We start from the raw sequence: 52,414 nt of genomic DNA, 5'->3' as shown, positions 1-52,414 counted from the left end.
CCGCCCTCGGTGGGCCCCCGACCGTTTGGGCGGGGTTACCCCGGGGTTGGCGTCTTGGACCACCCCACCGTAATCGGGGGTGAACCCGCTCCCACAGGGCCGTGTAAGGCCTTGATTTGTTTCAGCTCGCCTGCTTGCGCTTGTCATACACATGACAAGCCTTGCCCTCCGATCGCTTGATCGAATACGCCGGCTGCAACACGATCCGCGAGCTGATGCCGATATGGGTCTTGATATGCCGGCTCAGCTCCGCGCACACCTCCTTCTGCTGCGCCTCGGCAAAATGCTGGTGCTCGCCGCGCAGTTCGACATGGATGTCGATGCTGTCCAGGTTGCCGTTGCGATACAGGTGGATCTCGTAGCATTCGGCAAGCTGCTTGACCTTGAGCACCTGTTCCTCGACCTGGGTCGGGAACACGTTGACCCCGCGGATGATCAGCATGTCGTCGCTGCGCCCGGTGATCTTGTCGATGCGCCGCATCGGACGTGCCGTGCCCGGCAGCAGGCGGGTCAGGTCGCGGGTGCGGTAGCGCACCATCGGCAGCGCTTCCTTGCTCAGGGTGGTGAACACCAGTTCGCCCAGCTCGCCGTCCGGCAGCACCGCGCCGGTCACCGGGTCGATGATCTCCGGATAGAAATGGTCCTCCCACACCGTCGGCCCGTCGCGGCTCTCGGCGCATTCCATGGCCACGCCCGGGCCCATGATTTCCGAGAGGCCATAGATGTCCAGGGCGGTGATACCCATGCGCGCCTCGATCGCCGCCCGCAGCTCCGGGGTCCACGGCTCGGCGCCGAAGATGCCCAGGCGCAGGGCCAGCTTGTGCGGGTCGATGCCCTGGCGCTCGATCTCGTCGGCCAGGTTGAGCATGTACGACGGCGTGACCATGATGATGTCCGGCTGGAAATCACGGATCAGTTGCACCTGTTTCTCGGTCTGCCCGCCGGACATGGGGATCACCGTGCAACCCAGGCGCTCGGCACCGTAGTGCGCGCCCAGGCCGCCGGTGAACAGGCCGTAGCCGTAGGACACGTGGACCTTGTCACCCTTGCGTCCGCCGGCGGCGCGGATCGAGCGGGCCACCAGGTCGGCCCAGGTGTCGATGTCATTCTGCGTGTAGCCGACCACCGTCGGCTTGCCGGTGGTGCCGCTGGAGGCGTGCAGGCGCACGATGTCGTGCTGGGGCACGGCGAACATGCCGAAGGGGTAGTTGTCGCGCAGGTCGTTTTTCACGGTAAAGGGGAATTTCGCCAGGTCGGTGAAATCCTTCAGGTCGGACGGGTGCACGCCCAGCTCGTCGAAGCGCTGGCGGTACATCGGCACGTTCTGGTACGCGTGGTCCAGGCTCCAGCGCAGGCGTTGCAGCTGGTGGGCACGGAGTTCATCGATGCTGGCGGTTTCCATCGGGTCGAGCACGGAGGCGGGGGCAAGCTGCATGTTCATGGGTTCACTCTGCATGTTGTTCTTGTGAGTGCGTGGCGCCAAGCATAACCCGGCGCCCGGGAGCGTTCTGTATTCAGTCGTCGAGACGTTCGATCACCATGGCCAGGCCCTGGCCGACACCGATGCACAGGGTGCACAGGGCGTAGCGGCCCTGGCGCCGTTCCAGCTCGTGCAGGGCGGTGGTGACCAGGCGCGCGCCGCTCATGCCCAGGGGGTGACCGAGGGCGATGGCGCCACCGTTGGGGTTGACCCGTGGATCGTCGTCGGCCACGCCCAGTTCCCGCAGTACCGCCAGGCCCTGGGCGGCGAAGGCTTCGTTGAGCTCGATGACGTCCATGTCGGCCAGGGACAGGCCGGTCAGTTCCAGCACCTTGCGCGTCGCCGGCACCGGGCCGATGCCCATGATCCGCGGTTCCACGCCGGCGCTGCTCATGCCCACGACCCGGCCACGGGCCTTGAGGCCATGGCGCGCGGCGACCTTGCGGCTGGCCAGGAGCAGGGCGCAGGCACCGTCGTTGACGCCCGAGGCGTTGCCGGCGGTGATGCTGCCGCCGACCCGGAAGGGCGTGCCGAGGCGTTGCAGCTGTTCCAGGGTGGTGTCGGCGCGGGGATGTTCGTCCTGCTCGACCACCCTGGCCGGCCCCTTGCGCTGTGGAATCTGCACCGGGACGATCTCGGCCGCCAGGCGCCCGCTGGCCTGGGCTGCCACCGCGCGCTGCTGGCTGCGCAAGGCGAAGGCATCCTGGTCGGCACGGCTGATGTTGAACTGCTCGGCGACGTTCTCGGCCGTCTCCGGCATGCTGTCGATGCCGTAATGCTGCTCCATCAGCGGGTTGACGAAGCGCCAGCCGATGGTGGTGTCGAACAGCTCGGCGCTGCGTGAGAAGGCGCTTTCGGCCTTGCCCATCACCAAGGGTGCGCGGGACATCGACTCGACACCCCCGGCCAGCACCAGCCCGGCCTCGCCGCAGCGGATCGCCCGCGCCGCCGCGCCCACGGCTTCGAGGCCGGAGGCGCAGAGCCGGTTCAGCGTCACGCCAGGCACGCTCACCGGCAGCCCGGCCAGCAGCGCCGACATGCGCGCTACATTGCGGTTGTCCTCGCCGGCCTGGTTGGCGCAGCCGTAGAACACCTCGTCCACCTCGTTCCAGTCCACCTGCGGGTGGCGCTGCATCAGGGCGCGCAGCGGCACCGCGCCGAGGTCGTCGGCGCGCACGCTGCTGAGGGCGCCGGCATAGCGGCCGATGGGCGTGCGCACGGCATCGATGATCAGGGCGTCGTTCATTTCAGGGTCTCCTCGGCGAGCACGCTGCCGCGTATCTGGTAGGACTTGCCACGAAACAGCGCGATCAGCTGGCCGTGCTGGTTCTCGATGCGCACGTCATAGACGCCGGTGCGCTTGCCCCGGCTCAGTTCGTTGCAGCGGGCGGTGAGGGTGTCGCCGGCAAAGGCCGGGGCGACGTAGTCGATGCTGCAGCCCTGGGCCACGGTGGCGTCGTTGTGGCTGTTGCAGGCAAAGGCGAAGGCCGAGTCGGCCAGGGCGAAGAGGAAGCCGCCATGGCAGGTGTTGTGCCCCTGCAGCATGTCGGCGCGTACGCTCATGCCCACCGTGGCGCTGCCCGGGCCGCTGGCCAGCAGGCGCATGCCCAGGCCCTGGCTGGCGGCATCGCGGTCGTAGAGGGCCTGGGCGCAGCGGCTGGCCAGATCCAGACGGTCATTCATGAAAGGTCACTCCTTCGGCCAGTTGCCGGCGCAGTTGCAGGGAGGGGCGGTAGCGTTCTTCGCCGTAGACGGCTTGCAGGTGGCCGAGCACGTCCACCAGCAGGCCGCTGCCGAGCTGGTCGGCCCAGGCCAGCGGCCCGCGCGGGTAATTGACCCCGGCACGCATGGCCAGGTCGATATCCGCCGCCGAGGCCACGCCTTGCAGCAGGGCGTCGGCGGCTTCGTTGGCGAGCATGGCCACGGTGCGCAGCACGCACAGGGCCGGGCTGTCGCGCAACGGGGTGACGGCGATGCCGGCGTGGGCGAGCAGGGCGACCACCTGGTCCACAGCATCCGCGTCGGTGCCGCTGGCCCAGGTGATGCCGAGGCGGGTGCAGCGCGCGTAGTCCAGGGCCAGGTCCAGCAGCACCAGATTGTCCAGGCCTTGATCGGCGCGGCGTTGCGCGGCGAGACGGCCGTCGCTCAGGGCTACCGTGGCCGCGCCGACCCGCAGCAGGCCACGGCCGGCACGGTGACTGACCTTGATGCCGGCGCCGGTCAGTCGCTCCAACAGCCCCTGCAGCGGACCGGCTTCGCCTTCGACGATCACCTCCGGCACCCTGGAGTTGCTCTGCAGGCTTGCTGCCTGCGGCCGCTCGGCGCCTTCGCGATAGTCATAGAAACCGCGCCCGCTCTTGCGCCCGAAGTGCCCGGCGTCCACCAGTTCCTTCTGGATCTGCGACGGCTGGAAGCGCATGTCCTGGTAATAGGCGTCGAACACCGAGCAGGTCACCGCGTAGTTGACGTCATGGCCGATCAGGTCGGTCAGTTCGAAGGCGCCCATGGCAAAGCCGCCGGCCTCGCGCAGCAAGGCATCGAGGCTGGCGCAGTCGGCCACGCCTTCCTGCAGCAGGCGCAGGCTTTCGGCGTAGAAGGGCCGGGCCACGCGGTTGACGATGAAGCCGGGAGTGGAGCGCGCCAGCACCGCTTTCTTGCCCCAGGCGGTGGCCGTGGCGAGCACGCAGTCGACCACCGCCGGATCGCTGGCCAGGCCCTTGATCACCTCCACCAGCGCCATCACCGGCGCCGGGTTGAAGAAATGCATGCCCACCAGGCGCTCCGGGCGAGCCATGCCGGCGCCGAGGCGGGTGATGGAGATCGACGAAGTGTTGCTGGCGAGGATGCAGTCGTCGCGGCAGATGGTTTCCAGCTGGCGCAGCAGGTCCTGCTTGATCTCCAGGTTCTCGACGATGGCTTCGATCACCAGGCCGGCGTCCGCCAGCTGTTCCAGTGCTTCCACCGGCACCAGGGCGTTCACGCAGGCATCCCGTGCGCTGGCGGCCAGCTTGCCGTTCTCCACGCGCCGGACCAATTGCTTGCCGATGCCGTCGATGGCCTGGGCGGCCGCGCCGGGGCGGTTGTCATGCAGGAGCACCCGGTGCCCGGCGCTGGCGGCGACCTGGGCGATCCCGGCACCCATGGCGCCGGCGCCGATCACCGCGACCACCACGTTAGTATTCAGTGCGCTCATCGCCTCAGTACCCCTTGAACGCCGGCGTGCGTTTTTCCATGAAGGCGGCGACGCCCTCGCGGTAGTCCTCGCTGCGCCCGGCCAGGCGTTGCAGGTCGCGCTCCAGGGTCAGTTGCTCCTCGAACGTGTTGTCCTGGCTGGCGTGCAGGCTGCGCTTGATCAGGCCCAGGCCGTAGGTGGGCTGGGTGGCCAGCTGGCGGGCGAGGGCAATGGCCTGGTCGCGCAGTTCGGCATCGTCCACCACGCGGTAGATCAGGCCCCATTCCAGCGCCTGCTCGGCGCTCAGGCGTTCGCCCAGCAGGGCCAGCGCCTTGGCCCGGGCCATGCCGACCAGGCGCGGCAGCGCCCAGGTGCCACCGGAATCGGGGATCAGGCCGATCTTGCAGAACGCCTGGATAAAGCTCGCCGAGCGCGCGGCCAGGACCAGGTCGCAGGCCAGCGGCAGGTTGGCCCCGGCCCCGGCGGCCACGCCGTTGACCGCGCAGATCACCGGGATCGGCAGTTCGCGCAGGGTGCGTACCAGCGGGTTGTAGAAGCGCTCGATGGACAGGCCCAGGTCGGGCATTTCAGCCCCCGGGGCGACGTTGCGGTCGCTGAGGTCCTGCCCGGCGCAGAAGCCGCGGCCTTCGCCGGTGAGCAGGAGGACGCGCACCTCGGCGTTGTTCTGCACCGCTTTCAGGGCCTCGCGCACCTCCTGGTGCATCAGGGCGTTGAAGCTGTTGAGTTGCTCGGGACGGTTGAGGCTCAGGGTGGCGACCCCGGCCTCGATGGAAAACAGGATGTGCTGGAAGCTCATAAGGCTGCTCTCGGCGTGCGGGTAGACGGGCTCAACGGCCCAGGAATTCGGCGGGACGCTTGTCCTGGAAGGCACGGATGCCTTCGTTGCGGTCGGCGGTACCGGCCAGCAGGGTGAAGGCGTGGCGCTCGAAGCGCAGGCCGCTGGCCAGGTCGACGTCCTGGGCCTTGAGCAGCGCTTCCTTGGCCAGGCGCACGGCCAGCGGCGCCTTGGCAGCGATGCGCTGGGCCACCTGCAGGGCGCGCTCGACGGTGAGTTCGGGCGGAGTGATCTCGCTGACCAGGCCGGCATCCAGGGCGCGGCGGGCACCTATGGCTTCCCCGCTCAAGACCATCTGCATCGCCAGCGACTTGCCCACCGCCCGCAGCAGGCGCTGGGTACCGCCGGCCCCGGGCATGATCCCCAGGTTGATTTCCGGCTGGCCGAACTGGGCGTCGTCGCCAGCGATAAGGATGTCGGCGTGCATGGCCAGCTCGCAGCCACCGCCCAGGGCGTAGCCGTTGACCGCGGCGATCAGCGGTTTGGGGAAGCGGGTGATCTGCTGCCAGTGGGCCTGGCGCGGGTCGTCGAGCATGCCGACCAGGTCGCGCTCGGCCATTTCATTGAGGTCGGCACCGGCGGCGAAGGCCTTGCGGCTGCCGGTGAGGACCACGGCGCGGACCTGCGGGTCGTCGGCGCAGCGTTGCAGTTCGGCAGCCAGCTCGCCGAGCAGCTCGGTGGTGAGGGCATTCAGTGCTTGCGGACGATGCAGGGTGATCAGGCAGACGGCCTGATGGGCCTGCACCACAAGGGTGTGCGGCATGACGGCTTCCTCGCAAGGCGCACCGGCTCACTGGCCGGCGTTTTTGTTGGACGGGCTCGATGGCCGTTTCGCCAGAGTATAGGCATAATGCGATACAGAAAAACAACAATGAAAAATAAAAATGTGTCTAATGAGAGATTGATCTATCGGGGAAACCACGTTATTCCTTGGTTGATCAAGGAATTAATACGATTCATGAATTTGTATGTTGCGTATCATTTTCGAGGAAAACAGTCATGACTTGTTACAGCATCGATGGCCTGACCCCGGTGGTTCATCCCACCGCCTACGTGCACCCGTCGGCGGTGCTGATCGGCGATGTGATCATTGGCCCGCATTGCTACGTCGGGCCGCTGGCGGCGTTGCGCGGCGACTTCGGGCGGATCGTCCTGGAGGAGGGCGCCAATCTGCAGGACACCTGCGTCATGCATGGTTTTCCCGCTAGCGACACAGTGGTGGAGCGCAACGGCCATGTCGGCCATGGCGCGGTGCTGCACGGCTGCCGGGTCGGCGAGGACGCTTTGATCGGCATGAATGCCGTGGTGCTGGACAACGCTCATATCGCACCGCGCTGCATCGTTTCCGCCGGCGCCCTGGTCAAAGCCGGCTTCCACTGCGAAGAGCAGTCGCTGGTACTGGGCTCGCCGGCCAAGGTCACCCGGCGCCTGAGCGACGACGAGGTGAGCTGGAAGCAGACCGGCACCCGCGCCTACCAGCAACTGACCCGGCGCTGCCTGGAGTCGATGCTTGAATGCCAGCCCCTGAGCGAGATCGAAGCCGGGCGCGGGCGCTACCGTGACGACGCGGTGCGCCCGAAGGTGCCGGGCGGCGCCTGAACCGCTGGCGCGCCCGGAGCATGGTCATGCTGCGGGCGCGCGGGTATATTCCTTCCTTTTTCGACCGGAACGCCTATGTCGTCCCTCACCCCGCTGGACCAGCTGATCGAGCGCTTTCAGCAACAGACCCCGATCCGCGCCAGTTCCCTGATCATCACGCTCTACGGCGATGCCATCGAGCCCCGCGGCGGCACCGTGTGGCTGGGCAGCCTGATCCAGCTGCTGGAGCCCATGGGCATCAACGAACGGCTGATCCGTACCTCGATCTTCCGCCTGACCAAGGAAAACTGGCTGACCGCCGAGAAGGTCGGGCGGCGCAGCTACTACAGCCTGACCGGCACCGGCCGGCGGCGTTTCGAGAAGGCCTTCAAGCGCGTCTATGCGGCCAATCCGCCGGCCTGGGACGGTTCCTGGTGCCTGGCAATGCTGACCCAGGTGCCCCAGGACAAGCGCAAGGAAGTCCGCGAGGAACTGGAGTGGCAGGGCTTCGGCGCGATTTCGCCAGGGATCCTCGGCTGCCCGCGCTACGAGCGTGCCGACATCAACGCCACCTTGCAGGACCTCGGCGTGCAGGAGGAAACCATCCTCTTTGAGACCACCGCCCAGGACGTGCTGGCCTCCAAGGCCCTGCGCATGCAGGTGCGGGAAAGCTGGAAGATCGACGAGCTGGCCACGCACTACAGCGAGTTCATCCAGCTGTTCCGTCCGCTGTGGCAAAGCCTCAAGGAACAGGACAGCCTCGATCCCAAGGCCTGCTTCCTGGCCCGGGTGCTGTTGATCCATGAGTACCGCAAGCTGCTCCTGCGGGATCCGCAGTTGCCGGACGAACTCCTTCCTGGGGATTGGGAAGGCCGTGCCGCGCGCCAGCTGTGCCGCAACATCTATCGGCTGATCCACGGCGCGGCGGAACAGTGGCTGGAGGCGGCGATGGAGACCGCCGACGGCCCGCTGCCCGAGGCGGGCGAGGCGTTCTACAAGCGCTTTGGCGGGCTGGCCTAGGCGATCGCTGCCGGCTCGCGCCACAGCACGTAACGGTCCTTGCCTGCATGCTTGGCGTCATACAGTGCGGCGTCGGCCCGGGCGAGGGCATTGCTCAGGCTGTCGCCGGCCTCCATGCGCGTGAGGCCGATGCTCACCGTCACCGGATGCTCGCCCGGGGTATCCCGCACCAACGCACACAGCGCGGCGACCCGCGCCTCGGTGGCGGCCTGGTCGAGGCCCCAGAGGTAGATGACGAACTCTTCGCCACCCAGCCGCGCATAGACGAACTCGCCCATGCTCGACCTGATGTTGGTGGCGATGCGCTTGAGCACCACGTCGCCGCTGTCATGGCCGAACTGGTCGTTGACCTTCTTGAAGTTGTCCACGTCGATCATCGCCAGGTAGCGACCTGCGCCCTCGCTGGCGTCGCTCATGTGGCGCTCGGCCTGGGTGACGAAGGCGCGCCGGTTGGGGATCTCGGTGAGCACGTCGACATAGGCCTGGTCCAGCAGCAGGCGTGACATGTGGAAATTCTGCAGCTTGGCCTGGCGCAGGACGATGTAGCTGTGCAGGGTCAGGCCGGTGATGAAGGCGGCGTAGCTGATGATCATCAACCCGCGCAGGTCGAAGGGTTCGGTGCCGTCGGCCTGGAACGGGTTGAGCAGCAGCCAGGTGACCAGCGCCGAGGCAAAGAACGACCAGCGCCGCACCGGCAGCACCGAGATGGAATAGAGGATGCTCGACGCGGCCATGATCAGCCAGCCGGCCTGGAAGTCCTCCGGGGTGCCGTCCACCACCAGGCGCACGGCAAAGGCCATGAGGCTGACGAAGAGCAGGTTGAGCAGGCTGAACTGCCAGGCATTGCGCACGAACAGCAGGACCACGGTAAGGATGCCCATGCCCGCCAGCAGCGCCACCGAGCGCCAGGTGAAGCCCTGGCGGCCGATGTAGCTGACCAGCAGGTCGAAGAGCATCCAGATGGCGATGCTCAGGCAGAAGATCAGGATGCAGAAGCCGCGCAGGCGCTCGAAGTCGTGCTGGCGGAACTCCGCGCGCACGGCAGCGGACGGGATATGTTGGCGGACCTGGGCTTCGATGGTTTTGTACATGGCTGTCCTGAGTTCGGTTGTTTACAGGCCTCATCGCTGTTCATGCTGGCCGAGCAAAATACCGGAGCCGACAAGACAACGCCGCCCCTGTGGGAGCGGTCCTTCACGACTATGGCGCGCTCGGCAGCACCTTCGCCCACGGCCGGTAGTTCAGGGCGAACACCGCCTCGGCATGACACCCGGCGCCGTTCCCCGGCTTCATCGGCACCGCCCGGAACGGCTCGCCGTCCTTGCTCACCTGGCGAAACGCTTCGCGAATGATCCCCACCTCGCAGGGCAGCGCCGTCGCATATTGCTGGCGTACCAGCGCCGGCAGGCGGCCGGTGCCTGCGCCGTCCTGCCACCAGAGTTTCAAGTGCAACCCGGCCAGTTGCCCGAACCATCTGGCCTGCACCCCCGGCGCCAGCTTGCCGGCGGTGAACGCGCTGAGGTGCAGGGGGGCATCGAGCTTGCGGTTGAATTCCTGCAACTGGGTGAACAGCGCTTCACGCCGGTCTTCGCCCTGGAAATGCAGGTCGTCCAGTTCCATCGGCAGGTACCAGCCCGCCACCGGCAGGTTCCAGCCGCGAACCTCGCGTTGCTGGGCCAGGGATTCGCCCAGCTGGGCCTTCCAGTACGCCGCCAGCCCTGCGCCATCGAGTTCGTCGATGCGCTGGTAGTAGGCGCTGTCCAGATGCAGCCCGATCACCAGTTCCAGCCCTTGCTCATGGGCCAGGCGCAGGCTGCTGGCGAGCCAGCCGTCGGCACCGCCGAAGCGTTCGTCGCCATAGCGCGTCCATTGCACGATCAGCGTGCGCCCGCCATTGCGCACGGTGTCGCGCCACAGCTGGCGCCATTGCTCGGCGCTGAGCCCGGCATCGCGGGTCAAGGGTTGATAGATGATGCGCTGGTCGGCCATGGCCGGCAGGCAGGTGAACAGCAACAGCAGCAGGATCCGGCGCATCAGAAGGTCAGCTCCACGCCCAGCAGCACGCCGTTGGCGCGCTCGTAAAGGTTGCCACCCAGGGACTGCTGGTACTCGCTGCGCACCTTGAGCGAGCCACGGTAGGCGTTGTAGCGGTCATCGTCGAACCACCATTGCCAGCGCAGGCCGACCCCGGCGCGCAGGTCCTGGCGCCAGTCGTTGCCCGGGTCCTGGCTGCCGAATTCGAGAAAGCCGTAGGGCATGACGGTCTGCGGCGAGCGGGTGTCCAGTTTCCAGGTGTGCCCCTGCTGGTAGCGCGACAGCCATTGGTGATCACCGGCGCGGGTCCACCAGGCGGCGTCGAGGTAGAGGAAACGTTCGTTCCAATCATCCTCGTCGACCCGCCAGTCGGCGCGGTAGTCACCCTGGTCGAAGAACGAAGCGGTGGCCCGCAGCAGCAGGTCGTTGCTGCTCTGCGCATGGCTGCGCAGGTCGCGCCAGTTGCCGCCGACCTTGCCCGGGCTGAACAACTGGCCGAGGCTCAGGCCGTCGTAGTGCGCGTCGTCGATCTGGCGCTGGTGATACAGCTCGGCGTAGAGATTGAGGTTGGCCTGGCCCAGGGGCTTGTAGCGCAGGCCGACGCCGGTGCCCATGCTCTGCGCGTAGTCGCTGCGGCCACCGGCGCCGAACAGTACGCGGCCGTAGACCGACAGGGTGCTGCCGTTGCGGCTCGGTTCTTCGCCGAGGGCATGGTCCCACATGGCCATCTGCACGTTCTGCGAACGGGCGCGGCGCTGGCTGTCGATGCGCTCGTTGCGGAAGGTGTCGTTGGTCGAGGTGCCGGCCGGCGACCAGGTGCTGGTGAGAGTCACGGTGTCGCGCCGCGACAGCGCTTCATGGGCGCGGCGCTGGCGGTACTTGCGCGCTTCGAGGCTGCCGTATTCGTCGTCGCCGTCCACCAGGTCCTGCTCCACGTCGAGGACCCGGCGCAGTTCCTGGCGGGCGGCGGCGCTGTTTTCCACTTCGTCGTAGCGCCAGGCCAGGGTTTCGCCGAGGCGATAGTCCTCGGGGAAGTCGCGGGTCGCCCGTTCGAGATAGGCAATCGACTGGCGCCGCTGCTTCTTGTCCTGCGAACCGGCCAGGCGCATGCCGTAGTCGGCGCGGTAGCGCGGGTTGTCCGGCGCCAGACGCACCGCTTCGCCCAGCCAGGCGCTGCTTTGCGCCAGGTCGCCGTTGCGCTGGGCGAGGATCGAGGCGTCGTAGTAGTGCCCGGCCCGCGGCTGGCGTTGCAGGGCCTGGCGCTGCCGTTCCAGCGCCAGGGGCAGGTCGCCGCGGCGCTGGGCGATGCTGGCGCCCAGGGCCCAGTCATCTGCCGCCGGATGCCCGGCGGCCTGCCAGTGCTGTTCGGCACGCTCGGCATTGCCGGCGTTCAGGGCACTGCGGGCGGCGGTGAGGCGGGCATTGTCGGTCCATTCGGTGGCGGGCAGGGTGTCGAAGATCCGCGTGGCGCCGGTGGAATCACCGGCGGCTTCGAGGGCGTAGGCCAGGGGCAGGCGGCTGCTGCGATCGCCAAGACGTTCGGCGGCCTGGTAGTAGACCACGGCTTCGCCCGGGCGCTCGGGCATCGCGCAGCGTCCGAGGGCGCGCAACTGGCCGATTTCCTCGGGCTCGCCGGGGATTGCCGCACGCACTGCGTCACACTGGCCCGCTTCGGCGAGCCGGGCGAGCAGCAAGGCGCGGCTGGCGGCGTCGACCCGCGGCACCAGGCCGCTGATGCGCCGGGCGTCCAACGGTGCGTCCGTCTGGCTGTAGAGCCCGGCCAGGCGCTGCAGCAAGGACGCGGAAAGCCGGCCCTGATGGCGATCCCACGCCTGTTCCAGCAGGCCCCTGGCGGCGTCGTTGCGTCCGGCCTTGAGCATCAGGTAGGTGGCCTGGTCCAGTGCGGTCAGGCTGCCGGTCTGCCGGTAGAGACGTTCCCAGGCTGCGCTGGCATCGCTGCCGCGTCCGCTGCGCTGCAATAGCTCGGCGCGCTGCTGGAGGATCGCCGGGGTCTGGGGTTGGGCGGCGAGCCAGGCCATGACCAGGTCGTCGCGGCCTTCCTCGCGCCACACCTCCAGCAGCCGCTGCTGGCGCAGCGCGTCCCAAGGCGCCGGCAAGCGTTGGTTTTGCAGGAGGTCTGCGGCATGCAGGCGCTGGGCAAGGATCAGCCAGGTCTTCGGGTCGTCCTCGGCACGGCATTCGCGCAATTGTTCCAGGGCATGCTCTGGCGCGTTGCGCGACAACCATTCGGCGGTGTCCAGGCAGGATTTGCCGAGGTCGTTGCTCAGTTCCTGCACCAGCGCGCCGTCTTCGCTCTGGCGCGCCAGTTCCAGCAGTTGCTCGCGGTGTTGCGGCTGGTCGCGGTCGGCTTCCGGCAGGCTTTGCAGCCAGCGCCGAGCCTGTTGCTCATGGCCCATGGAGACCGCGCGGTCGAGCATGGCCAGGCGCGTCTTGCGCGCGGCGTCTTCGGAGGGCGCCTGCTTGAGCAGGGCCTGCAACGGCGCATCGTCGAGACGCTGCACGTAGGCATTGGCCAGGCGTTGCCAGTCGTCCGCGCCGAGCTGCCCGCTGGCGGCCAGCGGTGCCAGTTGCTGCACGGTTTCGTCCCAGTCGCCGACCTGTTCCGCCCAGGTCGCCCGGGACTGGCGCAGGATGTTGTCGTCATGGCCCGGACGCAACTGGTTCAACCAGTCCAGCGCCCGCTGTGGGCCGTAGTGCTTGCCCAGGCTCAGGCTGTAGGCCTGGCGCAGGCGAATGCGCTGGTTGATCTGGCTGGCGTTCATCCAGCGCTCGACTACGTCGGCGGCGGGTGGGTCTTCCTCGATCCGGGCCAGGCGCAGTTCCAGCAGCACATCGCTGTCCTGGCCTTGCGCCTCGGCCATTGCCTCGGCTTCCTGGTAGCGGCCTTGATGGGCAATGGCCTGGATCAGCAGGGCACGGGCCTCGTCGTTGTTGGGCACCCGATCCAGCAGGTAGCGGGTCAGGCGCTCCACCTCCGCCCAGTTGTCCTTCTTCGCCTCGCGGTAGCTGCGGTCCATGTACGGGTAGCTGCGGAAGCGCTCGAAATCGGTCATCGGCGCGGCGACGGCCTGCAGGCCGGAGAGGCATAGCAGCAGGCTGGTGGCGGCCAGCGGCAGGCGCGTACTCATGCCACCTCCTTGATGATCCGGTGCGCCGCTTGCTGCTCGGCAGCCTGTTCGGCCAGGGCTTCCTCCAGCACCTGGCGGGTGATGATGCCGCGCTCGATCAGGTAGTCGCCCAGGCTGGTGCGTTCCGGGTGGAAATCGATCATCACCTGGTTGAACAGGGTCGCCGGGACCATGCCGCGGGTCTGCAGCAGGGTGCCGAGCAGCACCTGGTGATGGCTGACCCGCTCGATCAGCTCGGCGTCGTCCTGATGCCGTTCGAGTACCGCGAGCATTTCCCGGGTTTCCTCCTTCTGCCAGGGGCTGGGGTAGTTGTAGCGCAGGCCGAGGGTGACCCGACCCTGCGGGGCCAGGCGGCAGCTCACCGGACGCTTGAGCTGGCGGCTGATGGCACCGAGGGACACCTGGCTGACCGGACTTTCGCTGGCCAGCACCAGGGTCTCGCCTTCCACGGCCACCGGCAGCACTCCATAGTGCACGGCGAGGTGGCGCGGCAACTGGGCGATCAGTTGTCGGTCGATCTGGAACGGGTTCAGTGGCGCCCAGGGCATATCCAACTGCTCGGCCAGGGTCTCGACCAGTTGCTCGCTGTCGATCAGCCCGCGTACCAGCAGCTCGCGCCCGAGACGGCGGCGTTCCGGGGCGGTGATGGCCGCCTGCAGCTGGTCCTCGCTGAGCAGCCCTTTCTCCACCAGGCGATGGCCCAGCGGCGTGCGTGCCGGGGCGGCGAGGGCGGGGAACTCGTGGGTGGTCTTGTCCCAGGCCACCCGCCGCGAATCGCCCATTTCCAGGACCTGGCGCAAGGCGCGGACGTTGGCGAAGAAGTTGACGAAGTTGCTCCACATCATCCGTGGCGCCGACAGCAGGCCCTGGAAGATCCCGTAGTAGCGGGTGACGAACCAGCCGCGCTGGAACAGGCGGTTGACCAGCAGCAAGCCGTTGAGCCAGAGCAGGGTGCTGAGCAGGGCGCTGTCGGACAGGATCGAGGGGAAGCGCCAGGCCTCGGGGAATACCAGGGTGATCAGCCACATGCTCAGCAGCACCAGAAGCAGCAGGTTGACCAGGAAACTCAGCAGGTAGGCGAACAGGCCGCGGCGGTCGCGCCAGAGGAAGTAGTTGAGCGCACCCTTGCGGCTCCAGCCGAGGTTGGTGGTGCCCTGGAAGACGATGCCGACGATCCACCGCGACTTCTGCCGGATAGCGTGCTGCCAGTCCCGCGGGAAGTGCTCGCGCACGCAGATCACCTGGGAAAACTCGCGGCTCATGCCAGGGACCCAGGTGTGCTGCAGGGCCAGTTGCGGGTCGCTGATGGAGTAGCGGGCGAAGATGCACTTCATGCCTTTCTGCTTCAGGCGAAAGCCGATGTCGTAGTCCTCGGTCAGGCTCTGTACGTCGAAGGCGATGCCATCGCCGTCTTCCAGCAGGGCACCGATGGCGCGGCGGCTGAAGCAGGTGCCGACCCCGGCGCTGGGCACCTGGCCGGTCAGCGCCTCGCGGACGATGACGTCCTTGCCATGGTTCTCGGCGAACTCGTCGACATAGTGCCCGGCGGTGAAGCCCTGCCACTCGGGGGCGAAGGGGTAGACCGGGATCTGGATCATGTCCTTGTTCGGCAGCAGGTAGTTGTACAGGCGCAGCTCCATCGGCGAGATCACGTCCTCGGCGTCATGCAGGATGAAGCCGGCGAACTCGATGCGCGCGTCGCGCTCGAAACGCAGGATGGCGTCGATCACGTTGTTCAGGCAGTCGGCCTTGCTGGTCGGGCCGGGGCGGGCGCAGACCACCTTGTGCACGTTGGGGTAGTGCAGGCACACGGCGTCGACATCGGCCTGGGTCTGCGGGTCGTTGGGATAGGTGCCGACGAAGATCTGGTAGTTCTCGTAGTCCAGGGTCGAGGCGGCCAGGCGCGCCATCTCGCCGACCACGCCCACCTCGTTCCAGGCCGGGACCATGATCGCCAGGGGCTTTTCCTTGGCCTCGAACAGGCGCTTCTCGTCGGCGCGCTCGTGCTTCTCGTAGATGCGGAACCGGCGGATCAGCTTGCGGCCCCAGTAGACCAGGTCGATGAACAGGTCATCGAGGCCGAGGAGGAACATCAGGCTGGCGAGGATGATCGCCAGCCACTTCAAGCCGAACAGGATGTAGGTGAGGACATCGACCCAGAACAGGCTCATGCGGCGTCAGGTCCCTTGGCGTGTTCCTCCAGCCAGCGCTGCAGGCGCTCGGCGATGCGTTCGCTGGCGTGGCCGTCGCCCACCGGGAAGAACACCTTGCTCATCCGCGCGTAGGCCTCGGGGTCATCGAGCAGGTGGCGGGTTTCCTTGACGATGCGTTCGGAGTGGGTGCCCACCAGCATCACCGTGCCGCCTTCGAGCACCGCCGGGCGTTCGGTGACCTTGCGCAGCACCAGTACCGGCTTGCCCAGGGCGGGCGCCTCTTCCTGGACGCCACCCGAGTCGGTGAGGATCAGGTAGGCGCGGTCCATCAGCCAGACGAAATGCTGGTAGTCCTGCGGCGCCACCAGGAGGATGTTGGGCTGGTTGGACAGCACCGAATACACGGCCTTCTGCACCTGCGGGTTGAGGTGCACCGGGTAGACGAACTGCACGTCCGGGTAGCGCAGGGCCAGTTCCGCCAGGGCCAGGCAGATGCGCTCGAAGCCGGGACCGAAGTTCTCGCGGCGGTGGCCGGTGATCAGGATCAGGCGCTGGTCGTCGCGCAGGGCCGCCAGTGGCGAGTCGGCGGCGGGGTGCCAGGCCGTGTGCTTGAGGTGTTCGCGCATCCACAGCAGGGCATCGATCACGGTGTTGCCGGTGACTTCCATATGCTCCAGCGGCACGCCTTCGCGCAGCAGGTTGTCGCGCGAATCCCGGGTCGGCGGGAAATGCAGGTCGGCGATGACTCCGGTCAGGCGCCGGTTGGCTTCTTCCGGCCACGGCTGGCGCAGGTTGCCGGTGCGCAGGCCGGCCTCGACATGGCCGATGGGAATCTGCCGGTTGAAGGCGGCGAGGGCAGCGATGAAGCTGGTGGTGGTGTCGCCGTGGACCAGCACGATGCGTGGCTTGAAGCGCTCGTAGGCGCCGTCGATATGGGCCAGCAGCTGTTGCGAAAGGCTGTTGAGGGTCTGGTTCTGGGTCATCACCTGGAGGTCTTCGTCGACCTTCAGGCCGAAGTCCTGCAGGACCTGCTGGAGCATTTCCCGGTGCTGGCCGGTGGAGCAGATGTTCAGCTCGATGCCGGGCCATGTGCGCAGGACCCGGGCCAGTGGCGCCATCTTGATCGCTTCCGGGCGGGTGCCGAAAACCATCATGACTTTACAGGGCATTCCTTCGCTCATGGTCCGGCCTCTCAGTTGAGTGAGTCATACGCGGGTGCATGGGTGCAGGAACTAGATACAAGCAGTGGAGTCCGGCGTTGTCCAATCAGGGTGGGCTCTTTTGGTGCGCTTGAAGGCTTTGCGAGGGTGTTCTCGGCAACTTTCTGAATCAATCGTTGACTTGGCAAAAACGTTTCGCTAGTTTCGACCTCCATGAATACCTTCCCGCACTTGCCAACCAGCAGCATTATTACCGCCATTATCGGATTGGCGGGCTAGCTGGCACTTGCACCGAACCCGCCCTGGAGGCGGGTTCTTTCTCTCGACTCCTGGGCTCTTTGAAAAAACCAGGAGTTACCGATGACCAGCCTCACCGCTTGCCCCACCGCACCCGTTGGCGCCCTGAACCTGCTGTCGGACTACGTGCGGCGGATCCTCTCCGCTCCGGTGTATGACCTGGCCATTGAAACGCCGCTGCAGCCTGCCCGCGCACTGTCGGCGCACTTGGGCAACCAGGTGCTGCTCAAGCGCGAAGACCTGCAACCAACCTTCTCCTTCAAGATCCGCGGCGCCTACAACCGTCTCAGCCAGCTGACCGCTGAACAGCGCGCCCGTGGCGTGATCACCGCGTCCGCCGGCAACCATGCCCAAGGGGTGGCCCTGGCGGCCCGCGAGCTGGGCATCCAGGCCACCATCGTGATGCCGGAAACCACCCCGGCGCTGAAGGTCGAGGGCGTGCGTTCCCGCGGCGGCCATGCGGTGCTGCACGGCGATGCCTTTCCCCGCGCCCTGGCCCATGCCCTGCAACTGGCGCAGCGCGATGGCGCCACCTTCGTGCCGCCGTTCGACGACCAGGACGTGATCGCCGGGCAGGGCACCGTGGCCATGGAAATCCTCCGTCAGCAACCGGGCGCGCTGGATGCGATCTTCGTTCCGGTGGGCGGTGGCGGGCTGATCTCCGGGATCGCCGCCTACGTCAAATACCTGCGTCCCGAGGTCAAGGTGATCGGCGTCGAGCCGCAGGACTCCAACTGCCTGCAGGCCGCCCTGGCTGCCGGTGAGCGGGTGGTGTTGCCGCAGGTGGGCACTTTTGCCGATGGCGTGGCGGTGGCGCAGATCGGTGCCCATTGCTTCGAGATCTGCCGGCACTACGTCGACGAGGTGATCACGGTGAGCAGCGACGAGCTGTGCGCGGCGATCAAGGACATCTACGACGACACCCGCTCCATCACCGAACCGTCCGGCGCCCTGGCCGTGGCCGGGATCAAGAAGTACGTGGCGGCCCGTGGTGTCAGCGGGCAGACCCTGGTGGCGATCGACTCCGGGGCCAACGTCAACTTCGACCGCCTGCGCCATGTCGCCGAGCGCGCCGAACTGGGCGAGCAGCGCGAGGCGGTGATCGCGGTGACCATCCCCGAGCGCCCGGGCAGCTTCCGCGCCTTCTGCCAGGCCCTGGGCCGACGCCAGATCACCGAGTTCAACTACCGCTACTACCCGGGCAAGGAGGCGCGGCTGTTCGTCGGCGTGCAGACCCACCCGGTCAGCGATCCGCGCGAGGCGTTGCTGGCCAGCCTGCGGGAGCAGGGCTACGAGGTGCTCGACCTGACGGACAATGAACTGGCCAAGCTGCATATCCGCCACACCGTCGGCGGCCATGCCGGGCCGGGCGCGGACGAGCGCGTGCTGCGCTTCGAATTCCCCGAGCGTCCGGGGGCGTTGCTGGGCTTCCTGGAAAGCCTGGGCAAGCGCTGGAACATCAGCCTGTTCCACTACCGCAACCACGGTGCCGCCGACGCCCGGGTGTTCGCCGCCCTGGAAGTGCCGGAGGACGAGCGCAGCGACCTGCCGGGCCTGCTCGACGCCATGGGCTATCGCTACTGGGACGAGACCGATAATCCGGCGTATCGCCTGTTCCTCGGCTGAGATTGCCCTGGATCAACACGTGCTGCCCGTCACCGGCGGATGCTGAATGCATTGAGTGACGCCAGATGAGGAATCCGCCATGAGCAGCACGTTTTTCATTCCCGCCGTGAACATCATGGGCATCGATTGCCTGAAGGAAGCGCTGGACGCCATCGTCGGCCTGCGCCTGCGCAAGGCCCTGATCGTGACCGATGCCGGCCTGGCGAAAGCCGGGGTGGCCACGCGCCTTGCCGAGCAATTGGCGGTGCGTGATATCGACTCGCGGGTGTTCGATGGCGCCAAGCCCAATCCGAGCATCGCCAACGTCGAGCAGGGCCTGGCGCTGCTGTTGCGCGAGCAATGCGATTTTGTCATCTCCCTCGGCGGCGGCTCGCCCCACGACTGCGCCAAGGGCATCGCCCTGTGCGCCACCAATGGCGGCAAGATTGCCGACTACGAGGGGGTCGACCGTTCGGCCCGGCCACAGTTGCCGCTGGTGGCGATCAATACCACTGCCGGCACCGCCAGCGAGATGACCCGTTTCTGCATCATCACCGACGAGTCGCGCCACGTGAAAATGGCCATCGTCGACCGTAACGTCACGCCGATTCTTTCGGTCAACGACCCGGCGCTGATGGTCGCAATGCCGAAGTCGCTGACCGCTGCCACGGGCATGGATGCCCTGACCCACGCGGTGGAGGCCTATGTGTCGACGGCTGCGACGCCGATCACCGATGCCTGTGCGTTGAAGGCCATCGAAATGATCAGCGCCAACCTGCGCCAGGCGGTGGCCGACGGCGAGGACCTGCAGGCACGGGAGGCCATGGCCTACGCGCAGTTCCTCGCCGGGATGGCGTTCAACAATGCCTCGCTGGGCTATGTGCATGCCATGGCGCACCAGCTGGGCGGCTTCTACGACCTGCCGCACGGGGTCTGCAATGCGGTGTTGCTGCCCCATGTCCAGCGCTTCAACGCCCGGGTCTGCGCCGCACGGCTGCGGGATGTGGCGGGGGCGCTGGGCGTGGAGATCCGTGAGCTGGATGCGGAGCAGGGCGCCAGTGCGGCGATCGCGGCGATCGAGCGCTTGAGCCGGGATATCGGGATTCCGGAAGGATTGGCGGTGCTGGGGGCCAAGGTGGAGGATGTGCCGATCCTGGCCGCCAATGCCTTGAAGGATGCCTGTGGCTTGACCAACCCTCGGCCGGCGAGCCAGGCGGAGATCGAGGCGGTGTTCAAGGCGGCGTTCTGATCGTCGACCTTGCCTTCGATGAGCATGGGGCTCGGTCAAGTGAAGCGCGGAGCCTGTGGGAGCGGGTTTACCCGCGATTGCTATGGTGAATTCACTGCCGTAATCGCGGGTGAACCCGCTCCCACAGGGACCGCTTTGCCTTTTCGGCTCCTGTATCCAGCTCGGGATGAGATATGTAGATACCCATGCCTCGATTGGGGCCGGTGAGGTTGCCAGTGTGCCGGTCGGCCACTAACCTACCCGGCTTTCCCGCCTCACCCGAGATCTCATGACCCGCACCGGCTCCCGCACCACCGGACGTCCCACCCTCGCCGAAGTCGCCCGGCTTTCCGGCGTCTCGCCGATCACCGTGTCCCGTGCCCTGCGCGGCGTGGCCACGGTGGCGCCGGAGCTGGTGGCGAAGGTCAAGGCCGCCGCTGCCGAACTGGGCTATGTCGCCAACCCCGCTGCCCGCGCCCTGGCCTCGGCACAGAGCCAGTCGGTGGTGGTGCTGATCCCGTCGCTGTCCAACCAGCTGTTCGTCGAGACGCTCGACGCCATCCATGATGTCCTGCGCCCTCGCGGCCTCGACGTGCTGATCGGCAACTACCGCTACGATGCCGCCATCGAGGAAAGCCTGATCCGCAATTACCTGGCCTGCCAGCCTCGCGGCTTGCTGCTGACCGGTCTGGAGCGCAGCGACGCTGCGCGGCAGATGCTCGACGCCAGCCGCGTGCCGCGGGTGCACATGATGGAACTGGACAGCCACGACGACGCCGTCTGTGTCGGGTTTTCCCAACAGGACGCGGGCTATGCCGCCGCCCGCCACCTGTTGCAACGCGGCCGCCGTCGCATCGGTTTCATTGCCGCCCAACTCGATCCCCGCGTCCTGCAACGCGCCGAAGGTTTCCGTCGCGCCCTCGGCGAAGCCGGGCTGCATGACGCCCGCCTGGAACTCATGGTCCCGCAACCGTCCTCCATCGCCCTCGGCGGCGAGCTGTTCAGCCAGTTGCTGGCGCGCCATGGCGACGTCGACGGCATCTTCTTCTGCAACGACGACCTGGCCCACGGCGCTATCTTCCAGGCCCAGCGCCAGGGCGTCCGCGTGCCGGAGCAGGTGGCCATGGTCGGCTTCAACGACCTGCCGGCCTCGGCGCACATGGTTCCGCGGCTGACCTCGATCCGCACGCCGCTGGCCGCCGTCGGTCAGCAGGCGGCCCAGGCGCTGCTCGACCTGCTGGACGGCAAGGGCCGGCAGAAGGCCACGCGTGACCTGGGCTTTGAACTGATGATGCGCGAAAGCAGTTGAACATCAGCCGATAAATGGTGCTGGCAACTGGCTTGCCAGGCGCTTCGGCCCATCTATGCTGAGCACAATTCCGCCAATGGAGTGTGCGTAACCATGTTCGACTCCCATCGCAAATCGGATCTGGCAGAAATCGAGCGGTGTAATCGGGCGCTGGCTGAAGCCAACGCAAAAATGGCAGCGATCAGCCGTTCCATGGCCATGATCGAGTTCAGCCCCGATGGAGTAGTACTCGACGCAAACGAGCATTTTTGCAAAGCCATGGGCTACGGCATCGACGAGATCCGCGGCCAGCATCACCGGATCTTCTGTGAAGAAGCCTTCGTCAAGACCGAGGAATACCGCCAGCTCTGGCGCGACCTGGCCCACGGCCAGCCGCGCAGCGGCACTTTCCTGCGCCTCAACCGCAAGCACGAGGAAATCTGGCTGGAGGCCAGCTACATGCCGGTGCTCGGCGAGCATGGCGTGGTCACCAGCATCATCAAGGTGGCCAGCGACATCACCCGGCGGGTGGTGCATGAGCACGAGGCCGACTGCCTGCTCAACGCCATCGGCCGCTCCATGGCGGTGATCGAGTTCACCCCGGAAGGGCGGGTGATCACCGCCAACGACAACTTCCTCAATACCATGCACTACCGCCTCGACGAGGTGATCGGCCAGCACCACAGCCTGTTCTGCCACAAGAGCGAGAGCGAATCATCGGCGTACAAGGCGTTCTGGGCCTCGCTCAACCGCGGCGAATACCATTCGCACCGCTTCGAGCGGGTCAACAAGCTGGGGCAGATGGTCTACCTGGAGGCCTCGTACAACCCTATCTTCGACACCAAGGGCCGCCTGTACAAGGTGGTCAAGTTCGCCAGCGACATCACCCAGCAGGTCAGCACCCAGCAGTCCGCTGCCGAGGCCGCCCATGCCACGTCGGTGCAGAACGACGCCTGCGCGCGCAAGGGCTCGGAGGTGGTGCAGCAGACCGTGCACGTGATCGAGGAGATTTCCCATGACCTCAACGAGGCGGCGCGCAATATCGATGCGGTGAACCGCCAGTCGGAACTGATCGGGCAGATCGTCCTGACCATCCGCGGGATTGCCGACCAGACCAACCTGCTGGCCTTGAATGCCGCCATCGAAGCGGCGCGGGCCGGTGAGCACGGGCGAGGGTTCGCCGTGGTGGCGGAGGAAGTGCGCAACCTGGCGGCGCGCACCAGCAAGGCGACCCTGGAGATCGTCGAGGTGGTGCGGCAGAACCATGATCTTTCGCTGAATGCGGTGGCCAGCATGCAATCCAGCCTGAGCCGGACCGGGTTGGGTGTGGAACTGGCCAACGAGGCGGGGGAGGTGATCCTGGAGATCCAGCAGGGGTCACGGCATGTGGTGGATGCGATCAGCCAGATCAACTCGACACTGCAATTGCACTAGGGGCCTGTGAGGGCCCTATTGCAGCATGGGTCGCGGACCTTGTGGGAGCGGGTTTACCCGCGATGACGATGCCAGGTTCACCGCCCTCATCGCGGGTGAACCCGCTCCCACATGGGCCACGATGATGTGACCGAGGCCGATCAGACCGCCGCAGCCAGCTGCGCCACCACATGCTCGCGACGGATCCGCGCCAGCGGCACGCTCACCAGCGCCAGGGTTAGCACCACCGTCACCGCGATCCCCCAGGCCGCCAGGGTGAACCCGCCCAGCGAGATCAACCCGCCGGAAATTGCCGGCCCCACCGCCAGGCCCAGGCTGAGGAAGCTGCCGGCCGCCGCCACCACCCGCCCTTCACGGTCCAGCTCTGCCGCCAGCCCGGTCAGGTAGCTCAGGGCATAGAAGTAGGTGACGCAGATGGTCATCACGCCCGCCGTGTACAGCGTCTTCGAGTGCTCGCCTAGCACGTAGCTGAGGCTGGTGGCCCCGGTCAGCAGCACCGCGAGGATCACCGGCGTGCTCATGCCGAAGCGCTTGCCCACCATGGCCGCCAGCAGCGGTCCGATCAGGCCGACCACCGACTGCACCGAAAGCAGGACACCCAGTTCGTCACCACTGTAGCCAACCATGGTCCCGATCCGTTCGACGAAGGCCCAGCCCATGGTGTCGCGGGCCTGGAACACGAACATCGCCAGCATCATGCAGATGGCCGGCAGGGTCAGCAGGACATTGCCCTTGCCATCCGTCGAGGACACCACCAGGGTTTCCACCACCGGCGCGCGCTGGGCCATGGCCGGGATCGCCAGGAGCATCAGCGCCATGGTGCCCGCCATGGCGTAATACAGCCCGGACAGGCCGTACAGCGCCATGACCTTGGCATAGCCAAGCATCACCACGATCATCAGCAGTACCGAGAGCACGTTCATATGCCCGGCGATGCGGTCCGGCTGCTTGGCGCTGGAGACCGCGGCATTGCCGCAGGCCAGGGCCAGGCCAGCGCCGATACCGGCGACGCAGCGCACCGCGGCCAGCAGGTAGAGGCTGTCGACATTGGCGCTGACCAGGTTGGCGGCGACCGCCAGCAGGGTCCCGGCGAGGGCCAGGGTGCGCCGTGGCGCGCGGCCCATGAATGGCGCGACCAGCAGCGAGGCGAGCATGGTGAAGCCGAATTCTGCCGACATCAGCAGCCCGGCCTGGGCCTCGTTCAATTGCAGGTCATGGATGATCGCGCTGATCAGGAACGGCAGGGCCCACAGGCCGAGCAGGCCGACACCGTAGGCGGACGCTGCCGCGGAGAACACCAGGCTCCAGCTCTCGGGCAGGAAATTACGTATTGTTTTCATTGTGTTTTTCCCGGATTGCACGCAAAAAAGCGCGCCATTATCGGCGCGCTCGTGGTTTTTTCATTGCTGACTTTCGTCGACTGGCGTCCCGTCGTCGTATTGCGACAGCCAGGTGACCATGGCGTCGCGATAGCGGGTGAAGCCCTTGTAGTCCACCAACTCCTGGTCCAGGTCACGGATCACCCGGTGCATGCGCTTGGCCCATTGCGGGGCGAAGTCGGCCAGCTGTTGCAGGCTCACCAGGTAGGTGCGCACCGGGAACAGCACGGCGTTGCTGCGCGGCAGGCGGTGCAGCGGTTGCAGCTCGATACGAAGGTTGACCAGCTCGCCGGCGTTCTCGGCGGTCACCGTGGTGCGGTCCGGGGCCCAGTCCGGCAGGGTCTCGGCGGAGGTTTCCAGGCGCGGGTTGACGGTGATCGACCAGTTGGTGCGGCGCACCGGGTGCCCTGGACGCAGGCGCAGGAGGAACTTCAGCGCGCGCTGCAGGATGCCCATCTCGTGCAGCTTCGGTACCGGGCCGTGGAATTCCATGAAGCTCATGCCGAGGTTGAAGCGCAGCGAGTAGTCGGCGCGCTGGGTGGCCATGCCGGCACCCATCACCAGGGTGTCGTCGCGCTCTTCGAGCAGGATGAACTCGCCCTGGGCCTGGCGGGTGATGTACTCCATCGGGTCCATCGGCAGGGTGCTGGCATCGCCGAACACGAAACGCTCGTCGATGCCCAGCGGACGGTTGATCCAGTGCCACTGGCTGCCGTTCTTCTCCAGGCTGAAATGCTCGGGGAAGTCGCGCGAATACGACTCCATCAACAGCTCCAGCAAATCCCATTGCGCTTCCATCATGTGCGGCAGGGCAGCGTAGTGGATGCCCGGCTGGCTTTCGAGGATCTGCGCGCGGTGATGGCACTCGGAGATGTAGTGCTCGTCGATGTCGAACTGGGCGCGCAGGGCGCCGCTGCCGAACGGCACATGGGGCTCGACGTTCATCGAGTACATGTACTGGTCTTCCGGGTAGGGGAAGGGCAGGCGCAGCACCGCCTCGCGGCTGTTGGCGTAGGTGAAGCCCTTGGTGTCGAGGTCGGCGTAGCTTTCGATCGGTTTGAATACGGTCATTTGTTGTTGTCCTGTCTCAGAGGTCCACGACCAGGCGGCTGCAGTTGGCCCGGGATACGCACGGCATGAATTTGCGCTTGCTCAGCTTGTCTTCCTCGCTGAGCCAGTCGTCGCGGTGGTCCAGCTCACCCTCGACGTCCAGCACTTCGGTTTCGCAATAACCGCAGGCACCGCCGCGGCACAGGTACGGCACCTTGTAGCCGGCCTGTTCGGCGGCTTCGAGCAGCGATTGTTCGGCGGGGACTTCAATGGTCACGCCCTGGCGCGCCAGGGTGACGCTGAACGGCTGGCCACTGGAGCCTTGCTCGACGAAGCGCTCGTAATGGATGTGGCTGTCGGTCCAGCCGAGGGCGTGTGCGCTCTCGATGGTGTCGTCGATCATGCTGTCCGGGCCGCACACGTAGACGTGGCTGCCCAGCGGACGGCCGGCCAGAATGGTCGCGATGTCCATGCGCGTGTCCTGGCCTTGCACGTACAGATGCACGCGGGAGCCGTACTTCGCTTGCAGCTCGCGCCCCAGGGCGATGTGCTCGGGGCCACGCACGGCCAGGTGCAGCTCGAACGCGGCCCGCTTCAGTTCCAGCTCTTCCAGTTGCGAGTACACCGGGGTGATGCCCACGCCGCCGGCGATGAACAGGTGCTGGCGGGCATGCTTGGCCAGCGGGAACAGGTTGGCCGGCTGGAGGATCTGCAGCAGGTCGCCTTCGCTGACATTGTCATGCAGGAAACGCGAGCCGCCACGGCCGTCGGCGACCCGGCGAACGGCGATCTGGTAGACGCTGGAATCGTACGGCGAGCTCATCAGCGAGTAGGCGTTGCGGTGGGTCTTGTCGCCGTCTTCGAGCACCACCACCACATGGCTGCCGCCAGAGAACGCGGGCAGGTGGCTGCCGCTTGGGTCGACGAAGGTGAAGCGGGTGATTTCCGGGGTCAGCGGCTCGATGCGCGAGACGCGCACGCTCAGGGTGCCGTTATGGGTATTCATGTGTCGAGCTCCTCGGCGGCAGGCATTTCACCCGGGACTTCGCCATCGGCCTTGATGCCCTGGAAGGCGGCCAGGCGGCGGGAATAGTGGTCGCGCACTACCAGGTCGAGTTGGCAACCGGGGCAGGTGAAGACGCGATGGGTGACGTTCTCGGTGTAGGTGTCGCAGTGCGCGCACCAGACCCGGCGGACCAGGGTGCCGCTGTGTTCGCGCAGCACTTCGTCGCGGTTGAGGTCCACCGCGTTGGCGGCCTGCATGGCGGTGCCGATGAAGCTTTCCGAGCCGCTGAGGTACAGGCGCAGGCCCATCTGCGCAGCACCCAGGCGCTCGCGCAGGGCGGCGATCAGCGCCTGGTTGCTGGCGTAGACCTCCAGGCCGTCGGCCTGGACTTCCAGCAGCTCGCTCAGGTGGTTGTGCCCCGAGAAGGATTCGGTGGAGTAGAGCAGGGTGCTGTGCTGGCGCTGTTCGGCGGACATGTCCGCGATCAGGCGCAGCATCGCCGCGCCGCCGCTGCCCTGGCCCGCGACCAGGTGGCGCTGGCCACCCGTCATGGGTTGCAGCCGGTCATAGACCGGACGGCTCTTGATGCCGGTGATAAGCATGATCGGACCTCGTAAGTCGCCGTCCCGGCACGCGGGACGGCCATGGCGGTCAGCGCGGACGCCTTGGCCATATTGCCTATGGTTTTATATGTTTTGTTTCGGCCGCCACGAAGGCGTTTTCATCAGGTGAATCAGTGCTTGAACATCACGTGACGGACGCAGGTGTAATCCTCCAGCCCGTACATCGACATGTCCTTGCCGTAGCCGGACTGCTTCATGCCGCCGTGAGGCATTTCGCTGACCAGCATGAGGTGCGTGTTGACCCAGGTGCAGCCGTACTGCAGGCGTGCGGCGAGACGGTTGGCGCGGCCGACGTCGCGGGTCCAGACCGAGGAAGCCAGGCCGTAGTCGGAGTCGTTGGCCCAGGCCAGGGCCTGCGCTTCGTCGTCGAACGGGGTGATGCTGAGCACCGGCCCGAACACTTCGCGCTGGACGATCTCGTCGTCCTGGCGGGCGTCGGCCAGCACCGTTGGCTCGAAGAAGAAGCCCGGGCCATCGACCCGCTGGCCGCCGGTGATGACGCGGATATGCGGCTGCGCCTTGGCGCGGTTGACGAAACCTTCGACGCGCTCCAGGTGGTCGCGGGTGATCAGCGGGCCGAGTTCGGTCTGCGGATCGTCCTGCAGGCCCATGCGCAGGGTCGCGACCGCCGCGCCCAGTTGCTCGACGAATCGCGCGTAGACCCCGCGCTGCACGTACAGGCGGCAGGCAGCGGTGCAGTCTTGCCCTGCGTTGTAGAAGGCGAAGGCGCGGATGCCTTCGACCGCGGCGTCGATATCGGCGTCGTCGAAGATCAGCACCGGGGCCTTGCCGCCCAGCTCCATATGCGTGCGCTTCACGCTGCTGGCGGTGCTGGCGATGATCCGCGCGCCGGTGGCCACCGAGCCGGTCAGCGAGACCATGCGCACCTGCGGATGATTCACCAGCGGTTCGCCGACGCTCGGCCCGCGGCCGAAGAGGATGTTGACCACGCCGGCGGGGAACAGCCCGGCGATCAGTTCGGCCAGGGCCAGGGCGGTCAGCGGGGTCTGCTCCGACGGCTTGAGCACCACGGTGTTGCCGGCGGCGAGGGCGGGAGCGAGTTTCCACGCCACCATCATCAGCGGGTAGTTCCACGGCGCGATGGAGGCGATCACCCCCAGCGGGTCACGGCGGATCATCGAGGTATGGCCCGGCAGGTATTCGCCGCCGGCCGAACCCGACAGGCATCGGCTGGCGCCGGCGAAGTAGCGGAACACGTCGGCGATGGCGGGGATTTCGTCATTCAGTGCGGCCTGGTAGGGCTTGCCGCAGTTCAGCGACTCCAGGCGCGCCAGGTGCTCGGCGTTGGCCTCGATCAGGTCGGCGAGCTTGAGCAGCAGGTGGGCGCGCTCCTTCGGCGGGGTCTGTGCCCAGCCGTCGAAGGCCTGGTCGGCCGCCTGCACGGCAGCATCCACCTGGGCGCTGCTGGCTTCGGGAATCTCCACCAGCACGGCGCCCTCGGACGGGTTGTACACGGCGTAGGGGTCGCCTTGGCCATCGACCAGTTGGCCGTTGATCAGGAGTCTGGTTTGCATTGCGTATTCCTGCTTGGAGTTATTGATGAATACAGGCGCGCTGGGTCACGGGGCCTGCGCAAGGCTTAAACATATAAAACCATATCTTAAATTTGCTTGCTAGCCTGAAAAGACGGAATTGCACTGACCAGAAGGTCATAAGGCGCTATCAAGCGGACTGTGCTTCGCTATAAGATGCGAAACCGAATTTTTAGCCCGAGCCCGTCAGGCGCTCGATAGGGAGAGGCAATGACTGCCCTGAACAGTGCACGTAACACCGCGTTCATCCGCCTGCGCCAGGAGGGGCGCACCGATGAAGTGGCCCGGCGCCTGGTGGAAGCCATCGAACTGGGGCTGTTCGCGGAAGGCCAGCAGTTGCCCAGCGAGTCGGAACTGGCCCTGCAATTGGGGGTGGCCACGGTCACCCTGCGCGAGGCCCTGGTGGTGCTGCGCCAGCGCGGCCTGATCGAGACCCGTCGCGGGCGCAATGGCGGCAGCTTCGTCTGCGCCCCGGTGGAATTGCCCGAGGCCCTGCTGCTGCAGCGCCTGCGCGACATGAGCGGGCCGGACCTGCGTGATCTGGGCGACGAACAGACCGCCATCTCCGGTACTGCCGCGCGCCTGGCGGCCAAGCGCAGCTCGGCGGAACAGCAGGCTCGCATCGCCCACCATATCGACATGCTGCGCCAGGCCGGTTCGCGCCTGGGCCGGCACCGCGCCGACGCACGCTTCCACATCGAAGTGGCCGCCGCCGCGCAGTCCCTGCGCCTGACCCACGCGGAGATGCGCCTGCAGTCGGAAGTCGGCGAGCTGTTGTGGATGGAGGCGGCCGGGGGCGGTGACATCACCCTGGTCGAACAGGAGCACCAGGCGATTCTCCAGGCACTGGTCGCCGGTGATTCGGTACTGGCCGGAGCCCTGGCCGAGGCCCACGTCAATCGCGGCATCAAGCGCCTGATCAGCCTGCGCCTGGAATTGCTGGCCGAGGCCGAGTGAAGCAGCAACCCATAAGAAGAAAAGCCGAACCTGTGTGAGGTAATCCCATGTTTGCTCCGAGCGACAACGCTTCCTTTTCCGCCTGCGCGCAGCAGCTGGACAGTACCCTGGGACGCATCTTCAGCCAGGTCCGCGAGCTGGTGGAGGAAACCCGCGCCTTGTGGGAACGGGTCCTCGCCGAGGGCCGCCAGCCGCTGGCGCGGGACCTGGCCTCGCTGCGCCCGGCCATCGACCGGCAGTTGCTGGCCACCGGCGCCTTCGGTTGTGGTGGCGGGGTGATCGTCGAGCCCAACGGCCTGGCCGACCGGGAAATGCACCTGGAATGGTGGTACCTGGCCGACGCCGGCAAGACCCTGCCGTTGCGGCCGAACTTCGACCGGCGCCGGGAGAACTACTACGACTACACCGAGATGCCTTGGTACCGCCGCCCGCGGGATACCGGCAGGTGCGTGGTCGAAGGGCCGTACGTGGACCTCTACGGCACCAACATGTACGTGCTGACCTTCACCATGCCGATCCTGGTGCAGGGGCGTTTCATCGGCGTGGCGGGGCTGGACCTGTCGCTGCACAACCTGGAACGCATGCTGGTGCGCAGCCTGATGAAGCTGGACCACGAGGCCGTGCTGCTGTCGGCGGATGGGCGGGTGATCGCCTCGAACACGGCGAACTGGATGGTCGGTGACCTGGTGGCGACCTTGCTCGATACCCTGCAACTGGAGGAGATCCGCCTGACCTTGTCGGAGTCGGAGACCGGCTGGTCGCTGGTGCGGTTGCCGGGGTTGCGCAAGAAGGTCTGAGGGGATGAGGCCCGCATCTGGATCAACCCCCGGATGCCAGCCGCTTCAATAATCGCTCCAGGCTCCCTTCCAATGCGTGCTTGAGCATCTGCAGCTCATGGTCTTGCGCATTGTCGGCACAGCCCCGCTCCAGCGCATCGCAATGATCCACCAACCCCCGCGCCTTGAGTATCTTCATCCCGCCGCGAATCCGGTGGGCCAGGGCCTTGAGCGTCGGCCTCGGCGACTCGGGTCCCAGGGCGCGCAGGGCAGCGAGGTCCTGCCGGGTACTCTCCACCAGTTGCGCCAGCAGGCGCTGGATCATCTGCGGATCATCCAGGGTCAGGTGACGCAGCTCGTCCAGGTCGAACCCGCTGTCGTCTTCCTCGGCCACCACCAGCCCGCCCAGGTGGCTGCGCAGCGAGCCCAGTCCAATCGGCTTGAACAAGCAGTCATCCATCCCGGAGGCCAGGCAGCGCTCGCGCTCCTCGGCCTGGGCATTGGCGGTGAGGCCGAGGATCAGGCAGCGCCGGCGCTGGCTCGCGGCTTCCTCGGCGCGTATGGCCCGGGCCAGTTGGTGTCCGTCCATGCCGGGCATGTTGCAGTCGGTGATCAGCACGTCGAAATCGGCCTTGCGCCATAGTTGCAGCGCTGTCGCCCCGTCGCCCGCCTGGCTGACCCGGTGCCCGAGCACGTGCAGTTGCTTGTCCAGCAGCATCAGGTTGGCCGGGTAGTCGTCCACCACCAGGATATTCAGGGTCGTCGTGCCGGCCAGGGTGTCTGCCGCGCTTGCCGTGGCGGCCTGCGGCTCGTCGGCCCAGGCCAGCAGCAAGGCCGCCTCGGCGCGGGTGCCATGCCCCGGCTCGCTGGACAGGTGCAGGGCGCCGCCCATCAGTTCGCACAGGGTGCGGCTGATCACCAGGCCCAGTCCGGTGCCCTGGCGCGCCGGCTGCTGTCCGGCCTGGGCGAAGGGGCTGAACAGCCGCGCCTGGTCGTCCGCGCTGATGCCGATGCCACTGTCCTCGACCCACAGGTTGATGTGTACACCTTCGGCCTGGGCCTCCAGGCGCAGGCCGATGCGCACCTCGCCGTGTTCGGTGAACTTGATCGCGTTGCTCAGCAGGTTGGCCAGGACCTGGCGCAGGCGCAGCGGGTCCACCGACACGGGGCGCGCTGGCGGCGACAAATCCAGGCGCAGCGCCAGGCCCTTGAGCCGCGCGCTGCTCTCGAAGACCCGCGCAGTGGCGCGGACCAGCTCGTGCAGGTCGGTCGGCCGGGGGGCCAGGGCCATGTGCCCGGACTCGATGCGGGCAATATCCAGCACATCGCCGATCAGCTCCAGCAGGCCGCTGGCGGAGTCGAAGGCCACTTGCAACGACGCCTGGTCGACGCGGCCCTGGGCGCCATCTTTGAGGGCCAGCTCCAGCAAGCCGATCACTGCGTTCATCGGCGTGCGGATCTCATGGCTCATGGTGGCGAGGAAGGTGCTCTTGGCGTGGTTGGCACTGTCGGCCTGTTCCTTGGCCTGACGCAGTTCGTCCAGCAGGCCCTCGCTGATCTGCAACTGGCGTTGCAGCGCCTGTTCTGCCGCCTCGCGCTGGGCGACCAGGCGCCGCAGCTTGCGGTTCCACAGCACCACGGCGAGGATCGCCAGGCCGGCGACCACGAGGATCTGCAGCACCAGCCCGCGGTAGTTGCGCCATGGGTTGTCGCTGATCAAGGCGTTGGTGCGCCAGCGGTTGGCAAGCTGGGTCATTTCGTCCGGTTCGATGCTCAGCAGGGTCTTTTCGAGGATGGCGTGCAGTTCGTTGTCGCCGCGGGCCACGGCGAAGGCCGCGGTGGCCGGGCTGTCGTCCAGCAGCGCGGCGATGCGCAGGCGGTCCTTGAACAGCCGGCTGATGAAGTAGGCGGCGTTGATCTGGGTGCTGATCGCCGCATCGGCGCGGCCCTGGGCGACGTGTTCCATCAATGCCAGTGGGTCGTCCACCTCCACCAGCTCGATACCGGGATGTTCACGGCGCAGGGTTTCGGCGTACGGCGTGCCGCGGATCAGCGCCAGGCGCTTGCCTTCCAGGGCGTCGGCGCTGTCCGGTGCGTCAGGGTGGGTGGAAGTGACCAGCACTCGCGGCGTGGTCAGGTAGGGACGGGTGAAGCTCAGGCTGCGGGCGCGGTCGCCGCCGTAGGGCAGGGCACCGATCACATCGGCCTCGCCGCTTTCCACGTTCTGGATCATCTGTCCCACGCTGTCGGCCTCGATGATCTGGAAATGCAGGCCGGTGCGCAGGCTGACCTGTTCCAGCAGGTCGGCGGTGATGCCGCGAAACTGCTGCTTGTCGTCGAGGAAAGTCAGGGGGGCGAAATACTTGTTGATCACCACCCGTACGCTGGGGTGCTGGCGGATCCAGGCCTGTTCGGCGGCGTTCAGTTCCAGCGCGCCGCGGTTCAGCAGCGGGCTGTTGAGGCCGCTGCTCCAGCGCCGGGCGACATTGATCCGGTCACTTTCGGAAAGGCTGGCCAGGGCCTGGTTCAGGACCCGCAGCAGGGTGGTGTTGTCGTGTTCCAGGGCAAAGCTGAAGGACGAGCGCAGCGGCTTGACGTACCAGGCGATCTGCACGCTGTCGCGGTAGTGGTTGCCGATCAGGTAGTCGGAGCTGATGGCATCGCCGATGAAGGCATCGGCATCGCCCTGGATCAGGGCCGACAGCGCGGCCATGCTCGATGCATGGAGCTGCAGGTTGGCGCGGGGGTAGACCTGGCGGATGCGCTCCACCGGCAGGTAATGATCGACCATGGCCAGGCGTACCCCCGCCAGGTCGTCGTCGGGGCTGCGCGGCTTGCCCACCGGGGTGGCGATGATCGCCTGGTCGTCGGCGTAGGGCAGGCTCAGCAGCAACTCGCGGTTGGCACCCTCGTAGCCGTTGGCACTGCCCAGCAGGTCGATGTCGCCGCGTTGCAGGGCCTGGATCGCTTCGTGACGGCCGGGATAGTGGCGCACTTCCAGGGGGATCTTCAGTTGCTCGCCGATCAGGCCGGCATAGTCGGCGGTCAGCCCTTCATAGTCACGCTGGCTGACGTTGATATCGAACGGCGGGTAGTCCGGTGCCGAGGTACCCAGGCGCAGGACCTGCTTGCGCTGCAGCCATTGCCGATCGGCACTGCTCAGGGCCGGCGGCGCGCTGCTGCTCAGGGAGCGTCCGAGCAGTTCGCGGGGCGCGACGTCTGCCGCTGGCAGGGCCGTGGGCGCCAGCAGGAGCAGGCTGCAGGCGATGAGCAGGCGAAGTGGCATCTGCGCCTCAGATCATTTCATGGCGGTTGGCCATGTCCAGCAGTTCAGCCAGGGAACGGACCTGCAGCTTGTCCATGATGCGGGTCTTGTAGGTGCTGATGGTCTTAGAGCTGAGGATCATCGCCTCGGCGATCTCGTGGTTGGTGGCACCCTTGGCCAGTTGGCGCATCACCTCGAACTCGCGGTTGGACAGGCGATCAAGGCGATCGCTTTCCGAGTGCATGCGCGGCGCCATGCGCAAGGCGTCGGGCAGGTAGGAGTAGCCGCTGAGCACCGCCCTGAGCGCGCCGACGAGGATCTGCAGGTCTTCGTCCTTGCGCACGAAGGCAGAGGCGCCGGCCTCGATGCAGCGCTTGGCGAACAGCCGTGGCGGCAGGCCGGTGAAGACCATGATGCGCGGCGCCGGGTCGAGGGCGCGCAGGCGCTCCAGCACGCTGAGGCCATCGAGGCGGGGCAGGCCGAGGTCGAGGATGACCACCTCGGGGTTGTGTTCCTGGCTCATGCTCACTGCGCTGACGCCATCGTGGGCCTCGCTGACCACCTCGTAGCCTTCCCGCTCCAGCAACAGGCGGACGGCAAAACGGACGGTGGGGTGATCGTCGACGATGAGGATCTTGTGCATCGCTTGGGGAACTCCTGCTTCAGGAATGGATTTTTCCCGAGTCACTCAGGAGGGGAAACCGCCGGTTCAGACGGGCCGCTCACGATACGTCGAATCAGGTTCGATGAGTACGCAGAGTATAGAGCTGTGGAACAATTCAGGCCGATTAGATGAATAGTCCTACAAGATGTGCTCAAGGTCCTTCAACCGGACACAGCGCCCGGATCGAGGGGCGTCGGGCGCTTGCCTGACGAGATGACGGGAATCAGGCTGACGGACAGGGAGCAAGTCCCGTGGGAAAAGCGCCGTTCAGTGCCCGGCAAGGCGCCCGCCGGGGGCCAGACGCAAGGACTTGGCCACTTCGGCCTGGATCGCGTAGGCCGGCGCTTCCACCGCCTCGTAGTTGCGCGTGTAGCGGGTGGCGAAGCCGTCCACGCCCCACTCCTGGTATTGCTGCACGTGCTTGAGCTCGTGGGCCCAGAGGGCGACGTTGTCGCGGGCGTCCTCGGCATTGCGGAAGACGATCACATCGACCAGGGTCACCGCTGCCACGTCGGGGTTCTGCAGGAAGGCACCGGCGGCGTCCAGTTGCTGGGCATCGCCCACCTGGTAGCGCGCGGCGTCCAGCACCTGGAAGTCGTACCAGGGCTCCAGTTGCGCACGGATATCCAGGGGAATCGGCTCGACGCCTTTGGCCTGCGCAGTGTCCCGCGACAGCGTGAGCCAACTGGCAAGGCCCGAGGACGCCATGCGCGCAACGTTGTCGAGCAGGGTGAACAGGTCGTCGGGCTGGCCCTGGCTGGCGGGTGCGGCAGGAACCGGGGCGGCAAGGCCGAGGCAGAGCAGCAGGGCGGTAGTGGCGCGAATGAACATGAAACTCCTGGAGCATGGGGTGGTTGTCCGGTTTGACCGGGATTTGGCGGTTTGGTTGGCGGCTCGCAAGAATTTCCTGCGGGACTTGAGGCGCGGCGGTGGTGCAGGCATCCTTCGCGCTTTGATCTGCCTGGAGCCGTCATGGACGCCTCGACTCTTCTGCTCTACGTCATCGCCGCCAGCGCGGTGATGGTCACTCCCGGCCCGGCCATGCTGCTGGCGCTGAACAACGGCGCCACCCACGGCATGCGCGTGGCCGGCTTCGGCATGGCCGGGGCGATGCTCTCCGACCTGATCCTCATCGCGGCCGTGGGTTGTGGTCTGGGCGCGCTGCTGCAGGCTTCGGAGCAACTGTTCAGCCTGGTGAAATGGGTGGGCGCGGGCTACCTGCTGTACCTCGCGGTGGTGCTCTGGCGGGCGCCGGTCAAGGCCCTGGGCGTGAGTGGCGCGGCGGTCGCGGTCAGCGGCCGTTCGACCTTCCTGAGGGCGCTGATCGTCGGTTTGTCCAATCCCAAGGGGCTGCTGTTCTTCTCGGCGTTCCTGCCGCAGTTCATCCGCGCGGACCAGCCGGTGCTGCAGCAGTACGTGATCCTCGCACTGGTGACGGCATCCCTCGATTGCCTGGTGATGATCGTCTACGCCTTTGGCGGGCGCCATGCGGTACGCGCGTTCTCGGCGCGGGTCATGCAATGGATCAACCGTGGCTGCGCCGGCATGCTCGCGGTGCTGGCGGTGGGCCTGAGCCTGTACCGGCGCAACGACCTGCACTGATCTTCATCTTTACGCGGCCCCAGTGGCCGCGTCCTGTTCCAGCACCTTCTGCAAGAAACCCCGGCTGGCCTGCAACACGGCCAGCTGGGTGTCTTCTCCCGCCAGCATCCGCGCCACCAGCAAGGCACCCACGCACTGGCAGAGCATGGCCCAGGCCAGGCCCTCGTCATCCAGGGTGCTGGCCCAGGCCTGGTGCAGGATGACCAGCCAGTGTTCCGCTTCCTCACGTACCGCGATATCCGCCCGGGCGATTTCCGCGCCCAGGGTCGGGATCGCGCAGCCGTTCTGCGGATTGTGCAGGTGGGCCAGGCTCAGGTACTGGTCGAGGCAGCGCTGCAGCTTGTCGCGGTTCAGTTCGCCGGACTGGGCGCGCAGGTTGATGTAGCTGTTGGACAGCTCCTGACGGACGATCTCGCTGAACAGGTCGTCCTTGGACGGGAAGTGGTTGTAGAAGGCGCCGCCGGTGAGGCCTATGGCCTTCATCAGCCCGGCCACGCCGGTCGCGGCAAAACCACCTTGCTTGGCGATGGCGCCGCTGCTCTGCACCAGCTTGTGCCGGGTCTGTTCCTTGTGTTCGGTGGAATAGCGCATCTGCGAATCCTCGATGACCACGCTTGACGAATGCGCGGATCATAGCATAGCGTTCGTTTACTAAACGATCATTCATCAATGAGGCGACACCCATGACCGAGAACAACAAAGTCGTACTGGTGATTGGCGCCGGCGACGCCACCGGGGGCGCGATAGCCAAGCGTTTCGCCCGCGAAGGCTATGTTGCCTGCGTGACCCGGCGCAGCGCCGACAAGCTGCAGCCGCTGCTCGACGAGATCCGTGCCGAGGGCGGCCAGGCCCATGGCTTCGGCTCCGATGCGCGCAAGGAAGAGGAGGTGGCGACGCTGGTGGAGCAGATCGAGAGCAGCGTCGGGCCGATCGAGGCCTTCGTGTTCAATATCGGCGCCAACGTCCCCTGCAGCATCCTCGAAGAGACCCCGCGCAAGTACTTCAAGATCTGGGAAATGGCCTGCTTTGCCGGCTTCCTCACCGCGCAGGCGGTGGCGCGGCGCATGGTGCTACGTGAGCGCGGCACCATCCTTTTCACCGGCGCCACCGCAGGCTTGCGCGGCGCCGCCGGGTTTGCCGCCTTCGCCGGGGCCAAGCACGGTATCCGCGCACTGGCGCAAAGCATGGCAAGGGAGCTGGGGCCGCGGGGCATCCATGTCGGCCATGTGGTGGTGGACGGCGCCATCGACACCGCGTTCATCCGCGACAGCTTCCCCGAGCGCTACGCGCTGAAGGACCAGGACGGCATCCTCGATCCCGCCCATATCGCCGACAACTACTGGCACCTGCATGCCCAGCCGCGGGATGCCTGGACCTTCGAACTCGACCTGCGTCCGTGGATGGAACGCTGGTAAGCCACCCCCCTCAGCAAAAGGACCTGATGCAATGAGCAAGACTGTCGAATTCTTCTTCGATCTGGGCAGCCCCGCCAGCTACCTGGCCTGGACCCAGTTGCCGCGCCTGTGCGCCGAGCACGACGCGCGCCTGGTGCTGCGGCCGATGCTGTTGGGCGGGGTGTTCCAGGCCACCGGCAACAGTTCGCCGGCGATGATCCCGGCCAAGGGGCGTTATTTCTTCGGCGACCTGCAGCGCTTCGCCCGGCGCTACGGGGTGCCGCTGAAGTTCAGCGAGCATTTTCCGATCAATACCCTGGGGCTGATGCGTGCGGCGATCGGCGTACAGATGCGTGAGCCGGAGCGCTTCGAGGCGTGGCTGGCGGCAATGTACACGGCGATGTGGGCAGAGGGGCGCAACCTCGGGGATCTCAAGGTGGTGGCCGAAGTGCTGGGCAGCGCCGGGTTCGATGCGCACGGCTTCGAGGCGCTGGTGAGCGATCCCGAGGTGAAGGCGGCGCTGAAGACGGTAACCGAGGAGGCGGTGAGTCGTGGGGTGTTCGGTGCACCGACATGCTTTGTCGGTAGCGAGATGTTCTTTGGTCAGGATCGGCTGGAGTTCATTGCCGAGGCGTTGAAAGGCTGAGACCTTCAGAGCCTCATCGCGGGCTTGCCCGCGATGAGGCCGGATCGGCCTATCTGGCCTGGTCCAGCACCTCGAACAGGCGCCAGGCCAGCTTCACCCGCTCGGCGTTCGGATAATTCCGGTTCGCCAGCAACACCACCCCGCGCTGCGATTGCGGAATGAACGCCACATAGGCACCAAACCCGTTGGTGGCCCCGGTCTTGTTCACCCACACCTTCGATTGCGGCGCAAGCGGCGGCTTCAGCGCTGTCACCGGCGTGCCTTCCAGCGCATAGCGGTTGTCATTGCCATCGATCAGGGTCTGCAAAGCCAGGGGATAGTCGTACTGCTCCCAGACCAGGTCCTGGGTCATGGTCCCGCGCTGGTAGTGACCGCGGCGGGTTTCCTCCAGCGCCTGCCTGAGCGGCAGCGCCAGTTCCACACGGCCCAGGTTGGCCTCGACGAAACGCAGCATGTCGCGGCTGCTGCTCTTCACGCCGTAGGCCTCGTCGGCCAGCACTCCGGGATTGACCCGCACCGGCTTGTCGTTCCTGTCATAGCCCCAGGCGTACTGCGCCTGCTGTGCGGCGGGCACATGGACGAAGGTCTGCTTGAGCCCCAGCGCCGGCAGCAGTTGTTCCTGCAAGGCGCTGGCATACGGCGTCTGCAAGCGTTGCGCGGTGATCGCGCCGAGCATGCCGATGCTCGGATTGGCATAGGCGCGCCAGCTTTCGGGCTGGTGCTGCGGTTGCCATTGCTTGAGCCAGGCCAGCAGTTGCGCGTCGTCGTGGATCGCGTCGGGCAGTTGCAAGGGCATGCCGCCGTTGGTGTGGGTCGCCAGGTTGAACAGGCTCAAGGCGCCGAAGGGCGTGCCGGCCAGCGCCGGCAGGTAGTCGCCCACCCGCGCCTGCAGCGACAGCTTGCCGTCCACTGCCGCCTTGGCCGCGAGGGTGGCGCTGAAGGTCTTGCTGATCGAGCCCAGCTCGAACAGGGTGTCGCGGCTCACCGCCTGGCCGCTGGCCTTGTCGGCGACGCCGAACTCGTAGAAGTACTGCTTGCCTTTATCGGTCAGGGCGATGGCCAGTCCGGGAATGTCGTTGTCGCGCATCACTTGCTGGGCGGCAGCGCGGACCTGGCTGTCGAGGTCGGGGCCGGCCCAGGCGAGGAGGGGGCTGGCACACAGCAGGAACAGGGTGGGCAAACGCATGGCAGGACGTCCAGGTCGAAAAAGACATGCACCCTAGCAGAACAGCGCGCCGCAGGCTTTATAACTGCCAGGGAACTACCACCGGTCCAAATGAATCCTAGACTGAGTAATACCTGACTATTTCATTTCAGGCTGACCGGAGGATTCCGTCATGCGGCGTACACTGCTCGTTTCTTCATTGTTGCTTTGCCTGCCTTTCGGCTCAGCCCTGGCCCGGGTGGATGCCGGTGATGTCGCCACCTCGGCGGGTGTCTCCGCCTCCCTGTACTCGACCTTCAAGGATGACAAACGCATTATCCCGGCACGTGACGAGGCCTCCAGCTTCGTTGCCAGCGGCGGTGCGATCCGTGGCGCCTACCTGGAAGCGGTACTGCAGAAAGTCCGTGCCGACAACCCCGGCCTGCAGGCCTCCGACGAAGAACTGGCGCGGGCGATCCTGGTGAGCGATCACTTCGGCGACGAACGCTGAAGCCCCTGCGATGCAGGTGGGCGGCTGGACGGGGACGCCAGGCTGGGCTTGACTGCTAAAGCCTGAGCAATTCACAAGGATAATCCCATGACCAGCAATACCGTCCGCCTGCACCGTGTCTTCAAGGCACCCGTGGAGCGGGTCTACCGCGCCTTCCTCGATGCCGATGCCATGGCCAAGTGGCTGCCACCCCACGGCTTCACCTGCCATGTCGATCACCTCGACGCCCGCGTCGGCGGCACCTACAAGATGTCCTTCTGCAACTTCTCCGCAGGCCAGCGCCATGGCTTCGGCGGCGAGTATCAGGAACTGGTGCTGAACGAACGCATCCGCTACACCGACCGCTTCGACGATCCCAACCTGCCCGGCGAGATCACCGCCACCATCACCTTCAAGAGCGTGTCCTGCGGCACGGAAGTACATATTGTCCAGGAGGGCCTTCCGGACGTGATCCCGCTGGAGGGCTGCTACCTCGGCTGGCAGGACTCGCTGAACCAGCTGGCAGATCTGGTGGAGCCGGAAATCCCGGGTTGATCCGGCATCCAGGGAAAAGGGGTCGCGTTAATATTTTGTTACTGTTTTAATGATTGGATCCAAGTCCGATCGGCTTCAAGACCATGCCCGACGCCTCTCCGGCCGCCGTTCCCGCCGCTGACACCGAAACTTCCCCGCGCCGCCGCGCATTGCTGGCGGCGTGTGGTGCCCATGCCGTCAACGACGGCCTGACCGACCTTATCTACGTGCTGCTGCCGATCTGGCAGGCCCAGTTCGGCCTGAGCTACGCCCAGATCGGCCTGATGCGCGGTGCGTACTCGGCAACCATGGCCGGTTTCCAGTTGCTCGCCAGCCGCGCCGCCCGCCGTTTCGGCCGGCAGACCCTGCTGGTGGGCGGGACCGCGCTGGTGGGTGTGGCGTACCTGCTGGCCGGACAGGCCGGCGGCCTGCTCGCCCTGATGGCAGCCTTGATCCTCGGCGGCCTGGGCGCCAGTACCCAGCATCCACTGGCTTCGTCGCTGGTCACCGATACCCATGAACCGGGCCGCCAGGTCAAGCAGGCGCTGTCCCAATACAACTTCGCCGGCGATATCGGCAAGACCCTGATCCCGGCGCTGGTAGGTGTGTCGCTGACGGTCATGAGCTGGCGCCTCAGCGTCACCCTGGCCGGGGTGCTCGGCCTGCTGGCGGCGCTGGCGATGTACCTGCTGATTCCCCGCCATGTCGACCGGCAGGCGGCAGCGGGCAAGGCCGGCCAGGGCGAGGGCAGCGGTTCGGCCAGCGGCCTGCGCGCGCTGCTGGCCACCGGCTTTCTCGACAGCGCCGTGCGCATGGGCTTTCTCACCTTCCTGCCGTTCCTGCTCAGCGACAAGGGCGCCGGCACGGCAGGCATCGGCCTGGCTTTGACCCTGCTGTTCATCGGCGGTGCCTTCGGCAAGCTGATCTGCGGTTATCTCGGGGCGCGCATCGGCCTGCTCAAGACGGTTTGGCTCAGCGAGTCGCTGACCGCGGCACTGATCGTGGCGGCGGTGTTCCTGCCGCTGAATGCGTTGATGATGATGCTGCCGCTGCTGGGCCTGGTGCTCAACGGCACCTCGTCGGTGCTGTATGGCGTGGTCCCGGAACTGGCAGCGCCGGGGCGTCGTGAACAGGCGTTCGCCCTGTTCTACACCGGCACCATCGGCGGCGGCGCGCTGGCGCCGATCGTCTTCGGGCGCCTGGGGGATGTCAGCGGGGTGCCGCTGGCGCTGATGGCGCTGGCGGCGACCCTGTTGCTGACCTTGCCGCTGACCTGGTACGTCGATCGCGGCCTGGAGGCCTGATCAGCCTTGGGGCAGGGCAGCGAGGGCCTTGCGCAATGCCTCGGCATCGCTGAACGACTGCTTCGACACCACGTTGCCGTTGTCCAGTTGCAGCCATTGCACCTGGCCTGGCGCGACGGCGTATTGCGGCACCACCTGGCCGTCGCGATCCAGTACCACGCGATAGCCGTAGTCGCGCATCTTGGGAATGGCGAACAGCTTGCTGATCAGCGCCGGCATGCCCTGGATATCGGCGACGAAGATGCCATGGCGGGCTTCCAGCCAGCCCTTGGGCTGCTCGGCCAGGGCGGCCTTGACCAGCTTGGCGCCGTCCATGTCGCCCGCCGCCAGCAGCACCTTGGTGCTGGCGTCGAGGGTGAAGGTCTGGTCGTGCTGGTCGGCGAGGGTGAAGGGCGTCAGGCGCTCGCCGACTTCGGCGGCGTTGGCCATGAGGGGCAGCAGGCCCAGTAGCAGTACGCAGGCAGCTTTCACGTTTCGGTCCTTGTGTCGTTATCGAGGGGATGCAGCATAGCAAGCGCTTCTCATTCAGGGGTGCGGCACGCTGCCGCTGCGGCCCAGCTCACCCGGCGACAGGCCGAACAACTTGCGAAAGGCGGCGATAAACGCGGACAGCGAGTCATAGCCGCAGGCCAGGGCGACATCGGTGACCCGCTCGCCGCGCTCCAAGGCCGGCAGGGCGCTGACCAGGCGCATGCGCTGGCGCCAGGTACGGAAGGTCATCCCGGTTTCCTTGAGGAACAGCCGGCTCAAGGTCTTTTCGCTGATGCCGGCCTTGCTCGCCGCTTCGCCCAGGCCGATGGGCGCATGCGGCCTGGCCCGGGCCTTGCGGCACAACGCCCGCAAGCGCGGATCGCGCGGGTGCGGCAACACCAGGTCGAGCTCCGTCGCCTGGCGCAGGCGGTCCACCAGCACATCGGCCAGGCGTCCGTCGGCGCCGTCCAGTTCGTACTCCACCGGCAGGTCGCCGAACGCGCGGATCAGTTCGCGCAGCAACGGGTCGACGTCGATCACCCGACAGGCATCGCCGGGCCACAGCTGTAGCGCCGGGTCGACGTACAGACTGCGGATACAGGCATCCGCCGTGCTTTCGACCTGATGCGCCAGGCGCGGCGGAATCCACACGGCACGGTGCGGCGGAACCACCAGCCGGGCATGGTCGGTGCGCACCTGGAGCACACCGTGGAGGGCGTGGGAGAGCTGGCCCCAGGGATGACGGTGGCGATAGTCCAGGGCGATGTTCGGCAGGCTGGCGCGCTGGCCGTAGAGCGGGCGGGGCAGGCTGGCAAGATCGTCCAGGCGCAGCGGGTTCTGTCCATTCGGCGACATTGTTGGTGTTCTGGCGTTAGTCGGAAATGTCTCAACACCTTATCGTCTGCGCCATTCCCCCACAACAAGCCGGAAACGCGCGATGAAACACCTGCGGTTGCTCTTCGACAATTTCACCCTGGCCCTGCTCGCGGTGATCGCCATTGCCACCTGGCTGCCGGCGTCCGGCAGCGGCGCGGCGTTCTTCAATGGCCTGACCCACGGGGCCATCGCCCTGCTGTTCTTCCTGCATGGCGCCAAGCTGTCCCGCGCGGCAGTGATCGCCGGGGCAGGGCACTGGCGCCTGCACCTGCTGGTGTTCGCCTGCACCTTCGTCCTCTTCCCGCTACTGGGCTTGCTGCTCAAGCCGCTGATCCTGCCGTTGGTGGGCGATGCCCTGTACCTGGGCGTGCTCTACCTGTGCGCCTTGCCGGCCACGGTGCAATCGGCGATCGCCTTCACCTCCCTGGCCCGCGGCAATGTCCCGGCGGCGATCTGCAGTGCGGCGGCGTCGAGCCTGCTGGGCATCGTGCTGACGCCGTTGCTGGTGATGCTGCTGATGGGCGTGCAGGGTGACAGCGGCTCGCAAACGGACGCGGTGCTGGCGATCGTCCTGCAACTGCTGGTGCCGTTCGTGGCGGGGCAACTGGCGCGGCGCTGGATCGGCGACTGGGTGGCGCGCAATGCCGGCTGGCTGAAGTCGGTGGACCAGGGTTCGATCCTGCTGGTGGTCTACACGGCGTTCAGCGATGCGGTGGTCAGTGGCTTGTGGAGCTCGGTGCCGCCGTCGCGCCTGCTGGGGTTGACGCTGGTGTGCTGCGGATTGCTGGCGCTGGTGCTGTGCTGCACCCGCAGCCTGGCGCGCTGGCTGGGCTTCAACGTCGAGGATCGCATTACCATCCTGTTCGCCGGCTCGAAGAAGAGCATGGCCACCGGAGTGCCCATGGCGCAGTTGCTGTTTGCCGGCAGTGCGCTGGGGGCGTTGATCCTGCCGCTGATGCTGTTCCACCAGATTCAGCTGATGGTGTGTGCGGTGTTGGCGCAGCGCTATGCGGGGCGGGAGTGAGCCGTCTTATCGCCGATACAGCAACCAGCCATACAACCCCAGGTTGACCACCAGCACACCGATGCCCAGCCCCAGCTGGATCCCCGGTGTCAGCCCCGCCGGATAGATCACCGGCAGCAGGTAATGCTCGATGAACCCCTGGGAATAGCCCTGTTCCCCGGCGAGCCGGCGAAAGTGGTTTTCCCAGCGGGTCAACGGACAGGGCCAGTGCATCACCTCCACCAGGAAGCCCCAGCCCGCTGCCGGCAGGTGCAGCCAGGCCAGGCGCGGCCATCTGAGCACCAGCAGGGCGCCGCCGACGGCAAAGAGGATGAACAGCAGGTGCGAGAGCACCAGGCCGTCGGCAGCCAGGCGGTAGAACATGTTTGCTCCCTAGAGATCGAGAATCACTTCGTCATAGAGCACATCCGGCGCCAGCCGATGGGTGTCGTGCAGGTCGGAGTCCTTGTCCAGCGCGTTGAGCAACGGCACCCGCGGCACCTCGGTGCCGCTGCCTTCGTTCTTGCCGCCGTACTGGCCGGGCAGGGTGGAAAGCACGCTGGTCAGGCGCCCGGCGGTCTTGCCCGGCCCCTTCTTGCTGAAGCCGTTCCACAGCGACTTCGGTGTGGCATTGAGGCTGCCATGATGGCCGACCTTGTACAGGTCCACCGAGCCGAGCAACGCGACCACCTCCTGCTGATCCAGGGCGTAGCGCCAGTTCTCGATCTGCGCATCGCCAGGAAACAGCAGTTTCTTGCCGCCGGCTTCGAACAGCAGGATCAGGCTGGTGTTGTTCATCGCCTTGTCCAGCGCGGTGACGATGGACAGCCACTGGTCACCCCGGGCCTTGCGCACCCGGTTGGCGATCCAGCGGGTGCTCTGCGGCAGTTTGGTGCCACGCTCGTGCGGAGCATCGGGAAACGGCGATGCTGCGGCTTCGGTCCCGGCACCCGCGTCGGGGCCGAACAGCAGGTCGGGCTGGCGCAGCCAGTATTGCGGATCGCTGCGCGCTTGCCGGCGCACCGCCGCGCTCTGTTCAACCGTGGGCGGGCCCAGCACCCTGGTGGCGATGCCCGGCAGCGCCTCGGCCAGCGGATCCTCGGTGCCGAAATGGGCATACACCGCCCGCGCACCAGGGCGTTGGCCCATGGCAATGAGGTTGTTCACCGCGCCTTTGTTGGCGATGTTGTTCTCGCCGAGGAAACCCAGGCGCCGGCTCAGGTCGGGGGCAAGGCTTCTGGGCCGGGTGCCCAGGTACCGGGTCAGCTTCAGCGCGACCTGGTTCATCCCTGCCAGTGCCTGTACGTGGGCGCTGGCCAGCGGCGCGGTGGCGTCCTCCGCCAGGTCCGGTTGCTCGGTCCAGGGCTGCAGGATCACGTCCGGCTCCAGGGCGCGGATGATGTCCCCCGGGCCCTTGCCGTTCTTGGTCGGCGCGAAGCCGCTGATATGGTCGGCATGGCGGTGGGTAGCGACCAGCACCTGCAGCTTGCCGGCGCACTTGTCCTTGATGTCGTTGGCGATCCTGAGCATCTGCTCGGCCTTATTGACCCCCTCGGGCATGCCCACGGTGCCGAAATCGATCAGCACATGGCGGTTGACTCCGTCCGGGTAGACGAAGCGCAGCAGGAAACAGTCGCCGAAACCGACCTGGTAGGCGAACAGGTGCAGGCGGACCGGGCTCATGGCTGTACCTCCCGGTCGATGGCGGGCGCCTGCATGGCGCGGGCGCGGTGGATGCGGGTGAGGTCGGCAGCGGAGCCCGGTTCCGCGCCGGCGCTGTCCGGACCGTACAGCCATTCCAGGCGGCGCACCTGCCAGCGCGCATCGGTCAGCGGGCGCTGGATGTAGTACTTGATCCGTCCGTACTGGTCGAAGATCAGCGTGCCGGCGCCATACACCGTCACTTCGTCGGTGGTCTTCAGCCACGCCGGGCGCGGCTCGCCGAACACCGAACGGAACTCGGCACCGAACAGGTTGACCCGGCTGGTGAACTCGCAGACCGTCTCGCGCAGGATGAATCCGTCCGGCCCGAAACGCAGGCTCGGGCGTACCGAGATCACCTCGGTGTAGGCGCGCTCGTCGATGTCCAGCACGTCACGGTTTTCCCAGAGAAAGCGGAAGACTTCGCTGTTGTCCCGCAGCATCGAGTCGAAGTGGCTGTTCTGGTAGCGCACCTTGTCGTTGTCGGCGAACGTCAGCCAGCAGCCTTGCTCGTCGGTGCGCCCGGCGGGGACTTCGATGCCGTAGCTGGCGAAGGTGTCGCGGATGATCTGCCGGTAGCTGTAGCGCGAGTCGTCCGGCGCCACCTCGGCATCGACGGTGAGCAGCGCGGCGAGGAAGTCGCCGAACTCCAGGTCCAGTGGTGGCGAGTAGTCCAGGGCGCGGATGGCAATGGTCAGCAACTGGTCGGCGGCCTTGGCACCTTCGTCGATCACCGCGTCGAGGCTGTACAGGTTGTCGCCGAAGGTGCCGAGGGACTGGCGCCGCGCGACCCAGAGTTCGAGCATGCTGCGCAGCATGGCGGCGGCGAAGATCTCGCCGCGGTTGTGGGGTTCTTCGTATGCGTCGCTGCTCAGGTAATCCCTGGATGGGGGCTTCTGCACCGAGCGGCGCAATGGATTGGCACGCAGGCCGGTCATGGCCTGGCCGAACTGCTCGCCGATGCCGAACAGCAGGGTCTCGGCCAGGGCATCGATGGTCAGTGAGCCCCCGTCGACCAGGCGCACGCCGTTGAGCTCATGGATCTCCACGCCACGGTAATGGGTCAGGGCAAACTCGACCACTTCGCGCAGGGAGAACACCGAGAGCAGCGCCACCACATCGGCGAAGCCCTCGTGGAACGCCGCCTGGTCCGGCCCGGAAGCGCGCATGAAGCCGGCGCGCAAGCCGTCGAGGATGGCATGGGTGGTTTCGTGGGCGACGATGTCGTGGGACAGGCAGGTGAATACCCAGTCCTGGTCTTCGTCCAGGAAGTAGCCGAAAAGCAGGGCGCGGTCCTCCCGGGAATAGAAGGCGTTGGCTTCGACGAAGGCGTGGGGTACCACATGCAACTGATGGCCGTCGAAGCCCCAGGCCACCCGCCGGCCCAGCGCCAGTTCGAAGCGCGCCAGGGTCCGCATGACCACCGCGTAGACCTGCTGGCAGTGGAAGTTCGGCTGCCCGAGCAGGCTGGCATCCGGCGGATCGAACGGATCCACCGCCTTGCCGTCTTGCGCCTGCACGTAGCGATGCGGCCGGTACAGGCGATTGGCCGAGGCGTCGAAGTCGACCACCTTGACCCGGTAGCCGGTGGGCCCGTCGGCCAGGTGTTCCAGAGGCAGGTTGACCCGGGCGAAGAGAGGCATGCCCGGGCTGCTTTCTATGGCCGGGTCCTGGGCCAGGATGGTGAAGGTCTGGATTGTCGCTTTCACTGCCATGTGAGGGATCTCCGCGTGTTCCGTTCGTTGCAGCCTGCGTTCTGGAGGGTTTCAGCCGTTGGCGAACGCCCGCAGGGTTTCACCTTCCATTCGGTAGCGCACCCACTCGTCCTGGGGCTCGGCACCGAGGGACTTGTAGAAGTCGATGGCCGGTTGGTTCCAGTCCAGTACGCTCCATTCGAAGCGGCCGCAGTCGTGCTCGCAGGCCAGCCGTGCCAGGTGGCGCAGCAAGTGCTTGCCGGCGCCGGTGCCACGCGCCTCGGGCGTGACGTAGAGGTCTTCCAGGTACAGGCCGTTGCTGCCGAGCCAGGTGGAATAGCTGAAGAAGTACACGGCGAAACCGATGGCCTGGCCGTCGCGCTCGCAGATCAGCGCCTTGGCCGTGCTGTCCGGGCTGAACAGGCTGCGCTGGATATCGCCGACGCTGGCCACGACTTCGTGGCGGGCGCGCTCGTAGTCGGCCAGTTCGGTGATGAAGGCGAGGATTTGCCCGGCGTCTTCGACACGGGCGGGGCGGATCTGCAGGGGCATGAAGGGTATCCGGTGGGAGAGGGTGGCGACATCGTAGTCCAGATTACCCGAGGCTGTAAGGCGATGTGGGCTGGGTCTGTGGGACGTCGGCAAGCACAACAGAATGGTGTACTTGAATAATTCATCAGAACTGTACCGGTTGAGAGTCAGGCTTTCCCGGTAGGGTTTGAACATTACTCGAACGCTGCGCCCCACCAGGAATGCCTGCCATGCTGCTTACCTCCCTGAACCTGCTTTCAGCCTTCGTGCTGTTCGCTTTCGTTTCCTCCATCACCCCCGGCCCCAACAACACCATGCTGCTCGCCTCGGGGGTCAACTTCGGCGTGCGGCGTAGCGTGCCCCACGCGCTTGGGGTGAGCATCGGCTTCATGGTCATGGTGCTGGCGGTCGGCCTCGGGCTGGGCGAGGTGTTCAAGGTCTACCCGGCGACCTACAGCGTGCTGCGCTATGCCGGCGCCGCCTACCTGCTGTACCTGGCCTGGAAGATCGCCACCTCCGGCCCGATGTCGGCGAGCAGCCCGGAAAGCCGCAAGCCCCTGAGCTTCCTCGGCGCGGCGGCGTTCCAGTGGGTCAACCCCAAGGCCTGGGTGATGGCGGTGGGGGCGATCACCACCTACACGCCCGCCCAGGGCTACCTGGTCAACGTGGTCGTCATCGCCCTGGTGTTCTGCCTGGTCAACCTGCCGGCGGTGTGCGTCTGGGTGATGTTCGGCAGCGCCTTGCGGCGCTTCTTGCAGGATCCCCGTTGGCTTCGGCTGTTTAACCTGCTGATGGCAGCCCTGCTGGTGCTATCTCTGTATCCGCTGCTGTTTGTAGAATCGGGTTTTTCCTGATTCTCGCTGCGAGCCCCGATGGAACTGATCCCCTGGTCGCATGACTGCGCCGAACACTTCACCCTGCGCGGCTGGCGTTCGCCGGCCAGCGGCAAGCCGCTGCTGCACTTCCTGCATGGCAACGGCTTCTGCTGCCTGGCCTACCAGCCACTGCTGGAACGCCTCGCCGTGCATTTCGACCTGTGGCTGAGCGATGTCCAGGGCCATGGCGAGAGTGACCACGGTGGCCGCTTCGTCGGCTGGAACCGCAGCGCCGAACTGGCCCTTGAGGCGTTCAACGAGGGCCGTGGGGAATACGGCGAGGTCCCGTGTTTTGCCGTCGGCCACAGCTTCGGCGGGGTACTCACCGGCCTGATGCTCGACCGCGCGCCGCAGCTGTTCCAGCGCGCGGTGCTGCTCGATCCGGTGGTATTCAGCCGTTCGATGATCGGCGTCATGGGCGTCGCCAGCTGGTTCGGCATGCACCGTCGCCATGGCCTTGCGCGCAAGGCGGCGACCCGGCGCAGCTACTGGCCGGACCGCCAGGCCGCCCACGATTCGCTGCACGGTCGCGGGATCTTCAAGGGCTGGAGCGAGGCGGCGCTGCAAGCCTATGTCGACCACGCCATCGGCGAGTGCGGCGAAGGCGTGGTGCTGAAATGCCGGCCGAGTCGCGAGGTGGAAATCTTCAGCTCCTTCCCGCAACGCATGTGGGCCTCGCTGTCTCGGGTGCAGACGCCGACCCTGCTGCTGCACGGCGAGCAGACCTATCCCTTCGTGCCGCTGTCGCTGGAGCGCTGGGGCCGGATCAATCCGCAGGTCGAGCCGCGCAGGGTGGCCGGCGGGCACTGTTTCATGCAGGAAGATCCGGCGGCCAGCGCGCAACAGATCGAGGCCTGGTTGCTGCCGGAGGCCGAAGCGCAGTTCAAGTCGGCGTGATCGTTCCATCAGTGGAACAGTGAAGGCGTTTTTCGCCCTCTACCGCCTTTTTCGCTGCATGGGTATCGTGCTTCCCATGCAACGAGGAGGTTTCTCATGAAGAAGATTCAAGGCATCTACAAGGCGCCGCCGGCCCATTGGGTCGGTGACGGCTTTCCGGTGCGCAGCCTGTTCACCTACGACGACCTGGCCCGGCATATCAGCCCGTTCCTGCTGCTGGACTATGCCGGGCCCCAGCATTTCGAGCCCACCAGCGCCCGACGCGGTGTCGGCCAGCATCCCCATCGCGGTTTCGAGACGGTGACCATCGTCTATCAGGGCGAGCTGGAACACCGCGACTCCACTGGCGCCGGCGGCCTGATCGGTGCGGGAGACGTGCAATGGATGACCGCCGCAGGCGGGATCATCCACGAGGAATTCCATGCGCCGTCGTTCGCCAGAAGCGGCGGCATGCTGGAGATGGTCCAGCTCTGGGTCAACCTGCCCGCCAAGGACAAGTCCGCACCGGCGGGCTACCAGACCCTGCTTGATGCCGACATTCCCCGCGTGGCCCTGGCTGACGAGGCCGGCAGTTTGCGGGTGATCGCCGGTGAGTACCTGGGCCGGCGTGGCCCGGCCCGGACCTTCAGCGAGATGGATGTCTGGGATCTGCAACTGGATGCCGGCAAGTCCGTGCGCCTGCCGGGCGGCAACGGGCGCAACGCTGCGCTCGTGGTGCTGCGCGGCAGCGTGCGGGTCAATGGCGGGAATGCCGTGGGTGCGGCGCAGTTGGTGTTGTTCGAGCGTGGCGGCGACGAGGTGCTGATCGAGGCCGACACTGATGCCAAGCTCCTCTGGCTCAGCGGTGAACCACTGGACGAGCCGATCGTCGGCTATGGGCCCTTCGTGATGAACAGCCAGGCGGAGATCGTGCAGGCGTTCGATGATTTCCATGCCGGCAAGTTCGGGCGGATGCAGAGCGACGCCTGAGGGCATTCCACGACCTTCCGTCCGAAGCCGTCCATAGCCGTCTGAACCCCGCCCGTCACGACGATCTCCCTATCTCAGGACGTACAGGTTCCGACGGCATGCGGTCATGTCCGGGTTCAATGGTGAAAGCGCTGGCACATAGCATTTATCCATTGGATTCCGGCGCCGGGCAGGTTCTGACTTGGACGGCCATCCTTGTCATCCGGAGGGTTGAATCATGCCAATGAATGGAGTGTGCGATCTTGAACTGCGACAACTGATCGAGGGTGCGTTCCTGCCTGACCATTGCCAGGTGAGCTGCAGCGACGGCCTGTCGCTGACCCTGCATTTCCCCGCCGACAGCCATCGCGCCGCGATGACCGTGAGCGATATCCATCTCGGCGCGTTGCCGGATTGCCGGGCGCTCGCCGAGCTGGTCGCCAGGGTACGCCAGCAGCGCGAACGTCAGCATCCCATGCCGCACTTGATGACCGGTCGCTAGACCCTTACTGAAGTTCCAGGCGCAGCTGCAGGCTGCCGTCATGACACTGCCGGGACGATTGCACGATGCCCCGGCAGGTGTGTCCGCGCCAGGTGAACACCAGCGTATGCGCATGCTCCAGCCGCGGCGGAAGGGGCGGGGTGACCTGCAACTGGATGCCGGGCTTGCCATTGATGTTCAAGGCTTCCAGTTGCACCTGGCACTCGGCGCTCTGGGTCGAGACGCCGAACAGGGTGTCGCGGGTGAAATCGATCTGCAGGGGCTGCGGACGAGGCGCGATAGCCGCGGGCATGGGGATTCACCTCCTTTTGAACGATCAGATGCGGGCCGATGGAGGTTAGACCACGCTTCAGGTTTTTTTCTTCAAAAGATTTCTGCCTGTCTTCATGGGCGCGAACCGCGCCATACCCCGTTTTGACGATGTACCTCCGGCCCGCCCGCCGTATACCTGAGCGGGTTATTTCCCCAGGAGGCATTCGCAGTGAGACAAGCACCCCCCTATGTACCCGGTCACCAGTTGCTGGCCGGCAAGTCGGTCCTGATCACGGCTGCAGCCGGTGCCGGCATCGGCTACTCGGCGGCCCGGCGTAGTGCCGAGGAAGGTTGCCGGGCGCTGATGATCTCCGACATCCACCCGCGCCGCCTGGAAGAGGCGGTCGAGCGCCTGAAGGCGGAAACCGGCCTCGATGCCGTCTATGGGCAGTTGTGCAATGTCAGCGTCGAAGAGGAGGTCCAGGTGCTGGTCGCGGCCGCCGAACAGCGCCTGGACGGTGTCGATGTGCTGATCAACAACGCCGGCCTTGGCGGGCAGAAGGCCGTGGTGGAGATGAGCGACGAGGAATGGTCGCGGGTCCTCGACGTGACTCTGACCGGCACTTTCCGCATGACCCGCGCCATGCTCCCGCACATGCAGCGGCGCGGTGCCGGTGCCATCGTCAACAACGCCTCGGTGCTCGGCTGGCGGGCGCAGAAGGAACAGGCCCACTACGCCGCGGCCAAGGCCGGGGTGATGGCGCTGACCCGCTGCAGCGCACTCGAAGCCGCCGAGCACGGCGTGCGCATCAATGCGGTGTCGCCCTCCATCGCCCTGCATGACTTCCTCAAGAAAGCCTCCAGCGAAGAACTGCTGGCCAGCCTGGCCGGCCGCGAAGCCTTCGGCCGGGCGGCGGAAGTCTGGGAGGTGGCCAATGTGATGATGTTCCTCGCCAGCGACTATGCCTCGTACATGGTTGGCGAAGTGCTCTCCGTCAGTTCGCAACAGGCCTGAGGACGCGTCATGACCCATGTCTTCAGCAGCGCCCGGGCCCTGCTCGACGCCGAGGGGCTGGACCTCGGCCACACCGACTGGCTGCCGGTAAGCCAGGAACGCATCGACCTGTTCGCCGAAGCCACCGGCGATCACCAGTGGATTCATGTCGACCCCGAGCGTGCCGCCAGCGGCCCGTTCGGCGTGTGCATCGCCCACGGCTACCTGACCCAGTCCCTGGCCAACCTGTTCCTGCCGCAATTGATGGCCCTGGAAAACATGGCCATGGGCGTCAACTACGGCTCGGACCGGGTGCGCTTCCCCGCGCCGGTGCGGGTCGGCTCGCGGGTGCGCGGGCACGGCGTGATCCTGCGCGTCGAGGAGGTCGGCGCGGCGGTGCAGGCCGTGGTTCGCGTCAGCGTCGAGATCGAGGGCGAAAGCCGCCCGGGCTGCGTGATCGACACCATCAGCCGCTACACCTTCAATCCCCTTTGAGTGAATTGCCATGAATGAAGTCGTAATCGTCTCGACGGCGCGTACCGCGCTGGCCAAGTCCTTCCGCGGGTCCTTCAACGATACCGAGGCCCCGGTGCTCGGCGGCCATGTGGTGCGGGCCGTGGTGGAGCGGGCCGGGATCGAGGCCGGCGCGGTCGAGGACGTGATCATGGGCGCCGCGGTGCAGCAGGGCACCCAGGCCTACAACATCGGCCGGCTCTGTGCCTATACCGGCGGCCTGCCGGACAGCGTGCCGGGCATGGCCGTGGATCGCATGTGCGCCTCGGGCCTGATGAGCATCGGCGTGGCGGCGAAGAACATCCTCGCCGGCGAG

Annotated in this window: 50 protein-coding genes and 1 pseudogene (1 of these 51 only partly in view); 23 read left to right on the top strand and 28 right to left on the bottom strand. The window is 66.4% G+C overall.

Translation table 11 applies throughout. From position 1 onward, the window contains the following. Positions 1 to 121: 121 nt before the first annotated feature. The 6 genes from paaK to paaF all read right to left on the bottom strand — a co-directional run bounded on the left by paaK (position 122) and on the right by paaF (position 6,271). Positions 122 to 1,441 (bottom strand): phenylacetate--CoA ligase PaaK, encoded by a 1,320-nt coding sequence (gene paaK / locus V0R59_RS13935; RefSeq protein WP_330074835.1) that lies wholly within the window; start codon positions 1,439 to 1,441, stop codon positions 122 to 124. 73 nt (positions 1,442 to 1,514) lie between these two features. Next, the gene (gene pcaF / locus V0R59_RS13930) at positions 1,515 to 2,726 is read right to left on the bottom strand and encodes a 3-oxoadipyl-CoA thiolase (RefSeq protein ID WP_330074834.1); all 1,212 of its coding nucleotides are present in this window, start codon (positions 2,724 to 2,726) and stop codon (positions 1,515 to 1,517) included. Next, entirely contained in the window at positions 2,723 to 3,163 is a 441-nt protein-coding gene (gene paaI, locus V0R59_RS13925; RefSeq protein ID WP_330074833.1) for a hydroxyphenylacetyl-CoA thioesterase PaaI, read from the bottom strand. Before paaI ends, pcaF begins: the two co-directional genes overlap by 4 nt. Then, positions 3,156 to 4,673: a 3-hydroxyacyl-CoA dehydrogenase PaaH gene (gene paaH / locus V0R59_RS13920; RefSeq protein WP_330074832.1), complete on the bottom strand. Its 1,518-nt coding sequence runs from the start codon at positions 4,671 to 4,673 to the stop codon at positions 3,156 to 3,158. The genes paaI and paaH overlap by 8 nt, the downstream gene beginning before the upstream one ends. Before the next feature lie 4 nt (positions 4,674 to 4,677). After that, positions 4,678 to 5,469, bottom strand: coding sequence for a 2-(1,2-epoxy-1,2-dihydrophenyl)acetyl-CoA isomerase PaaG (gene paaG / locus V0R59_RS13915; RefSeq protein WP_330074831.1), 792 nt, complete (start codon positions 5,467 to 5,469; stop codon positions 4,678 to 4,680). 31 nt (positions 5,470 to 5,500) lie between these two features. Next, on the bottom strand, positions 5,501 to 6,271 hold the full coding sequence (paaF, locus tag V0R59_RS13910; protein ID WP_330074830.1) for a 2,3-dehydroadipyl-CoA hydratase PaaF: 771 nt from the start codon (positions 6,269 to 6,271) through the stop codon (positions 5,501 to 5,503). Positions 6,272 to 6,507: 236 nt separating this feature from the next. On the opposite strand from paaF, the gene paaY reads away from it, so the two are divergent. Then, on the top strand, positions 6,508 to 7,107 hold the full coding sequence (gene paaY / locus V0R59_RS13905; RefSeq protein ID WP_330074829.1) for a phenylacetic acid degradation protein PaaY: 600 nt from the start codon (positions 6,508 to 6,510) through the stop codon (positions 7,105 to 7,107). 75 nt (positions 7,108 to 7,182) lie between these two features. Then, positions 7,183 to 8,106: a phenylacetic acid degradation operon negative regulatory protein PaaX gene (paaX, locus tag V0R59_RS13900; protein WP_330074828.1), complete on the top strand. Its 924-nt coding sequence runs from the start codon at positions 7,183 to 7,185 to the stop codon at positions 8,104 to 8,106. On the opposite strand, the gene V0R59_RS13895 is transcribed toward paaX, so the two are convergent. From V0R59_RS13895 to wecB, 5 genes are all read right to left on the bottom strand, one after another. Continuing rightward, positions 8,103 to 9,197: a GGDEF domain-containing protein gene (locus tag V0R59_RS13895; RefSeq protein WP_330074827.1), complete on the bottom strand. Its 1,095-nt coding sequence runs from the start codon at positions 9,195 to 9,197 to the stop codon at positions 8,103 to 8,105. The genes paaX and V0R59_RS13895 overlap by 4 nt on opposite strands. 109 nt (positions 9,198 to 9,306) lie before the next feature. Continuing rightward, positions 9,307 to 10,140, bottom strand: a complete 834-nt coding sequence (locus tag V0R59_RS13890) for a DUF4434 domain-containing protein (protein WP_330074826.1) — start codon at positions 10,138 to 10,140, stop codon at positions 9,307 to 9,309. Continuing rightward, positions 10,140 to 13,289 (bottom strand): NfrA family protein, encoded by a 3,150-nt coding sequence (locus V0R59_RS13885; RefSeq protein ID WP_330074825.1) that lies wholly within the window; start codon positions 13,287 to 13,289, stop codon positions 10,140 to 10,142. Before V0R59_RS13885 ends, V0R59_RS13890 begins: the two co-directional genes overlap by 1 nt. Next, positions 13,286 to 15,460 (bottom strand): cyclic di-3',5'-guanylate-activated glycosyltransferase NfrB, encoded by a 2,175-nt coding sequence (nfrB, locus tag V0R59_RS13880; RefSeq protein WP_330074824.1) that lies wholly within the window; start codon positions 15,458 to 15,460, stop codon positions 13,286 to 13,288. The genes V0R59_RS13885 and nfrB overlap by 4 nt, the downstream gene beginning before the upstream one ends. Then, positions 15,457 to 16,611 carry a non-hydrolyzing UDP-N-acetylglucosamine 2-epimerase gene (gene wecB / locus V0R59_RS13875; protein ID WP_330074823.1) on the bottom strand — a complete coding sequence of 385 codons (1,155 nt, stop codon included), beginning with the start codon at positions 16,609 to 16,611 and terminating at the stop codon, positions 15,457 to 15,459. Before wecB ends, nfrB begins: the two co-directional genes overlap by 4 nt. Before the next feature lie 351 nt (positions 16,612 to 16,962). Between wecB and ilvA the strand changes: the two genes are divergently transcribed. The 5 genes and pseudogenes from ilvA to V0R59_RS31930 all read left to right on the top strand — a co-directional run bounded on the left by ilvA (position 16,963) and on the right by V0R59_RS31930 (position 22,454). Next, positions 16,963 to 18,525, top strand: a complete 1,563-nt coding sequence (gene ilvA, locus V0R59_RS13870) for a threonine ammonia-lyase, biosynthetic (protein WP_330074822.1) — start codon at positions 16,963 to 16,965, stop codon at positions 18,523 to 18,525. Between the two features lie 79 nt (positions 18,526 to 18,604). Then, a complete protein-coding gene (yiaY, locus tag V0R59_RS13865) occupies positions 18,605 to 19,753 on the top strand; it encodes an L-threonine dehydrogenase (protein WP_330074821.1) in 1,149 nt (382 codons plus the stop codon). Between the two features lie 268 nt (positions 19,754 to 20,021). Continuing rightward, positions 20,022 to 21,041 carry an HTH-type transcriptional regulator GntR gene (gene gntR, locus V0R59_RS13860; protein ID WP_330074820.1) on the top strand — a complete coding sequence of 340 codons (1,020 nt, stop codon included), beginning with the start codon at positions 20,022 to 20,024 and terminating at the stop codon, positions 21,039 to 21,041. A gap of 93 nt (positions 21,042 to 21,134) precedes the next feature. Further along, positions 21,135 to 21,917 (top strand): annotated as a pseudogene (locus V0R59_RS31935) (PAS domain-containing protein); the annotation flags it as partial. Between the two features lie 42 nt (positions 21,918 to 21,959). Then, complete coding sequence (locus tag V0R59_RS31930; RefSeq protein WP_375547374.1) at positions 21,960 to 22,454, top strand: methyl-accepting chemotaxis protein; 495 nt, start codon at positions 21,960 to 21,962, stop codon at positions 22,452 to 22,454. Between the two features lie 140 nt (positions 22,455 to 22,594). Here V0R59_RS31930 and V0R59_RS13850 read toward each other — a convergent pair whose 3' ends face one another. From V0R59_RS13850 to V0R59_RS13830, 5 genes are all read right to left on the bottom strand, one after another. After that, the gene (locus V0R59_RS13850; RefSeq protein WP_330074818.1) at positions 22,595 to 23,794 is read right to left on the bottom strand and encodes an MFS transporter; all 1,200 of its coding nucleotides are present in this window, start codon (positions 23,792 to 23,794) and stop codon (positions 22,595 to 22,597) included. Between the two features lie 60 nt (positions 23,795 to 23,854). After that, positions 23,855 to 24,904: a heme-dependent oxidative N-demethylase family protein gene (locus tag V0R59_RS13845; RefSeq protein ID WP_330074817.1), complete on the bottom strand. Its 1,050-nt coding sequence runs from the start codon at positions 24,902 to 24,904 to the stop codon at positions 23,855 to 23,857. Positions 24,905 to 24,920: 16 nt separating this feature from the next. Further along, positions 24,921 to 25,889, bottom strand: coding sequence for a PDR/VanB family oxidoreductase (locus V0R59_RS13840; protein WP_330074816.1), 969 nt, complete (start codon positions 25,887 to 25,889; stop codon positions 24,921 to 24,923). Next, a complete protein-coding gene (locus tag V0R59_RS13835) occupies positions 25,886 to 26,491 on the bottom strand; it encodes a dimethylamine monooxygenase subunit DmmA family protein (RefSeq protein WP_330074815.1) in 606 nt (201 codons plus the stop codon). Before V0R59_RS13835 ends, V0R59_RS13840 begins: the two co-directional genes overlap by 4 nt. 131 nt (positions 26,492 to 26,622) lie before the next feature. Further along, entirely contained in the window at positions 26,623 to 28,047 is a 1,425-nt protein-coding gene (locus V0R59_RS13830; RefSeq protein ID WP_330074814.1) for a gamma-aminobutyraldehyde dehydrogenase, read from the bottom strand. A gap of 228 nt (positions 28,048 to 28,275) precedes the next feature. Here V0R59_RS13830 and V0R59_RS13825 point away from each other — a divergent pair, with 228 nt between their 5' ends. Next, complete coding sequence (locus V0R59_RS13825) at positions 28,276 to 29,022, top strand: FadR/GntR family transcriptional regulator (RefSeq protein WP_330074813.1); 747 nt, start codon at positions 28,276 to 28,278, stop codon at positions 29,020 to 29,022. Between the two features lie 47 nt (positions 29,023 to 29,069). After that, positions 29,070 to 29,819, top strand: a complete 750-nt coding sequence (locus V0R59_RS13820) for a cache domain-containing protein (protein WP_330074812.1) — start codon at positions 29,070 to 29,072, stop codon at positions 29,817 to 29,819. A gap of 22 nt (positions 29,820 to 29,841) precedes the next feature. On the opposite strand, the gene V0R59_RS13815 is transcribed toward V0R59_RS13820, so the two are convergent. From V0R59_RS13815 to V0R59_RS13805, 3 genes are all read right to left on the bottom strand, one after another. Continuing rightward, entirely contained in the window at positions 29,842 to 33,084 is a 3,243-nt protein-coding gene (locus V0R59_RS13815; protein ID WP_330074811.1) for a transporter substrate-binding domain-containing protein, read from the bottom strand. Positions 33,085 to 33,091: 7 nt separating this feature from the next. Continuing rightward, positions 33,092 to 33,706, bottom strand: coding sequence for a response regulator transcription factor (locus V0R59_RS13810; protein ID WP_330074810.1), 615 nt, complete (start codon positions 33,704 to 33,706; stop codon positions 33,092 to 33,094). 288 nt (positions 33,707 to 33,994) lie between these two features. After that, the gene (locus V0R59_RS13805) at positions 33,995 to 34,558 is read right to left on the bottom strand and encodes an eCIS core domain-containing protein (protein ID WP_375547373.1); all 564 of its coding nucleotides are present in this window, start codon (positions 34,556 to 34,558) and stop codon (positions 33,995 to 33,997) included. Between the two features lie 141 nt (positions 34,559 to 34,699). Between V0R59_RS13805 and V0R59_RS13800 the strand changes: the two genes are divergently transcribed. Next, positions 34,700 to 35,329: a LysE family translocator gene (locus tag V0R59_RS13800; RefSeq protein ID WP_330074809.1), complete on the top strand. Its 630-nt coding sequence runs from the start codon at positions 34,700 to 34,702 to the stop codon at positions 35,327 to 35,329. A gap of 9 nt (positions 35,330 to 35,338) precedes the next feature. Here the strand turns inward: V0R59_RS13800 and V0R59_RS13795 are convergent, their stop codons facing one another. Further along, positions 35,339 to 35,920: a TetR/AcrR family transcriptional regulator gene (locus V0R59_RS13795; protein ID WP_330074808.1), complete on the bottom strand. Its 582-nt coding sequence runs from the start codon at positions 35,918 to 35,920 to the stop codon at positions 35,339 to 35,341. A 92-nt stretch (positions 35,921 to 36,012) separates the two neighbouring features. Between V0R59_RS13795 and V0R59_RS13790 the strand changes: the two genes are divergently transcribed. Further along, entirely contained in the window at positions 36,013 to 36,744 is a 732-nt protein-coding gene (locus V0R59_RS13790) for an SDR family oxidoreductase (RefSeq protein WP_330074807.1), read from the top strand. A 31-nt stretch (positions 36,745 to 36,775) separates the two neighbouring features. Further along, positions 36,776 to 37,369: a 2-hydroxychromene-2-carboxylate isomerase gene (locus V0R59_RS13785; protein WP_330074806.1), complete on the top strand. Its 594-nt coding sequence runs from the start codon at positions 36,776 to 36,778 to the stop codon at positions 37,367 to 37,369. Between the two features lie 49 nt (positions 37,370 to 37,418). Here the strand turns inward: V0R59_RS13785 and ampC are convergent, their stop codons facing one another. After that, positions 37,419 to 38,555, bottom strand: coding sequence for a class C beta-lactamase (gene ampC, locus V0R59_RS13780; RefSeq protein WP_330074805.1), 1,137 nt, complete (start codon positions 38,553 to 38,555; stop codon positions 37,419 to 37,421). A gap of 151 nt (positions 38,556 to 38,706) precedes the next feature. On the opposite strand from ampC, the gene V0R59_RS13775 reads away from it, so the two are divergent. The 3 genes from V0R59_RS13775 to V0R59_RS13765 all read left to right on the top strand — a co-directional run bounded on the left by V0R59_RS13775 (position 38,707) and on the right by V0R59_RS13765 (position 40,841). After that, positions 38,707 to 39,024: a DUF2388 domain-containing protein gene (locus V0R59_RS13775; protein ID WP_330074804.1), complete on the top strand. Its 318-nt coding sequence runs from the start codon at positions 38,707 to 38,709 to the stop codon at positions 39,022 to 39,024. 87 nt (positions 39,025 to 39,111) lie between these two features. Beyond that, positions 39,112 to 39,558, top strand: coding sequence for an SRPBCC family protein (locus tag V0R59_RS13770; RefSeq protein ID WP_330074803.1), 447 nt, complete (start codon positions 39,112 to 39,114; stop codon positions 39,556 to 39,558). Positions 39,559 to 39,641: 83 nt separating this feature from the next. Continuing rightward, positions 39,642 to 40,841 (top strand): MFS transporter, encoded by a 1,200-nt coding sequence (locus V0R59_RS13765; protein ID WP_330074802.1) that lies wholly within the window; start codon positions 39,642 to 39,644, stop codon positions 40,839 to 40,841. On the opposite strand, the gene V0R59_RS13760 is transcribed toward V0R59_RS13765, so the two are convergent. Next, positions 40,842 to 41,312 (bottom strand): FAD/FMN-containing dehydrogenase, encoded by a 471-nt coding sequence (locus V0R59_RS13760; RefSeq protein WP_330074801.1) that lies wholly within the window; start codon positions 41,310 to 41,312, stop codon positions 40,842 to 40,844. 54 nt (positions 41,313 to 41,366) lie between these two features. Then, positions 41,367 to 42,167, bottom strand: a complete 801-nt coding sequence (locus tag V0R59_RS13755) for an AraC family transcriptional regulator (RefSeq protein ID WP_330074800.1) — start codon at positions 42,165 to 42,167, stop codon at positions 41,367 to 41,369. An 82-nt stretch (positions 42,168 to 42,249) separates the two neighbouring features. On the opposite strand from V0R59_RS13755, the gene V0R59_RS13750 reads away from it, so the two are divergent. Continuing rightward, positions 42,250 to 43,212 carry a bile acid:sodium symporter family protein gene (locus V0R59_RS13750; RefSeq protein ID WP_330074799.1) on the top strand — a complete coding sequence of 321 codons (963 nt, stop codon included), beginning with the start codon at positions 42,250 to 42,252 and terminating at the stop codon, positions 43,210 to 43,212. Positions 43,213 to 43,218: 6 nt separating this feature from the next. Here V0R59_RS13750 and V0R59_RS13745 read toward each other — a convergent pair whose 3' ends face one another. Genes V0R59_RS13745 through V0R59_RS13730 form a run of 4 tightly spaced genes read right to left on the bottom strand, consistent with a single transcriptional unit; the run spans position 43,219 to position 47,138 of the window. Beyond that, complete coding sequence (locus V0R59_RS13745; protein WP_330074798.1) at positions 43,219 to 43,575, bottom strand: DUF2784 domain-containing protein; 357 nt, start codon at positions 43,573 to 43,575, stop codon at positions 43,219 to 43,221. Positions 43,576 to 43,584: 9 nt separating this feature from the next. Then, positions 43,585 to 44,874, bottom strand: coding sequence for a ComEC/Rec2 family competence protein (locus tag V0R59_RS13740; RefSeq protein WP_330074797.1), 1,290 nt, complete (start codon positions 44,872 to 44,874; stop codon positions 43,585 to 43,587). Then, positions 44,871 to 46,607, bottom strand: coding sequence for a gluzincin family metallopeptidase (locus tag V0R59_RS13735; protein WP_330074796.1), 1,737 nt, complete (start codon positions 46,605 to 46,607; stop codon positions 44,871 to 44,873). Before V0R59_RS13735 ends, V0R59_RS13740 begins: the two co-directional genes overlap by 4 nt. A 51-nt stretch (positions 46,608 to 46,658) precedes the next feature. Further along, complete coding sequence (locus V0R59_RS13730; protein ID WP_330074795.1) at positions 46,659 to 47,138, bottom strand: GNAT family N-acetyltransferase; 480 nt, start codon at positions 47,136 to 47,138, stop codon at positions 46,659 to 46,661. A gap of 200 nt (positions 47,139 to 47,338) precedes the next feature. Here V0R59_RS13730 and V0R59_RS13725 point away from each other — a divergent pair, with 200 nt between their 5' ends. The 4 genes from V0R59_RS13725 (at position 47,339) to V0R59_RS13710 (ending at position 50,339) form a co-directional block, all read left to right on the top strand. Further along, entirely contained in the window at positions 47,339 to 47,971 is a 633-nt protein-coding gene (locus V0R59_RS13725) for a LysE family translocator (protein ID WP_330074794.1), read from the top strand. A gap of 18 nt (positions 47,972 to 47,989) precedes the next feature. Then, positions 47,990 to 48,889, top strand: coding sequence for an alpha/beta fold hydrolase (locus V0R59_RS13720; RefSeq protein WP_330074793.1), 900 nt, complete (start codon positions 47,990 to 47,992; stop codon positions 48,887 to 48,889). A 96-nt stretch (positions 48,890 to 48,985) separates the two neighbouring features. Then, positions 48,986 to 49,858 carry a pirin family protein gene (locus V0R59_RS13715; protein WP_330074792.1) on the top strand — a complete coding sequence of 291 codons (873 nt, stop codon included), beginning with the start codon at positions 48,986 to 48,988 and terminating at the stop codon, positions 49,856 to 49,858. A 217-nt stretch (positions 49,859 to 50,075) separates the two neighbouring features. Further along, positions 50,076 to 50,339 carry a DUF1652 domain-containing protein gene (locus V0R59_RS13710; protein ID WP_330074791.1) on the top strand — a complete coding sequence of 88 codons (264 nt, stop codon included), beginning with the start codon at positions 50,076 to 50,078 and terminating at the stop codon, positions 50,337 to 50,339. Between the two features lie 4 nt (positions 50,340 to 50,343). Here V0R59_RS13710 and V0R59_RS13705 read toward each other — a convergent pair whose 3' ends face one another. Beyond that, entirely contained in the window at positions 50,344 to 50,631 is a 288-nt protein-coding gene (locus V0R59_RS13705) for a hypothetical protein (RefSeq protein WP_330074790.1), read from the bottom strand. Positions 50,632 to 50,820: 189 nt separating this feature from the next. Here V0R59_RS13705 and V0R59_RS13700 point away from each other — a divergent pair, with 189 nt between their 5' ends. The 3 genes in view from V0R59_RS13700 to V0R59_RS13690 are tightly spaced (at most 10 nt apart) and all read left to right on the top strand, a layout consistent with a single transcriptional unit that may run on beyond the window. Continuing rightward, positions 50,821 to 51,606 (top strand): SDR family oxidoreductase, encoded by a 786-nt coding sequence (locus tag V0R59_RS13700; RefSeq protein WP_330074789.1) that lies wholly within the window; start codon positions 50,821 to 50,823, stop codon positions 51,604 to 51,606. Positions 51,607 to 51,615: 9 nt separating this feature from the next. Beyond that, complete coding sequence (locus V0R59_RS13695) at positions 51,616 to 52,080, top strand: MaoC family dehydratase (RefSeq protein WP_330074788.1); 465 nt, start codon at positions 51,616 to 51,618, stop codon at positions 52,078 to 52,080. Between the two features lie 10 nt (positions 52,081 to 52,090). Continuing rightward, a protein-coding gene (locus V0R59_RS13690) for an acetyl-CoA C-acyltransferase (protein ID WP_330074787.1) crosses the window boundary here: on the top strand, positions 52,091 to 52,414 show its start. The gene runs 879 nt beyond the window's last position; only the first 324 of its 1,203 coding nucleotides appear in the window; it begins with the start codon at positions 52,091 to 52,093; its stop codon lies beyond the right edge, outside the window.

The sequence above is a fragment of the Pseudomonas ulcerans genome (genome assembly GCF_036324125.1).
Classification (GTDB): Bacteria; Pseudomonadota; Gammaproteobacteria; order Pseudomonadales; family Pseudomonadaceae; genus Aquipseudomonas; species Aquipseudomonas ulcerans.
The sequence above is the reverse complement of the archived record's forward strand: the minus strand, read 5'-3'. Positions and strand labels throughout refer to the sequence as shown.

Coding starts and splice junctions, on each gene's coding strand:
- V0R59_RS13790 (WP_330074807.1), top strand. CDS start 36,013: ATGACCGAGAACAACAAAGTCGTACTGGTGATTGGCGCCGGCGACGCC.
- paaH (WP_330074832.1), bottom strand. CDS start 4,673: ATGAGCGCACTGAATACTAACGTGGTGGTCGCGGTGATCGGCGCCGGC.
- V0R59_RS13745 (WP_330074798.1), bottom strand. CDS start 43,575: ATGTTCTACCGCCTGGCTGCCGACGGCCTGGTGCTCTCGCACCTGCTG.
- V0R59_RS13695 (WP_330074788.1), top strand. CDS start 51,616: ATGACCCATGTCTTCAGCAGCGCCCGGGCCCTGCTCGACGCCGAGGGG.
- ilvA (WP_330074822.1), top strand. CDS start 16,963: ATGACCAGCCTCACCGCTTGCCCCACCGCACCCGTTGGCGCCCTGAAC.
- V0R59_RS13740 (WP_330074797.1), bottom strand. CDS start 44,874: ATGAGCCCGGTCCGCCTGCACCTGTTCGCCTACCAGGTCGGTTTCGGC.
- paaG (WP_330074831.1), bottom strand. CDS start 5,469: ATGAGCTTCCAGCACATCCTGTTTTCCATCGAGGCCGGGGTCGCCACC.
- V0R59_RS13725 (WP_330074794.1), top strand. CDS start 47,339: ATGCCTGCCATGCTGCTTACCTCCCTGAACCTGCTTTCAGCCTTCGTG.
- pcaF (WP_330074834.1), bottom strand. CDS start 2,726: ATGAACGACGCCCTGATCATCGATGCCGTGCGCACGCCCATCGGCCGC.
- V0R59_RS13795 (WP_330074808.1), bottom strand. CDS start 35,920: ATGCGCTATTCCACCGAACACAAGGAACAGACCCGGCACAAGCTGGTG.
- paaX (WP_330074828.1), top strand. CDS start 7,183: ATGTCGTCCCTCACCCCGCTGGACCAGCTGATCGAGCGCTTTCAGCAA.
- V0R59_RS13820 (WP_330074812.1), top strand. CDS start 29,070: ATGTTTGCTCCGAGCGACAACGCTTCCTTTTCCGCCTGCGCGCAGCAG.
- V0R59_RS13710 (WP_330074791.1), top strand. CDS start 50,076: ATGCCAATGAATGGAGTGTGCGATCTTGAACTGCGACAACTGATCGAG.
- V0R59_RS13785 (WP_330074806.1), top strand. CDS start 36,776: ATGAGCAAGACTGTCGAATTCTTCTTCGATCTGGGCAGCCCCGCCAGC.
- V0R59_RS13755 (WP_330074800.1), bottom strand. CDS start 42,167: ATGTCGCCGAATGGACAGAACCCGCTGCGCCTGGACGATCTTGCCAGC.
- V0R59_RS13850 (WP_330074818.1), bottom strand. CDS start 23,794: ATGAAAACAATACGTAATTTCCTGCCCGAGAGCTGGAGCCTGGTGTTC.
- paaI (WP_330074833.1), bottom strand. CDS start 3,163: ATGAATGACCGTCTGGATCTGGCCAGCCGCTGCGCCCAGGCCCTCTAC.
- V0R59_RS13770 (WP_330074803.1), top strand. CDS start 39,112: ATGACCAGCAATACCGTCCGCCTGCACCGTGTCTTCAAGGCACCCGTG.
- V0R59_RS13800 (WP_330074809.1), top strand. CDS start 34,700: ATGGACGCCTCGACTCTTCTGCTCTACGTCATCGCCGCCAGCGCGGTG.
- wecB (WP_330074823.1), bottom strand. CDS start 16,611: ATGCCCTGTAAAGTCATGATGGTTTTCGGCACCCGCCCGGAAGCGATC.
- paaF (WP_330074830.1), bottom strand. CDS start 6,271: ATGCCGCACACCCTTGTGGTGCAGGCCCATCAGGCCGTCTGCCTGATC.
- nfrB (WP_330074824.1), bottom strand. CDS start 15,460: ATGAGCCTGTTCTGGGTCGATGTCCTCACCTACATCCTGTTCGGCTTG.
- V0R59_RS13735 (WP_330074796.1), bottom strand. CDS start 46,607: ATGGCAGTGAAAGCGACAATCCAGACCTTCACCATCCTGGCCCAGGAC.
- V0R59_RS13895 (WP_330074827.1), bottom strand. CDS start 9,197: ATGTACAAAACCATCGAAGCCCAGGTCCGCCAACATATCCCGTCCGCT.
- V0R59_RS13815 (WP_330074811.1), bottom strand. CDS start 33,084: ATGCCACTTCGCCTGCTCATCGCCTGCAGCCTGCTCCTGCTGGCGCCC.
- V0R59_RS13720 (WP_330074793.1), top strand. CDS start 47,990: ATGGAACTGATCCCCTGGTCGCATGACTGCGCCGAACACTTCACCCTG.
- V0R59_RS13775 (WP_330074804.1), top strand. CDS start 38,707: ATGCGGCGTACACTGCTCGTTTCTTCATTGTTGCTTTGCCTGCCTTTC.
- V0R59_RS13825 (WP_330074813.1), top strand. CDS start 28,276: ATGACTGCCCTGAACAGTGCACGTAACACCGCGTTCATCCGCCTGCGC.
- V0R59_RS13750 (WP_330074799.1), top strand. CDS start 42,250: ATGAAACACCTGCGGTTGCTCTTCGACAATTTCACCCTGGCCCTGCTC.
- V0R59_RS13805 (WP_375547373.1), bottom strand. CDS start 34,558: ATGTTCATTCGCGCCACTACCGCCCTGCTGCTCTGCCTCGGCCTTGCC.
- V0R59_RS13810 (WP_330074810.1), bottom strand. CDS start 33,706: ATGCACAAGATCCTCATCGTCGACGATCACCCCACCGTCCGTTTTGCC.
- V0R59_RS13890 (WP_330074826.1), bottom strand. CDS start 10,140: ATGCGCCGGATCCTGCTGCTGTTGCTGTTCACCTGCCTGCCGGCCATG.
- V0R59_RS13765 (WP_330074802.1), top strand. CDS start 39,642: ATGCCCGACGCCTCTCCGGCCGCCGTTCCCGCCGCTGACACCGAAACT.
- V0R59_RS13885 (WP_330074825.1), bottom strand. CDS start 13,289: ATGAGTACGCGCCTGCCGCTGGCCGCCACCAGCCTGCTGCTATGCCTC.
- V0R59_RS13845 (WP_330074817.1), bottom strand. CDS start 24,904: ATGACCGTATTCAAACCGATCGAAAGCTACGCCGACCTCGACACCAAG.
- V0R59_RS13705 (WP_330074790.1), bottom strand. CDS start 50,631: ATGCCCGCGGCTATCGCGCCTCGTCCGCAGCCCCTGCAGATCGATTTC.
- V0R59_RS13835 (WP_330074815.1), bottom strand. CDS start 26,491: ATGCTTATCACCGGCATCAAGAGCCGTCCGGTCTATGACCGGCTGCAA.
- ampC (WP_330074805.1), bottom strand. CDS start 38,555: ATGCGTTTGCCCACCCTGTTCCTGCTGTGTGCCAGCCCCCTCCTCGCC.
- yiaY (WP_330074821.1), top strand. CDS start 18,605: ATGAGCAGCACGTTTTTCATTCCCGCCGTGAACATCATGGGCATCGAT.
- V0R59_RS13830 (WP_330074814.1), bottom strand. CDS start 28,047: ATGCAAACCAGACTCCTGATCAACGGCCAACTGGTCGATGGCCAAGGC.
- V0R59_RS13840 (WP_330074816.1), bottom strand. CDS start 25,889: ATGAATACCCATAACGGCACCCTGAGCGTGCGCGTCTCGCGCATCGAG.
- paaK (WP_330074835.1), bottom strand. CDS start 1,441: ATGAACATGCAGCTTGCCCCCGCCTCCGTGCTCGACCCGATGGAAACC.
- paaY (WP_330074829.1), top strand. CDS start 6,508: ATGACTTGTTACAGCATCGATGGCCTGACCCCGGTGGTTCATCCCACC.
- V0R59_RS13715 (WP_330074792.1), top strand. CDS start 48,986: ATGAAGAAGATTCAAGGCATCTACAAGGCGCCGCCGGCCCATTGGGTC.
- V0R59_RS13730 (WP_330074795.1), bottom strand. CDS start 47,138: ATGCCCCTGCAGATCCGCCCCGCCCGTGTCGAAGACGCCGGGCAAATC.
- gntR (WP_330074820.1), top strand. CDS start 20,022: ATGACCCGCACCGGCTCCCGCACCACCGGACGTCCCACCCTCGCCGAA.